A 42,339-nucleotide genomic window follows, 5' to 3' on the forward strand; every position below is an offset into this window, starting at 1 on the left:
CGAATTATACCGGAACGCTGAACGTGACCATCAACGAATGCGGTGCTTCCAAGAATGGTCCTTGTAATCCGGCAGTGGATAACTTCAACTTTGTCTTCAATGCAGGTAACGGGGATAACTTCCAATTCACACAAGGTCGAAGAACCATGATTTCCTGCGAAAATAATTTCACAGTGGCGATCGTAGAAGGAATGATCAATGGTAAGATCAATAACGGTCCTTCCCGGACATTTGATGCTCGGATAAGGGCGACCCTCAATAATGTCACAGGTGAGATCACCTATGAGATCTTTGCAACGGATAATACGACGACCACCTTCGAGACCATCGTTCCATTTACAGCAGCCGGAAGTCCACAGTCGTTTATAACGGGTTGCTAAAAACTTTAATAAAAATCGAAAAAGCAGCGGGATGATTCTCGTTGCTTTTTTTATTCGCAAAAAAGAATCTCACTATTGATTCTTAAGTAACGGTAGAATAGTTCTATATGGTGAAATTTGTCGTCATTTAGCAAATGGTGGAGAAGTCAGAGGAGAGAAGCGGATGAAAAAAATGAATTTCAGGAACTTAAAAATTGGCAAAAAGTATGGATTGACCTTAACATTCGTGTTTATTTTATTTGGGATAGCGACTGTTATCGTCACAGGTTTATTGTATAAAGTGGGAAATGATGTGAAAGATCTGCAAAGAAGAAGCGACCTGGCCATTGATATGACGGAGATGGGATCGATCACGAGATCAAAGAGCATTCGCATCACGCAATACATAGAAGAAGGGAATTCCCAATATGTAGATGAGTTCACCGAACGAAGAGAGAAGTTCAATACGTTTGAAGCAGACGTCAGATCGAAACTTCATTCCAAAGAAGATATGACCCTTTTTAATCAGGTCATCCAATTGGATAAAGCGATGAATGACTTATTCATCGATGGCGTGGTTCCCGCAGCGGAAAGTGGAAATCAGGAAGAAGCGAGAAGACTTGCCAAGCAGGCAGATGTCATTCGGAGTAATACAGTGGATGTGTTGTATGAACTGAGGGATAACGTGAATGAACAGCGGGCTGATGCCGTGACGATGGTGAACACGAACCAGGCGAAGACGTTCTATACCCTGGTCCTGTCTATGCTTGTCGCGATGATCATAGGTGGAATGAGCGTATTCTTCATCAGCCGCCGTGTGACGAAGAATCTGACCAGGGTCGTGGAAATGAGTAATGAAATGGCCGGTGGCAACCTGACTATCGAACCTGTCGACTATGATGGGAAAGATGAGATTGGACAATTGGCAAGTGCCGTCAATGCGATGGGGAAAAGCTTGAGGACGATGATGACGCATATCATCGATATCTCTGAAACCTTAAGCAGTCAAAGTGAAGAGCTGACTCAATCAGCCGAAGAAGTAAAAGCAGGTTCAGAGCAGGTGGCAAGTACGATGGAAGAGCTTGCCCTCGGATCTGAAACCCAGGCCCATAATGCTTCCACCCTCTCCGGAAAAATGGAGAGTTTCTCTGAACAGATGGAAGAAGCCAATACGAATGGGGAAGAAGTGGTCGTTTCCTCTACGGAGGTTTTATCCAAAACAGGAGAAGGAAAACAACTGATGACCCAGTCTGTGAAACAGATGTCGGTGATTGACGCGATTGTTCAGGACGCTGTGTCCAAGGTGCAGGGACTTGATCACCAAACCAAGGAAGTGACGAAGCTTGTTTCCATCATCAAAGATGTGGCGGAGCAAACGAATCTTCTTGCCTTGAATGCGGCGATAGAAGCGGCCCGTGCAGGGGAAGATGGAAGAGGATTCGCCGTTGTGGCAGAAGAAGTGAGGAAGCTTGCCGAGCAGGTGTCGAGATCAGTGGAAGATATCACCCATATCGTCGGTGGCATCCAAAAAGAGTCCGCCGATGTCGCAGAGTCACTACAAGAAGGATATAAAGAAGTGGAAAAAGGGACCCTCCAGATCAAAACCACAGGAGAAACCTTTGAAGCCATCAACCATCAGGTGAATGGGATGGCGGATCGAATTCAAACGGTCACAGCAAATCTTGCCAACATGTCGGCGGGCACCCAGGAAATGATGGCGAGCATCCAGGAAATTGCCTCTCTTTCCGAAGAAGCAGCCGCCGGAGTCGAACAAACTTCCGCCTCGACCCAGCAAACAAGCAGCTCGATGGAAGAAGTGGCAGGAAGCTCGGAACAATTGGCGAAACTTGCTCAGGAATTAACTGGCCTCGTACGGAAGTTTCAAGTATAAAAGATTGATAGTGAAAGCCACAGAGGATGGATCCTCTGTGGCTTCATTTTTTTCGTATTCAGCACCACAAAGATCTCAAAAAAGTGATAAAATGGAAACGGATCCCATAACGCGGCACGCTGAAAGGAGTCTCTTCATGTTTAAAAAAAGCATTCGATTACCACTGATCTATTTTGTCGTTAGGGTGTTATATCAATTCATCAAAAACGAAGAGATCAGGTGGATAGAAAATATCAGTATCAGCTTCGGTATATTCTTATTTGTGTGGTTGTTTCATTGGGCAGATAAGCCTTATAATTGGAAAAAAGACAACGTTCAGGGGAAAGGCAAGTAGAAACGAAAGGCGGAGAAAAAATGTGTGGGGCAGGGTGAACGAGAGGGATTCATGCTTCAACATGTTACCGTTCCACCCGATTCTCAAGGTTGAATACCCGTTTATCGATGTCTGTCAGCCTTGTATTTAAGTAGTGAAATTCAGATTCAGTATGCTGTTTCGTCACTTTTAACATAGCAATGACATCCTCGGTTTGTGATGTTTCGATTCGATTGACGGTTTCCTTGATATCCTTCACGTCAGCTTGGGTTGTTTTAAGGTCAGAGCGGATGCTGCGAACGTCAGCTTGGGTTGTTTTAAGGTCAGAACGGATGCTGCGAACGTCAGCTTGAGTCGTCTTCAGCTCACTTCGAAACTCCTTCATATCAATGCGCACTTCTTTCATCTCACCACGTAAATCCAACAGTATTTCAAGTATCTGCTTTTCCATTTTTCTCACCTCCTTCCCATAATTATAAAACAATTGAATGAGACATTCTAGCTTGAATCTTTTCCTTTGTGGAAGAAAAAAGGGGACGGTGAGATCGTCCCCCTGCTTCATTAATCCCGCATGGATCCTGCTTCCCGGGAAGTCATGGAACCTTGTCCCGCGACGACATCTTTTTTAATTTGCTTTTTCACCTGTTGTGGGTCCGTCCCTGTTGTCATGGATTTCATATCCGTCTGATCAGGCTTCTTCATAAACCAATCACCTCCACGTTTGATGTAGGCTCTTAGTATGGGCCGTGGTCCCAGGGTATATAAATCCTCCCCTTGTCCAAAAAAAGGAAGAGAGATATAATAAGAAGGAATCTTACATATTAAAGGGGGGAATATCATGCATACGTTCACTGTAGACATCAAAAAATACCGACTATTAATGATGTCTATTATTGGAATTTCAGCCGTCCTCGGGACACGTCTGTCCTTTTTTAGCTGATTTTTCATAGTGTGAACGAGTGTATGATTTCCTGTAATAGCGAAAGCCATGGGGAATGATTCCCTGTGGCTTTTTTTTGATTTCATGGAGCGATGGCGGTGACCACTCAGCTGCTGAATTTCATGGGATTTTCAGCAGCTGAAAATCCTGCTGGTGTTCGAGCCGCCTGCGCTTTTAATCCAGCTCCGGCGGCTAAAGGCTCGAGGTCATAAGCTAAACAGGCCAAAAAGGCAAAAAACGCCTTTCCGCCCTGTTCATCTTATGCTTGTCGCCTTTGACCAAGCCGCCTGCGCTTTTTAACGAGAGGACGCAATAAAATGATGAACATATTAAAAACAAAAAACAATATCTACTTACTATACTTTTATCTCTTTTTTGCCCAACTGTTTTTCGACCGGGCCCTATGGGTCATCTATCTTGGCGACAAGGGGATGACGCTGGGAGAGATTGGGGTCCTTGAGGCACTTCTCCACTTGGCCATTGTGTTATTTGAGGTTCCAACCGGTATGATTGCCGATTTGTACGGGAGGAAGGTCAGCCTGGTGATCGGGAATCTGTTCAGTCTCCTTTACGGATTATTCATGCTCTTGAGCGGTAACTTCTCCATGTTCACTCTGGCGTTTCTGTCCATGGGGCTCATGGTCACCCTCCATTCGGGAGCGGAACAGGCATTTGCCTACGATACATTGAAGAATGACAAACGGGAAAAGGATTATACGAGGGTGATCGGAAGCATGACGGCGATTTCCCTGCTATCCTTGAGCTTGGCAAAATTCCTCGGCGGTTTCATGGCGGAAGTGAGCTGGGAGTGGGTATACGGATCCACGATCGTCACCCACGTCCTGGCCGTGATTCCCCTCCTGTTCATGAAAGAACCAGAGCGGGAGAAGACCGAAGAAATCAGCGGGCGCTGGTACAACCAGTGGGTCCACCAATTCCGACTGGGGGTCAACGTGTGGAAACATAACCCGGTCATTCACGCACCCGTTGTCCTTTTTATTCTGGCGAGTGCGGTCATGGTGATCATGGTATTTTACGGGCAGGAATATTTCGTGGAACTAGGCTATTCGTCCATCGTCGTCGGGGCCGTATTCACCATTGAAGGACTTCTCGGAGTCGTCATGGCAAAGATTGCGTACAAGGTGGAGGAACGATTCAAGTTCTTCAACATTCTGTATTACGGATTAGGTCTTTTTCTCGTGTTTTTCGCCTTATTCATCTTCGCAACGGACTGGGCGATTCTGCTGTCGTTTCTGATACTAGCACAACTGTTAAGCTTGTTCGAACCGATCTTCAGCTCATTCGTGCAGAGCTTTCTAAAAAGCAATATACGGTCGACTTTCCTTTCCCTGATCGGTTTGATGGAGAGCTTTGTGATCATGATCAGCTTTCCCCTGTTCGGCTATGCCATCGAACGGACAGGATTCACTGACGGATTCTCCTGGCTGCTGGTGATTTTCTTTGTATTGGCAGGTGGGTATTTGGTTGGTCAGAGGATAAAAATGAAGAGACCGATGTAAGGGAGGAGCTTCTCACTTTTTGAGTGGGGAGCTTTTTTTATATCATGAAAAAGGAAAAATGTGTTAAAATTTGTATAGTAGAACAAAAGGGGATATGGACGTGATGGGTGAAAAAAGGAAAGAGGCGTTTCGAGTCGTTGGACTAAAAGGGAAAGGCGATTTCGCCAATTTTAGTACGGAAGTGCCGCGGCTTGCAAAGCAATTCCTCGAGAGGGTGGATGAACTCCAGGCTGTAACGGGTCCTGAAGTCGCCCTGTATGAACCGAAAAGGGATAGTGATCATGTTGAAGGGATTTATTACACCGGGGTTATGGTGGATGAACCTCTTGTTAACCTTCCAGAAGGGATGACCTATATCGAATTAGATGAAGAATATGCGATAGGGAAAGGACAAGATATCGAGAATCTTCACAGGGATCTAATGAAGTGGATGGATGACAGGGGATATCAACGGAAAATGGAAGCATATATTGTGGAGACGTATCATCCAATGGAGGACAGTGTGGAGGAAGTAGTGGTTTACCTGCCGATTGAAGGAATTTAATAAGCTTCTTTTTTTATATCTAATTGGAATTACTGAGAAACGATCGGAGGAATCAAACATGAAAACGGGTAAGCTACTATTCATTGCCGGGTTACTCCTCTTTATGCTGGGGATCTATTTATCTACCTACATCGTTAGCGTTGGGACGTTACTAGGCGTAGGTGGCGGTATGATGCTTGGGGTCGGAAGTTATTACATAGGAACCAACCAGGCAAACAGACATAGAGGGTGAATAGATTATGGAAAAAGAAAAACTCATCACTAAAGATCATATTGTACAAGATTTAAAGAGGATGGGTGTCACAAAAGGAATGACCCTCATCGTCCATTCCTCCTTAAAATCAATCGGCAGAGTCATAGGCGGACCGGTTTCCGTCATCCTGGCACTGGAAGAGGCGGTCGGTACTGGCGGGAATATAGTGATGCCCACCCAAACCGAGCATCTTTGCGACCCGACGGAGTATGGAAGTGGCTATACAGATGAGGAACTGGAACTCATACGGGAAAACATGCCGACTTTTTATCCCGACATAACCCCGACCTCTTATATGGGGTTCATACCGGAGACATTCAGAAAGCAAGATGGGGTGTACCGGAGTCCCCATCCACATACATCATTCGCTGCCTGGGGGGAAGATGCTGCCGGCATCACGCAAGAACATGGTCTCGACTTTTCCATGAATGAACACTCCCCATTAGGAAAGATATATGAACTGGGTGGCTACATTCTTCTCCTTGGAGCCCCGACGAATTCAAACACCTCATTGCACCTCGCAGAATACAGGCAAAAAAACACCTTTGTGAAAGAAAAAATATGGGACGTCAAAATTGAAAAAGGCATGAAAGAAGTATGGACCACATATCGTGATATCAACAATGAGTCCGACGATTTTGACCGGTTATTTGAGGATTTTCAGAGGGAAACAGATGATGTGAAAGAAGGAATGGTAGGGGAGGCAAGAAGTTATCTTGTCCCCATGAGACAGATGGTGGACTATGCTGTAGGTTGGATGGATAAGAACAGAAACTGACAGGGAGGACTTCGAAATGTCAATTGACTTGTTGATGCTGGTCGTCATCGGGGCGGTTTCTGCATGTGTTTTACAGGTTTGTCAGAAGTATAGTAGGATCCCTTCATTTTTTAATGTGAAGTTATTCTTTGGGTTGGTCCTACTATCTTCCCTATGCTGGATCATAAGTCTGGCCGTCGGCGGATGGGGTGGCATGAGCTTAACGGCAATCGGTTTGAACGGACTGGTGGCAGCGGTATCGGGGTTGGTTTGTTCGTTTCTATTGAATATCCTATTACGGGACGGATAAAGAATGATTTTAATAAATCCGACATATGTAGATTAGAGAAGAGGAGGGGTACAATTGAAAAAAGTATTCAGTCTAGGTTCATTCATCATCTTTCTTATCGGTCTTGTATTCTACTTTTTAGCATTTTTAGGGAAAGACACATTCTTACTTCCGGCGGTCATCATGGCAGTCGTAGGATTTGTAGCAGGCTTGTTTGGTGAAAAAACAATCTACAGAAAAATCGGCCTGTTTGGAAATGGAATCATACTAGTGGTCGGTCAGCTTCTTCCATTTGTAGTGACGACGTTTTTTTGGAATAAGCCTTAAAGCAAGGAACTTCTTTCATAAAGAAGTTCCTTTATATTATAGAAGACGCTAGAAGAATAAGGGGCGAAACACAATGAACTTAGGAACTCCCGTTGCAACAGGGAACACAGCTAAAGTCTATCTCTACAAAAATAAAATATACAAGGTCTTTAACGATTCATTACCTGGCGAGGAATCTATAAAAGAAGCAAAAAAGCAAAAATACGCCCATTCATGTGGGCTGTCCGTACCTGAAGTCGTAGATGTCACAACCATTGACGGAAAACAGGTTATCATCATGGAGCACATTAAAGGAAGAACACTAGGTGTTCTCCTGACTGACAACATGGAAAAAGCGGAGTACTATATGGGCATGTCTGTAGATATCCAAATGGGCATTCATCAGATTAAGGCCCATTCCATCGAACCCATGTCAGAAAAACTGCGTCGCCAAATAGAGTCTGCACCTGAATTGGATCAAGGGGCAAAATCCATTTTGATAAAAAAACTCGATTCCATGGCCTTTGAAGAAAATCTCTGCCACGGTGATTTCCATTTATACAACTTAATTCTGTCAGAAAATAACGTCACCATCATCGACTGGGTTGATTCCAGTGCAGGGGATATGCGTGCTGACGTATATCGAACCTCTCTCCTATATTCCCAGGTCTCAAAGGAGCTGGCGGATATGTATATGCAACTGTACTGTGAGAAAAGTGGTCTGTCTAAAGAAGAAATATATCAATGGGCGCCCATCATTGCTGCGGCCAGATTGTCAGAGAGAGTCTCTACCGAAGATCCGAAGCGATTATTGGAGATTGTGCATCAGATTTGATAAAGAGCCTAGAGGCAGGAAAGAGCCACGGTACCTGTCCCCGTGGCTTTTTGGATATTATTGTACAAGGTTCTTTTCAATGACAAGGGACAGGCTATCAGCCATTTCCTGATAAGTAGCATCATTTGGATGGAAGTTGTCACTTGAAAGATCGTGTTTGGCATCCGTTACTAAATTGAAGGTATCCACCACTTGAACGTCGTATTTCAAGCCTAATGTGCGGGCGGAGTCATTCCATTTTTGAATGACCGAATCAAATGAATCCCCGTCCGATAATTCCTTAAAGGGATTATATAGTCCCATATAGAGGATGACGGCATCCTTATTTATGTCACGGATGGTTTCAAACGTTTTTTCCAAGTTAGGAATTTCCGTTTCCAGAATGCCAAGGGCGGTAGCTTCTGAATAATTGTTTAAAATCTCACCAGAATTAAAGAGATTGTTCCCCCCGATTGTGATGGAGATGATTTTGGCGTCCTTAAGAGATCTCTTGACCTCCTTTTGTTCTAACTGGGCCAGTAAATCTTCAATCCTGGCACCCCGTATCCCTAAGTTTTGGTACCGGTCCACCGTATTGGTTTCTTTAAGTGAATCTCCAACCAGCGGGACAAAACCTTCTCCTTTTGAAGATCCTACCCCTCTTGTCAATGAGTCGCCAAGGGCAATATACGTTTCTCCAGGTGTAGCGGGGGCTTCTTCAGATTCTGCTGTGATCTTCTCTTGGGGAGGGTTGGCGATATCCGAATAGGCTCGCGCAAATCCATATCCAAATAGAACGGTCAGTGCAAGGGAAAGGGTGATAAATAGTTGCCACATCCGTTTTTTCATCTCTTAATCTCTCCTTCTATTATGAGTGTACCAACTTTTACTCATGCTGAGTATTGAAAAGAGCAATTGAGAAAAAAGTTCGCTAGAATAGATATAGGGTGATAAACATGAGCATAAAGCCAACCGTTCAATTGAAAAATGTAACGAAAGTAATAGGGAAAAAGACGATTATAGATAATATATCATTTGAGATCTATCCAGGAGAAGTATTTGGATTCCTTGGTCCAAATGGTGCGGGGAAAACGACTACGATCCGGATGCTCGTCGGTCTGATCAAGCCGACATCGGGAGTTATTAAAGTCTGTGATTTTGATGTGAGAAAGCAATTTGTTCAGGCAATGCAGCGTCTTGGTTCGATCGTAGAAAATCCAGAGTTATATAAGTATTTGACCGGTCGTGAAAACCTTCAACTGTTTGCACGGATGCTTCATGGGGTGGACAGTGAACGAATACAGGAGGTCATTGATCTCGTGGATTTGACTGCACGGATTGATGACCAGGTACAGACCTATTCATTGGGGATGCGTCAGAGGCTCGGGATTGCACAAGCATTGTTGGGCCGGCCGGATGTGCTTATTTTGGATGAACCTACGAACGGGTTGGATCCAATGGGGATAAAGGACCTTCGTACATTTATCAGGAAACTGGTCGATGAAACGGGTCTTTCTGTTCTTGTATCCAGTCATATATTAAGTGAAATCGAAATGCTTGCCGATCGAGTGGCGATCATGAGCCGTGGGAGAATCGTGAAGGTAGGAAAGGTAAGGGATTTAGTGGATGAATTGTCATCAGGTGTGGACTGGAGAGTCAATGATGCTTTTCGTGCACTTGACATCGTTAAAGCATCTCCCTATGTCCAATCTGCAGAACTGTACGATGATCATACGATCCATACGCTGATGGATGAAAGCAAAACGTCGACCCTGAATGAATCGTTACTAAAGGAAGGAATCGAGGTATGGACCATTGAAAGGAAGGTTCAGACATTGGAGGACTTATTTATTGGTTTGACAGGGGGCGATCATATTGTCTAATCCGAATATGATCGGTCTGATTCATAATGAAGTCATGAAAATTGCTTCTAAAAAACGCTTCGCCGTTGTCATCGCGATCTTAATAATTCTCGTCTCTATGTTTACATACGCACAATACCGGGAGATACAAGAGAAAATTGAAAAGCAAGGTACGCTGGACTGGCGGGTGGAGCTGCAGCAGGAGATCGTCGATCGGCAAAACCGACTGGCATCCAGTGGGATCCAGGATGAGGCCAGGCAATTCCTCGAATTGGATTTGAAGCAAAAGCAATACTACTTGGACAACAATATCAATCCGAACTATCCTGGAGCACCTACATTCATTCGCATTTTTTTCTCGCAGGGACTCACACTGGTCCTGCCATTACTCATCATTATCATTATGGCTGATGTTGTGAGTGGGGAATACAATGATGGGACCATCAAGACATTACTATCGCGACCGATCAAACGCTGGAAGATCCTGATGGCCAAATGGCTGACGGTATTGCTGTATACATCGATGCTGATTGCAGCTACTGTGGTTGTCTGCTATGGGATTTCCGGGATTGTCCTCGGATATGATGGCTGGACGGCACCTATTCTGACGGGCTTTCAAGCTTCTCCATCGGGTGAATTTTCGACGACCTATATCCATACTCTCCCGATGTGGGAGTATTTACTGATGTCAGCGGGTCTTGCGTGGGTCGTTACAGCTACTGTTGCAACGATAAGCCTGATGATTTCAGTACTTGTGAAAAATACAGCAACCGGTATCGGGGCGATGATGGCTGTGCTGATTGCAGGTACGCTCTTGTCTTCTATCGGTTCAAGCTGGACGAGCTCAAAGTATTTGGTGAACTTGAATTTTGACTTGATCAATTACTTAGAAGGTCAAGCTCCCCCGATCGAAGGGATGTCACTGCCGTTTTCATTAACCGTACTTGCAGTATGGACGGTCGCTTGCCTTGCCGTTGCATTTTGGAATTTTACTCAGAAGGATATGTATTAGTGAAGAAATAGAAGTAGCCACCCTACACAAACATGGAGGGTGGCTACTTCTGTTTTTCCTTCTCCCCGGTCCCTTTCGACTTCAAGCTGATGAAGAAAGGGACGATGATTAAAATGGAAAATTCAATCAAGGTGATGAGATGACCCAGCGCATAATAAACCATGATACCTGTCCCCACGGCTTAAAGGTCAGAATGGTATAAATCGATTAATGATAGTTCTTTCGTGTGGTCTTTGTATTGGATTGATATTTTGTCATCAGCTGTCAGTTTTTTCTTTTTCCCATTATCCAGTAGTAATGTGTTTTCATCAAGAAACGTATACGTGATGTTGATTCCATCCATCAGGTTTGCCGGTGTGGATAGATCTTCTCGCATCTCATACACGATCATATTGTCAGTATAGCCTTGATTCAGCTGCTCTTTTCTAAGTAACAGATAGCGGTTGTCTTGTTTTGAGGAAAAAGTCAGTGTAACCGTGTTCCCTTGTGTTTGGATTGTCGTTTGAACATCGTTTGGATCTGCTATCCACATTTTTATATAGAACAGGTAATAGCCAATGATCAACACGAGGAAAAGGGATAGTAGTGAGGTGACGATCGTGAATATTTTCTTTCTGTTCTTTGATCGTACCTTTTTGAAGTAGTCCACATTTCTATCCTCTTTTGCCTGTACATGCACATGTTCTGACATCCATTCTTCTCGCATGTCATGTACATATTCTCTACAATCTTTGCACTGCTCCATATGTACGTCCATTTGCCTATTGGTCTCTTCGCTCGTTAAATGTTCCAGATAGCTCGGAACCAGATCTTTAAACACATGATGATTCATTTTATTGATCACCCTTTCTTATCTGTTGTTTGGCACGGTAAAATGTGACTCTTGCCCAATTCTCTGTTTCTCCCAAAATTGAGCCGATGTCTTTGAACGATAAATTCCCCAATAACCTGAGATAAAGGAGCTCACGTTTTTTCTCGCTAAGTTGTTGCGCCTGCTGAAAAAAGTGGATTTTGTCTTCGTTTTGAATATATTGGTCTTCCACATTGTAAACGGGAGTGTGTTCATTGCTTAGTGATTCCACTAACCGGTGCTTCTTCCTTTCGCGATTCACTTCTTGCAGCCAAACGTTCTTGGCAATCGAACAGAGCCAGGTTGAAAACGAGGCTTTTCCATTTTCTCGAAAATGATCGATGGACTTGATGGCCTGATAAAATGTCTCTTGAGTCAACTCCTCGGCAGCTTGAGCGTCATTTGTCAGGGTTACTAGGTATCTAAAAATAAAATCTGCGTATTCTTGATAAACTTCTTCCTTATCCACGTCTTACCTCCTTTTCGATAAAGTTGTGGTCACAAGAGAATGAATCCTTTTAAAGACTTAATCATCTATTACTCCAGAAAAACGTTCATTCGTTACAAAAAATATGTAAAAATTTCTCAAGGACTAGATTACAGGAAAAACTTCCTTTAGAGAATGGTTTTTTTTCTATTGTCATTGATTTCACACGCCACGGTACCTGTCCCCATGGCTCACAACGAAAAAAGCCACCCGCAACTCGTGGGTGGCTGAATTCATTTTAAGCTACTTCCGTTTCTTCCTTCTCCCCAGTCCCTTTCGACTTAAAGCTGATGAAGAACAGGATGGCAAGAAGAACGATGATGGAGACGAATACCATCATATTGGATTCAATCAGACTAACAAGGTTTCCAAGCACGATGCCGACTAAACCGAAGTCTGCATCTCCAAACGTAGTTCCCTGGAATCCGAGTGAACTTAATACCGGTAATAGGAGGGCCGGCAGGAAGCTGATCATGACTCCGTTCGCCATGGAACCGATGACGGCACCGCGGCGTCCGCCTGTGGCATTACCAAACACTCCGGCCGCTGCCCCTGTGAAGAAGTGGGGGACGAGTCCCGGAACGATGACTTTCAATCCTAGTAGTGGAAGGAAAAGCATGCTCACAAGTCCGGCGATGAAGCTGAATAGAAATCCGATGATGACGGCGTTCCCTGCAAATGGGAAGATCGCCGGGCAATCAAGGGCGGGTTTAGCATTCGGGACGACTTTGTCCGCGATCCCTTTGAAGGCAGGTACGATTTCACCAAGGAGCATGCGCACCCCTGCTAAAATGATGTACACACCAACAGCGAATGTGATCCCTTGCATAAAGGCGAAAACAAGGAAGTTCTGTCCTCCGCTTAATTCTCCTTCGACGAAAGCTGGACCGGCTGCGCCAGCTACGACGAAGAACAGGATGACCATTGTCAGGGAAACGGAAACGGATGTATCGCGCAGGAATCCGAGTGACTTTGGCACTTTGATTTCTTCTGTCGATTTGCTTCCTTTTCCAACGGCTTTCCCGACCATCGCTGACACTAAATACCCGATCGATCCGAAGTGACCGACGGCAAAATCATCTGAACCCGTGACTTTGCGAGTGAACGGCTGAAGCATTGCTGGAGACAGGACCATCAATGCCCCAAGGATGATCGAACCAAGAACGATCAACGGTACTCCCGTGAATCCACCGGTCGTCAGGATAACGGCGATCATGCAGGCCATGAACATGGTATGATGTCCTGTTAAGAAGATGTATTTAAAAGGACTGAATCGTGCAATCAGAATATTGACCACCATACCGAACAGCATGATCATCGCGGTTTCCGTACCGAAGCTTTCCTGTGCAAGAGCCACGATCGCTTCGTTGTTCGGGATGACCCCATCGACTTCGAAGGCATGATTGAACATGCTGCTGAATTGCCCAAGGGACTGGACGAGTACATTTGCACCCGCCCCGAGGATGACGAAGCCCATGACCGTTTTAAGGGTTCCGGACACGACATCCCCCGAATTCTTCCGTTGAATAAGGAGCCCGATTAAGGCGAATAGACCGACAAGGATCGCAGGTGTACCGAGTATATCCTTCATTATGATATCAATCATGTGTATCGCTCCTTCTTTTTAAAAGTGGACTAGATATTTTGTTCCAATGCTGCGCGAAGTTCATTCTTATCCATCAAGTTCTTCAACTTCACCACATTCTTGCGGCCATCTTCAAGGCTCTCGACGATATCTTCAGAACCGAGGAATAGATCCGCTTGTTCCGTCTTGGCTGTTGTCAAATCCGTGTGGGATACTTCTGCTTCTTTCCCCATATCCTTCAATGCTGCTTTTACGTTCATTTCTACGATCATGCTGCTTCCTAATCCGTTTCCACATACGACTAATACTTTTTTCATTTTCATTTCCTCCTCAAATTTATACTTCGACTGTTTGATTGATTAATTCGATGATGGTTTCTTGATCGTTTGCTGCGATCAACTTTTCAACATTGCCTTCATTTGATAATAATTCAGTAAGCTGTGCGAGTGCTTTCAAGTGCGTTTGATTATCGATCGCCGCGAGCACGATGATGAGTTGGGCGCGGTGCTTTTCTTTTTCGGAAAAATAAACCGGTTCCTCAAGTCGCAGGAAGCTCATCCCCAGCTGTTCGACACCTGTTTCAGGACGTGCGTGGGGGATGGCGATATTCGGTGCGATGACGATATAAGGACCCAATTCCTTCACGTTCGTGATCATCGCTTCCACATAATCCGGTCGGATCGATTGCTGTTTGACAAGGGGCTCACTCGCCACCTTGATGGCTTCCTCCCAATCCGTGACACGGTCTTTCAGCTGGATCGTCTGTTCTGTCAGTAATTCATTAAGCATAGGCTTTCTGAGCTCCTTTATCGTGGGAGTAGTTTGTTCTAAAAGCTGGACCAGTTCTTTCTTCAATGCGTCTTCTTCATGGACGGTTGCGTATCGCTTGATCACATCCATCAGAAGATCGGTCCGGTTCTTTTCGGTCGGCTTCGAGTCGAAAAGCTCGTTCATCCTTTGCATGACCCGTTCCTTTTCGGAATTGGTCAAAATGGCGGGCACGTGGATGACGGGAATCTCTTTTTCTTTTATATAATTGGTGGAGAATATAATATCCGCCTCGTACTCGTTCGTTCGATAGTCCCTCATGGAGAGCGTCGTGATGACATTCAGCCCGGCAATCAGATTCTCGAGCTGGGTCCGGAGCATATTGGATGTCCCGATCCCGTTTTCACAGACGATCAGGGCTTTGAACTTCGTCTCGACCTTTTTCTTCTCTTTCGTCAACCATCCTCCGAAGTGAAGAGTGATATAAGCTGCCTCTTCATCGGGTACGGATTTCCCAACATATAGTTCCAGATGTCTCATGACCCGCTTAGTCAGGTGAAAGATGTCCGGGTACGTCGTTTGAATGCTGTCAGCCAGATCATTCGCAATCGAGAGCCCGTACTTGAGCCGGTAAAACGTCGGTTTGATATGGGAGATCAGGTTTTCCTCTAGTCCCTGTTTGTCATCGAACACGACACAGGAGTAAAGCTGGAAATCATGGATCATCCGTTGAACGACTTCCTTCAGCCCGGATAATTCCTGTTCCGTATAGCGGTTGAAGTTATCCTGCTGGACTTTGGATCCGAGCAGGTTCATCGTAATGAAACAAACCTCATCATCCGGGAAAGTGACGTCCAGCTTATTGGTGATATGAAGGGCTGCCCGGTAGGCTTCAGTCTGTTTCAACACTTCTTTTTCCTCGTCAGGGACCGAAATGAACCTGTGCAGCTCGATCCGCTTCATGATCATCAGGATTTGAAGCGACAGGATCTCGACCATTTCATCGGTCAGCGTCAATCCCAATTCCTTTTCCGCTTCATAAAGAATTTCCCGCACCAGGCGTCTTTGCTCCGTTTCCTGTGACCACGTATCCGCTTCCGGTTGAATCATCCGATGAACCTCATTCCGGACATTCTGCCAATCATGGTGGGAAAATATGGTCGCAAGAATCGTGGAAAGCATTGTTCGCTTTGCCTCTTCGGGACCCTTCAACCGGTAGCCTGATCCTTTTTTGTAATAAAGGTGGAGTCCGGCTTCACGAAATTCCTTCTTGATGTCTTTAATCACCTTCGCGATCGTTCCCCGGCTCATGCTCGTAAGATCCATGAACCGCTGCATCGACGCATCCTGTTCCTCCAAGAGGATGGAGGCTTTAATCAGGACTTCGCGCTCTTCTTTCGATAACTGATACTGCCAATCTTCAAAACTCTGATCCTTCGAAATCATCAACTTCGATTTCGAATCAGGGGGCAAAAACAACCCCTTTCCATGCTGACTTTCAATCGGTTTCAAGCCTTCCGTCCTCAGCCAGCTGTTGATCTGATCGAGGTCGTAATAAATGGTCCTTTGGGACAGGTTCATTCTGGCAACCAGTTCCTTAGTCGGGACCGGGTCAGGCGAATGCTGAATGATGGATAATAAGTGTGCACGTCTTTTATCCAGTACCATGAGGATCCTCCTCTAGTTAATTTTGCATATTTATATTCTTGTTTAGTAGATGATCATCTTATGAGTCTAGTATATAGGTAATTAATCAGTAATGAAAGGGGTTTCACTGTGTAGAGTTTGTATGGGGTATTTTTGCAAAAATGAACAGTTGAGTGAAATGAGTGATGATACTGGGATTTTGGATTGTCAAAGGGTGCGAGGTTTGAAATAATTGGAAAGAGAAGCCGTATCAAGGAGGCAAACCATGACGAATGATTTTTATTGTGATGAGGTATTAAGCGGGAAAACAGAAGTGAAAAAGGTGCTCGAAACAGAAAATGTCCTTGCCTACCATCACACCAGGCCGTTTTATCCTGTCCATATCGTGGCGATTCCCAAGAAACATGTTCCATCACTCCTCACACTGGAAGAAGAGGATAACGAATTATTGCTCGAACTATTAGGCGTCATAAAAAAAGTTGCGCGAATGGTCACGAATGAGCATGGTGCGTGTAAAGTCATCACAAATATGGGAGACTACCAGGACTCGAAGCACCTTCACTGGCATATTGTTTCTGGTAAGGCCTTGCGATAGAACTGAGAGTAAGAAAGGAGGAAACACATGACCAATCAAGAAACCTGTCCATTCTGCCATCCGGAACAGGACAAAGATCAAAACATCGTATTCGAAAATGAATCCTGCTTTTTCTTGCAGCATAACAAGCACCAGGATGTACTGCAAGGGTCCGGCGTCATCGTGCCGAAAAGTCATCACGCCAATGCTTTCGAGTTAACAAAAAAAGAATGGAACGATACATATGAGTTGTTACAGCAAGCAAAAGTGTACCTAGACGAAGAGTATTCCCCGGACGGCTATACCCTTGGATGGAATGTCGGAGAGGTATCCAATCAGTTTATTTTCCATTGTCATCTGCAAGTGATCCCGAGATATAATGACGAACCGCTGGCCGGAAAAGGGGTTCGTTACTGGTTAAAGCAACCGGAAAATAAAAGGAAGACTTCGAATGTAAAATAGGAAGAAATTTGAAACAGGAGTGGTCAGAATGGAAGTAAAGGTATCAACGAACAATGAGAACCTGCGAATCAAATGGCAGTTAAGTCAAATAGACATTCCTCTTTCAGAAATCAAAGACGTAACGATGGATGATACATATGGTGGTGAAGATCATAAGGCCATCCGAATCGGATTACCTTATGGTCACACAGATAGAGTCGTCATCAAGACCCATTCTGAGACGTATATTCTCTATACAAGCAATGGTGGATTAAAAGACAAGATTCTATCATTCTTGGAAGCAAGTTAAATGAGTTTCTGGATGTGGGTCGCCATTTCTTTACCACTGGTTGGCGGTACCGTCGCTGCTCATTCCGGTAAGAAAAAAACGGAAAGAAAACATGTGATTGCCTTGCTGTGGTTTATTGTGGCCGTGATACTCTTTTTCTTTTGGTGGTTTAACAGAGGAATTTAATAGGGGGTGGCAACTTGTTGATGTTAGAGGGATGGCTGCCAATCATCGTGCTTTTTGTCATTTCAGCTTGCCTGATTGTGGTGATGGCCAGGTATACCCGTAATCATATCGTATTCAGTTTGTCTGCACTATTGGGCAGTGTCTGTCTTGGAACCATTCTATTCAGTATATTCATGGTCGGCGGCTGGGATGGGATGGCAATCGGTTTTTATGCCATTGCTGTGTTTCTTGGTCTAGCTATCGGAACGGCTATCAGCCCGTTCGTTAAGAAAAAGGAAGGGGTGAGTGGATGATGGCACTATTGACGGCGATCGGTGATGTCATCGCGGCCATTGCTGTATCGTTTCTGAAGGATAGAAAGAAATGATCCCCGATTCTACTATATTAGCCGTTTGCCCAAATCCACATCTAAACTATCCCGCTTCTCTCCATGGAGGCGGGATTCTTATATGATTTTTTCCAAAGGTAATCCTTATTTCCATAAAATAACGTTTGTGTAATAGGGAAATATATATAGTTTTCTTTCGTAATTCAGTAAAATAGAAGATGTGGGTCCATTCGCCTACCTGAATAATGGAAGCGTCTTCTTCTAAGCCGCATGGTGGCCGGAAGGAATTTAGGTGAGTTGTTCAACAAGATCGTTCGGAATCCGATATAAATAAGAAAGCATCCCTTGACACCTTCCACGGTGAAAATCCGTCTGGAAAAGAATAACTTGATCACCCCACAAGGGATTCAACAGCTGCATGATCATCGCAAAAGGGGAGAGGTTAATGGAGTTTGTTCTGTTAGTCGCCATTTCATTCATTCCTGTCATCATTTCAGGATCGCTATTATTCTATTCAAAATCCACCTTAAGCAAAGCGCTATCCTTATTTTTATTCCTATTATGTTTGTGGCAGATTGATATTGCCTTTTTATATGCCAATGACTATTTTTCTCTTGAATTGATCGATCATGCATTCAGGATCTTCCGCATCGGTCCGATTCTGATCATGCCGGTCATGTATTATTTTGCGTACTATCTTGTACAGAGGCATGATGAGCTTAGAAAATATCACATGTTCTTTAATAAAGGCGTTCTCCTGTTCCTCGTTGGATTCAGTCTCATTGTATATGGGATTAATTTCACCACAATCGGAGTCACCTCGTATTCGGTCGTCCCTGAAACAACGTTTGCTCCTTCTCACTTCATTCCGGTGTACGGGATGCTTAATTCTACTTTTATCATAAATGTGCTATTGGTGTTTGTTCACACGTTTTTTCTTTTTGGTCTTACATTAAAGCTACATGATACCTTTTTTCGTCTTTTTTATTCCAAGCTTGTGTTCGGCTCCTTCTTTGTTTTCCTAAATGGGGTCATCAGCGGGTTTGGTGTGCTGCCTTTATATTTCTCAAGCTTCAATTCCATCCTTGTCGCCATCCTCCTGTTTCTCGGCTTCTTCCAGATGCAATCGGAACAGCTGAATGTGGCGAATGACAGTCTCGTGAAACAAAGCAATCTGTTGGAAGAGATCATGAATATCAACCCGAACTATCTGGTTGTGTTGGATAAAGAGAATCGGATCGTGAAGATCAATCATTCCATTTGTGCCTTATTGTTGATATCCGGAGAACAGATGATGGGCATGAGATTTTCCAACTTCCTGAAGGCGCATCAGTTGAAAATCACTCGCGGTGAATTGCAAAAGCTGACTCGCATGAACGGCGAAGTTCATTATATCCAATGGGGCACCACGACCTTGCGCTATCATGACAAGGAACTGTACACCTTGTTTTATGGAATCGACTTCACCAATCAGAAACAGAATGAACAGCTTCTCCTCTCCACTGAAAAAAGCAAGGTCATCGGGGAACTTGCCGCAAGCATAGCCCATGAGATACGAAATCCGCTGACAACGGTGAGGGGATTCATCCAACTTATGAAAGAAAAAAACGTGGAAAGTCAGTATGAAGGGATCATGCTCAAAGAAATCGATCGGGTAAATGAAGTGTTGAGGGAGTTATTGCTGCTCGCAAAGCCCGAAGCGAATGATGATGGCGACCTCCGCAAAGAAGATATGCAGCTTAATATCCATCATGAGGTCAATCATGTGAGGATCCTGTTCGACGCCGTTGCCGCTGAGCAGAACAAGAGGATCTACATGTCGAGTTCCCTCCCGTCGGAGACCCGGGTTGCCTTTCATGAATCTCATTTTAAACAAGTGCTCCTCAATACGATCAAGAACAGTCTTGAAGCCGTCGAGGAAAAAGGCAAGATCAAAATCAAGCTCGATCAGTCGAATGGTTGCATCCGGGTCCGGATCATCGATAACGGAAAAGGCATCTCCAAAAAGCGCCTGGCCCGGATCGGGGAACCTTACTTCACCAATAAAGAGAAAGGGACTGGCATCGGCCTCACCATCTGTTTCAAGCTCATGAAAGACTACAACGGCGAAATGACCGTCAAGAGTAAAGTAGGCTGGGGAACGACCGTGACTCTCCTCTTGCCGGAGAAAAACTGACCCTCTTGTGAAAACGAGAGGTTTTTTTCATTGAAGTGAGTAGGGGATTGTGAAATGGTCTGATTTTTGAAATAATTGGGATTGTAGGATCAAATTGGTTTTATGGAGGTAGCTTATGTCACACGAAGAAAAATTAACCGGCGGGAATGTCTCGACCGTCTACCGATTCGGAGATACTGTCCGTCGGGAACTGAAGCCTGAGAGCGCCAGGATTCACAAACTTCTGGACCACCTCAAAAAGAAAGGATTCCAGCACTCACCGGCGTTTCTCGGCATCGATGAGAAAGGCAGAGAAATCTTATCTTTTATAGAAGGGGAAGCCGGAAATTATCCGTTAAAGGAATATATGTGGTCAGATGAGGTACTGAGCGGTATTGCGAAGATGCTCAGGCACTATCATGACGCCGTGAGCGATTTCCCCATCGACGACGGCTGGGAACCGATCGATCTCACGCCAGAACCCTTTGAGGTGTTATGCCACAATGACTTCGCTATATACAACATCATTTTCAACAAAAAGCATCCTGCAGGAATCATCGATTTCGACGTGGCGGGACCCGGTCCGAGGCGGTGGGACATCGCCTATACCCTGTACACCTGTGTACCATTGAGCCGCGTCCGGTATTCAGAGACCGGTGAGGCTATACATTACGAACGGGAACGGGATGCAGCGAGGATCAAAGAGCGGGTGAAACGATTCTTTCAATCGTATGGTATTGATTTTGGACTAGAGGATCTTCAGATGGTCCTTCGTCGATTGGAAGCAATCTGTCAAACCATCCACCGGAAAGCAAGGGAAGGCGACCCTGCTTTTCAAAAGATGATCGAAGAAGGGCACGTGGAACATTACCAGAAGGATATCGCGTTTGTTCGGGAAAACCTTAATGATTGGGTAGAGGAGGCGTAAATCATGGCAGAATTGAAAAGCGTTGGAGAAGTGAAATTAGTGGGGGTCAGGGTCTTGTGCTCCGGAGATGAGTACGTGCAGGAAATCCCGAAAGCGGCTATGAAGTTACAAGAAAGAAAGGGAGAAATCCAGAACATGTTACAACCGGAACGGCAGATCGGTGCCTTTATCGTTGAAGAATCGTCCCCGGAAGAAGACGGTTACTGGATTGGATTGCAGGTTAGTGAATACAGAGACATTCCAGTAGACATGACGTCTTTGACCATCCCGTCCAGTACATATGGAACGATTCTTCATCAGGGGCCAAATCATCGCATCCGTCAGAGCTACGAGCAGCTGCATCAGTGGATCCGTGAAAACAGGTATACCCGTTCCACGAAGAGCTGGAATCTAGAAATCTATCAAAAAGAAAACCGGCCGGGGGACCCATCTGATGTGCGGGTGGAATTGTATGATGCCATTCTGCCTCAAGGGGAGGAGTAGTGTTGAAGAAAGCGTCCTTCATGATCGCAGGTTTATTATTGGTCGGTGGCTGCCAAGACATCGATTCGGACCTGACGGAAGAACAGGCAAAAGCCATCGTCATGAAGCACCATGGTGGCACTGTTGAAATCATCTCCGTCACCAAAGAGTGGAACAAGTATATTGTTTCTTGGGAGAATGAAGAAAATTGTGAATGGGGAAAAGACACTGTGAATTCTAAAGGGAAAATTGAAAAAGGGGAGACCTCTATATGTTGAGGCGTGGATGCATACTATTTATTTCGATTACTATTATCCTTGTGCTAGGAGCCTGCACAACTGATATTGCAGGAAATGAAAAACAAAACATCGTCGTCGAGAAGCAGGTTGGAAATGAAGATAAATATGAAGAGTTTAACAAGGTCACGGATACCAAACAGGTGGAAGAGGTAAGGGGAATCCTCCGTGATGTCCACTGGCAGGATGCACAAGTAGATTTCATCCGTCCTCCTGATTATCGGTTTATGTATGAATTTAAAAATCCGAATATCGATACAAAGGCCATGTTGCACCAGGTGTGGATCAGTCCGATGAAAGATGAACTCGAGGTCATGCAGGGTACCGATGAGTATGCCAAGCTGACAAAGGAAGACTCTGCTCGTTTGTTTGAAATTTTGACGGGGGAGAGTTTAGGAGACTGAGCGGGGTTCTAAGTGTAAAGAAAATTCGACTAACCGGCACGATTATCTCATATCCCGCATGATTTCTTCTATATCCGCACGATAAATGGGAACCCCGCATGATTGTTTCAGATCTCGCATGAAAGTGATTGAAAAAGGGTGATGATATGAGTGAAGTACCAATCAGATGCACAGGAGTCGCCGTCGTCATACTGAAAAAGGTTGATGATCAATACAAAGTATTACTCGTAAAAAGAGCCGAGTCTGTATTAAAAGATGCATGGTGCTATATCGGCGGAGGAATCGAAGAGGGCGAGAAAGCATGGGAAGCCGCATACAGAGAGGTGGAAGAAGAGACAGGCATCACAAACGTTTCCTTATATTCTGCCAACACCTTTGATCGGATCTATTCCATTGAAGGGAATTACATCTACATCGCGCCTGTGTTTGTGGGATTCGTACCAGAAGATCAGGAAGTGGTGTTAAACGAAGAGCATAGCGACTTTAGATGGCTGTCCTTTGAAGACGCCATGGGCATTGTGTCTTTACCTGGAAATGAGGAAGTACTATCGTTCATCGAGAAGCATTTCGTGAAGAAAGAAGCTCCGGATTACTTGCAGGTTAGACGTTGAGAATTGAGGAACCATAAAAGGAGAGTGCAAAAAATGGATGTTTTCAAAAGCCAATATGACTGGATCCGCCGTACCAGAGAATTATTATTTCGTTATTGTGAAACGATGTCCCAAGCAGATTATGTAAAAGAACTTGAAGCGTTTGGAGGAGATTCCATCCGCAATCTGCATGTTCACGTGGCGGATTGCTATCGCGTATGGCTGGGAAGCCGTGCTCTAGGTCGGTCCCTTCCTAAGATCACTGCGGATTCCGTAAACACTGTAGAGGAAATGCGTGACATTTTCAGAAAGACTGATGACCTCCTTCATGAATTTCTAGAGGAGTTCAAAGGGAAATGGGAGCACACCATGCACATATCCTTCGGGGAAGATGATAGTGCAGACATCACTGCATTATGGCTCTATACCCATACCGTCACACACGAATTTCACCATAAAGGACAAATCGTGAAAATAGGCAGACAGTTGGGATATATCCCCCCTGATACGGATCTTATCGAGCCTTAATGAAGAGTCGGCAAGCTGGTTGTAGTCGTTCAGATTGGTAGTCAGTCTTGCCGGAACTATTCACTGTCCCCAGAATTTTCATTCCACTCCGACGGTTTTACTCCTCCTCTCCAACAAAACCGTATCACGCCAAACCCCATCCATCTTGCCGACCCTTTCCCTGTGACCGATGATGCGAAAGCCATGTTTCTCATGGAGCCTCATGCTTGCCTTATTTTCCGGGAATATCCCCGCTTGCAGGGTCCAATACCCGTGTTTTTCACTCTCTTTCACTAAGCTATGGAGAAGAAGACTGCCAATCCCTTTACCCGCATGCTGGGTTGAAACGTACACACTCACTTCGGCAACCCCTTTATATACACATCTGCTTGAGACAGGACTCAGGGCAGCCCAACCTAATATGGAATCCTCTGACCTCGCTACGATGCGACCGATTACTATATGGGTGGTATCCCAATCTTCCCAGGACGGAATGCCTTTTTGGAAAGTTGCGTTCCCCGTCTCGATTCCTTCTTTGTAGATGGTAGCTACTTGATTCCAGTCATCCTTTTTCATTTCATCTATAAATCTCATTTGCGTATAAGCCCCCTTTTCCTTAGAATAATACAGAAATGTCTTGTCATCTACATATAAGTGAACTATTATATAAGCATACATTTATATTCAGGAGGTGAGTGGATGGCTGAGTTAGACAAAGCGGCAACGATTTTAAAGTTGCTGGGGGATAAGACCCGGTTAACCATGGTAAAGATACTGGATACGAACGACTGTTGTGTTTGTGAATTTGTGGAGATCTTCAAAGCAAGTCAGCCCGCCATCAGTCAACACGTCAGAAAATTAAAGGACGTGGGGATTGTAAGGGAGAAGCGGCGCGGTCAATGGATCATTTATTCCCTTAACCGCGAAAGTGAATTCTTCCCGATGATCCAAAGCCTCCTGGACCACCTGCCGAATCAGGACTTCAAACTGAAGGAATTAGAGCAGCAGGGCTTACGCATTTCATGTGAATAATAGGAGGTAAAAAAGGAATTATGACTATATTAGCATCAATGATTTTTCTCATCACCCTCGTGCTTGTCATTTGGCAGCCAAAAGGGCTTTCCATCGGCTGGTCAGCCATTGGCGGAGCCATCTTGGCATTGATCGTGGGGGTTGTCGATTTCAATGACGTGGTCGATGTGACAGGCATCGTCTGGAATGCGACATTAGCATTTATCGCGATTATCATTATTTCTCTCATCCTGGATGAGATCGGATTCTTTGAATGGGCTGCCTTGCATATGGCACGGGCGGCAAAGGGAAACGGCGTGAGGATGTTCGTTTACGTGTCACTCCTAGGTGCAGTGGTGGCGGCTCTTTTTGCCAACGATGGAGCGGCGCTGATCTTAACACCGATCGTTCTTGCGATGGTCCGGAACCTGAATTTCAGTGAGAAGCTTGTATTCCCGTTCATCATCGCCAGTGGATTCATTGCCGACACCACGTCCCTTCCATTAGTAGTCAGTAACCTCGTGAACATTGTGTCAGCTGACTTCTTCGGAATTGGGTTTGTGGAGTTTGCTTCCCGCATGATCGTTCCGAACCTGTTTTCATTAGGAGCAAGTATATTGGTCCTTTATCTCTTCTTCCGGAAGAGCATCCCGAAGAATTATGATGTTTCCCAGCTGAAGAAGCCTGTGGATGCCATACAGGACATCAAGATGTTCCGCCTTTCCTGGGTGGTGCTCTTGATCCTGCTTATCGGCTACTTCGCCAGTGAGTTCATTGGCGTGCCGGTTTCCATCATTGCAGGGATCGTGGCCATTTTCTTCTTAGGGATGGCAAGAAGAAGTGCAGCCGTCAATACGAAAACCGTCATTAAAGGGGCACCATGGGCGATTGTGTTCTTCTCGATCGGGATGTACGTGGTCGTGTATGGCTTGCGTAATGTAGGGCTGACGGACGTGCTTTCAGATGTCATCCAGGTGACGGCGGATCAAGGGTTATTCGCTGCCACGGTCGGAATGGGCTTCATCGCGGCGATTCTTTCGTCCATCATGAACAATATGCCGACGGTGATGATCGATGCCCTGGCGATTGCCGGTACGGATACGACGGGTGTCACGCGTGAAGCGTTGATTTATGCAAACGTCATCGGCTCGGATCTCGGACCGAAGATCACCCCGATTGGATCATTGGCCACATTATTATGGCTACACGTCCTTTCTTTAAAAGGAGTGAAAATCTCCTGGGGGACGTACTTTAAAACAGGGATCATCCTGACCATCCCAACCCTATTCATCACACTTGTCGGGCTCTATATCTGGTTATTAATCATCTAACAAACACTAAAGGAGAGATTCAACATGTCAAAGAAAACCATCTACTTCCTATGTACAGGGAATTCATGCCGAAGCCAAATGGCAGAAGGCTGGGCGAAGAAACACTTAGGTGACGAGTGGAACGTATACAGTGCAGGAATCGAAGCGCACGGATTGAACCCTAATGCGGTAAAAGCGATGAAAGAGGTCGATATCGACATTACAAATCAAACATCCGATATCATCGATCCTGAAATCCTGAATAACGCTGATCTTGTTGTCACACTATGCGGAGATGCAGCGGATAAATGTCCAATGACACCTCCTCATGTGAAACGTGTTCATTGGGGATTCGATGATCCTGCAAAGGCGGAAGGAACTGAAGAAGAGAAATGGGCATTCTTCCAACGCGTACGTGATGAAGTAGGGGAAAGAATCCACCGTTTTGCGGAAACCGGTGAATAAGGAAGCTTTAGGCAGTTGCACAGAAGCAGCTGCCTTTTTCTGAACCTCAGACTAAATAGAAGATAAACCCCGATACAGTGGACATGGTGATCACCGACAGAACAAAGGTCATGACCAGTTGTTTTTTGAAAATGGATTTTAGAAGGACCACTTCAGGAAGACTGGCTCCCGCTGAACTGATCATCATCGCCATGACAGGTCCGAGTGCCATTCCTTTCATGATCAGGATCTGTGAAATGGGGATCATACTTGAAAGACGTATATATAAAGGAACCCCGACAATGGCTGCGATCGGTATGAGCCACCAATGGTCCCTTCCGAAGAAACCTGAGATCCATTCCGTCGGGACGAGCCCATGTATGACGGCACCGATGGCTGCACCAATGATGAGATAGGGATAGACACTTCTCATCAAGTCAACGGTTTCCTTCCAGGCTCCCTTCATGGAGAACTTCTTCTCTTCTTCATTGAAACCGCTCATCATGACGTTCTTGACATACTTTTCAAATCCGAATGCCTCGACCAGGAAGCCGATGCTAATAGAGAAGATGGTCGTAATCACCGTATAAATAAAGGCTACTTTCCAACCGAGTACGACGCCCATAATCGTGAGGATCGTGGGATCTAAAACGGGTGAAGCGAATAAGAAGATCATCACGATTCCAAACGGCAGTTTCTTTTTCAACATGTTCACCACAACAGGTATCGTTGAACATGAGCAAAATGGTGTGACAAACGCAAAAGCAATCGCAGCGGCGGCACCCCAAGCCTTGTTTTTCCCTGAAATCATTCTCTCGATTTTTTCATAAGGGATGAATCCTTGCAGTAAACTGATGGCGAATGAAATGACCACAAACAACACTGTTAATTCCAGTGCAATTTCCAGAAAGCTTTTAACTGTTTCCCCCCACATATTGATCGTCCCCTTTCAGAATTAAACTGCCGGGCAGCAAGGGCTGCAGCATATTTGACCTTCGATTTTCTTAGTGTGGATGGATGATGCCGATTTAGCCTGTTGCGTCGCGATCCATTTCTGCATGTCGCGTATTTTTTCCTTTAAAATCATTTCTTCTTGATAGAAGTTAAACATTCATTTCTCCTCCTTTAATCAAAATATATTGATTTATTAATCAAAAAAAATTGATATATACTCGAAAAATTTAACAGGATGGCCTGAACAGGCAGCATAACTCAGCTGAAAGCAGGTGGTTGATCTCATCCTGGTTCAAACTGTAATAGCTCCAAGTCCCTTTCGTTTCTTTCTTCACAATGTTCGCATCTAGAAGGATCTTTAAGTGATAAGATAATTTCGACTGCTTCATATCCATAAGTGGAGCCAGGTCACATACACACATTTCGCCTTTCATCGTCAATACGTTCATAATCTGAAGCCTTTTTTGATCGGCAATGGCTTTGAATTTCTGTTCGTAGGTTTCAAAGATTTTCGCGTTGGATATGTCTTGTAAGGGAATGTCGTTTGTCATCATTCAATCCTCGTTTCTCATCAATTTTTCTTGATGTAATCATCTTATATCCATTATTTTCATGTGTCAAGCGATACATCAAATATATTTGATGTATTAGTGTTATCCTATGTTGTAAATTGGAGGTTGGTTCCTAAAATCAATTTTTTTTGATTTATTAGTTGCTATTCTGAAAAGTGAAACATATACTATGAGTATAAATCAAATAAAGTTGATGTATTATATTAATCAAATTTATTTGATTTAAAAATGAAAGGGGATGGTTGAAATGAATTTCATTAAGATATTACTAGGAGATAAGAAAAGTGATTCCCAAGAGTGTTGTCAGATTGAGATAAAAGAAGTGGTACAAGAACGGTGTTGTTCTTCTGAATAAAACGAATAAAGTTCAAGCTGCTAGTCTTCATACGGATATAATAGAAGAAATGTGTTGAGCTTTGCGATGAACGGAACCTCTTCGGCAGTGAGCTGAAGGGGTTCTGTCATTTTACGATCATCACAGGACATTTCACTCTCTTTGCTACTTTATGACTGACACTTCCTAAAACCATTTCCTGAAGAGTGTTCAATCCTCTGCTCCCAATCACCACTGCATCAAATTGGTGTTCGTTCGCGTGCTTCACGATGGTGGGACCCGGTTCCCCGTGTAAGTAGTGTGTTGTATAGTTAATCTTCGCATGTTTGATCTTTTGTTCGATTAGTAAAAGTTTCTGCTTCCTATGGGCAGCGGCGTCGGTTCCCCAATGCTGCAGTACATCGTCTTTGGATTGCTTCCCGTCAATGACATACACCACTTCAATGCTGCCGTCTTTTTGGCAGGAGGCAAGAGCGATGGCTTTTTCAGTTGCTCTAATAGAATGGTCGGACCCATCTGTTGCTAATAAGATTTTATTGAACATGATTGAATCTCCTTTCTATGTTGTTTCGAGATATGTAAGGTATTCGACTATCACCATCTAATATCCTTTACACTCATTTATGTAAATTTAATGGAAGAGTGTATCGTAATGGACGTATTTATAAGTAAATGAAAGGAAATAAGGTTTGTGAGCGTTTAATTGGAGGCTTCACAATAGGTGGAATTCGTTATATAATGGCCCTTGTGTTTAACGGACCCGACTTTCATGAGAGTTGAAAGTCAACAAAAAATTTTAAAAAAAGAGGTGCATAATGAATTTATCAACAATTAAATCTCAGTGGTTTGGAAACATCCGTGGGGATGTCCTGGCTGGAACGGTTGTAGCTATGGCTTTGATTCCGGAGGCGATTGCGTTCTCGATCATCGCGGGTGTCGATCCGATGGTTGGTTTGTACGCGTCCTTCTGTATTGCCGTGGTCATTGCGTTTGTAGGTGGGCGCCCCGGCATGATATCCGCCGCGACCGGTGCAACCGCTCTGGTGATGGTCAATCTTGTGGCAGATCATGGGCTGCAGTATCTACTGGCCGCCACCATTCTGACGGGTGTCATTCAGATTATTATGGGTGTATGTAAGTTAGGACGATTAATGAAGTTTGTTCCGCGTTCCGTCATGATCGGGTTTGTCAATGCCTTGGCTATCCTGATCTTTACGGCGCAATTACCACACTTTGTAGGGGAGTCATGGGTCATGTATGCGATGGTTGCCGGAGCATTGGCGATTATTTACATTCTCCCGCGATTCACAAAAGCCGTACCATCTCCATTGGTCGCCATCATTGCCATCACAGTGATCGCTGTCTTGGCCCATAGTGATGTGCGGACTGTGGGGGACATGGGGCAACTGACTCAGTCGTTACCAATTTTCTTGATCCCGGATATTCCGTTTACCTTTGAAACGTTACAAATCATCTTTCCTTATTCGCTTTCCATTGCCATTGTCGGATTGGTTGAATCCTTATTGACCGCATCCATCGTGGATGATATGACGGATACAACAAGTGACAAGAACCAAGAAGCAAAAGGGCAGGGGGTTGCAAATATCGTTTCTGCTTTCTTTGGCGGGATGGCAGGGTGTGCCATGATCGGTCAATCGGTCATCAACGTGAAGTCAGGCGGAAGAGGACGTTTGTCTACCCTTGTAGCCGGTGTTTTCTTGATGGTCCTAATTCTGTTATTGAACGACTTCCTTGTCACTATTCCAATGGCGGCCTTAGTCGGAGTGATGTTCATGGTTTCCATCGGGACATTTGATTGGGCATCCATTAAGAATCTTCATAAGACGCCATTATCAGATACGATTGTGATGTTGGCGACGGTCATTACCGTGCTCTTGACACATGATCTATCAAAAGGAGTACTGGTTGGAATCATCTTGAGTGCCGTATTCTTTGCCTCCAAGATTTCGAAAGTGAAGATTACGACGCTATCCACCGATCAACCGCATAAAAAGGTGTATCGGGTTTCGGGTCAATTGTTCTTTGCTTCTGTAACGGAGTTCGTTGAATCATTTGATTTCACTGAACAGGTGAAGGAAGTGACATTGGACCTTACAGATGCCCACCTTTGGGATGACTCAGCTGTAGGGGCCATCGATAAAGTGGTCATCAAATATCACCAGAACGGTGTGAAGGTCACCTTGATCGGATTGAACGAAGAAAGCAATAAACTTGTGAACAGGCTGGCTGTTCACAATCAGCCGGGCGGACTTGATAAAGCCGTCGGACATTAATAAAAAAGCTCTTTGTCTGTGGAGGACAAAGAGCTTTTTTATTTGTCTTTTAAAAAGCAAGATCATGTAGAACAAACATTGATCATTTTCTTGTGTAGTATGCCCGGCTTTGGAATAATGAGGAGAGAGATTGAATGTTCTCCATGGTTTAGGAGGGCCGATTTAATCCTCGTATGCCTACTTTATCAACGGAGATTCTACTTGATCATAAAGGAGAACCGCCAACCAATCGAGAAATATCTACATAAGAGATGTTGCAAGCTTATAACAAGGGAATGATAAAGATGAATCTACAATATGAAGTAATTCTTGAAGAAGAGGCCGAATGCTGCCGTCTATAGAAAATGCCGTACATAATTACCTGGTGGTCGTGAAGGATCACGATCGACAGGACGAAGTCATCGCCTATGTGTATACGAACATCTCACCAAAGGAAGCCTATTCGAATGACTTTGCCACGTTTTTCGACCTTTCGACTGTCCAAAGAGAGAACGTAGGGTGTCTCTCCCAGTTTTACATAAAAGAAGGGTATCGACAATTTGGAATTGGATCGAAGATGTACAATATGTCGATGGAATGGTTGGCGGATTTTGACAATGTTGAGGATTATTTTGTCTTCACCTCGAATGGGAATGATGATGCCCTGGCATTTTATCAGAGAAAGGGTTTCACGATTTCCCATGATATTCTTGACGGGTTTATCACAGTCTTACGAAGAAAAGCAGAGATAAGGAGGAAATAATATGGACGTCTTTTCAAGCTATTTAGAAGGTATCGATTATCCCGATCATCGTGCGCGGATGGAGGAAATCCTGACCTGGGTGCAGGAGACATTCCCGCAATTGGAACCTGTCATCAAGTGGAATACGCCGATGTTTACGGATCACGGGACCTTTATCATCGGGATTTCGACTTCGAAGCATCATGTAAGCGTTGCACCTGAAGAAGTCACAATGGTGCATTTCGCCGACCGCATTAAAGAAGCCGGCTACAGTGCGACGAAAGGTTTATTTCGCATCCCGTGGAAAGATCCCGTCAATTACAAACTGCTTGAGGATATGATCTCCTATAATATTCAAGAAAAAGCTGAATTCACAGGCTTTTGGCGTAAATAGAAGAAAGGAGTGGTGCATGTGATCAAGCCAAGTCGCAAGGTTGATGGATTCATTAAAAAAGCGAAGCAGTGGCAGGAAGAATATGAAAGGCTAAGAAGTATCCTTCTTTCCTTTGAGGAACTGGAGGAAGAAATCAAGTGGATGCATCCTTGCTACACGTTAGAGGGAAAAAACATCGTGTTGATGCATGGATTCAAAGACTACTGTGCCCTCTTGTTTCACAAAGGAGCGTTACTCAAGGATCCAAAAGGGATTCTGATCCAACAGACGGAAAATGTGCAGGCGGCACGCCAGATCCGGTTCACAAATCCTCAGGAAATCATCGAAATGAAAGAGATCCTGAAAGCGTATATTCAGGAAGCCATTGAAGTGGAAAAAGCAGGTCTCACAGTGGAACTGAAAAAGACGGAAGAATATCCCATGCCAGAAGAGCTTCAACATAAATTCGATGACATGCCGGAGCTGAAGACGGCTTTTGAAGCCTTGACGCCTGGACGTCAAAGGGCCTATATCCTGTTTATTTCAAAAGCGAAACAATCGAAAACCCGGGAGTCGAGGGTTGAAAAATATGTACAGCACATCTTGGACGGTAAGGGCATGAATGATGAATAAAGGAAAGGGATGAAGCATACAAGCTTCATCCCTTTTTCATATTCCCGTAAAAGGGGCTCGCGGTTTCCGCTGCGAGCTTCGACTGAAGTTGAGAGACGGTGAGGAAACGATAGCCCTCTTTTTCAAGAGTCGTAAGCAACGTCGGTAACGCGTCGGCCGTGGTGTCGTGCACATCGTGGAGGAGGATGATGGCCCCTGGAGCGATTTCCTTCTGCACGACAGAAGTGATGGCAGCCGCATTCTTGTTTTTCCAATCAAGTGAGTCGACGGACCAGAGGACGAGTGAAGTCCCATTATCATTGGCGACCATTTCTACGTCTCGATTGATTGCACCATAAGGCGGGCGCAGCATGACAGGGATTTCCTCCGTCGCACCCATGATTTTCTGACGGGATGCCAAGACTTCCTGCACCATTTGCTCTCTGCCCATCTTCGTCAAATCTTTATGATGATCCGTATGATTGCCGATTTCATGTCCAGCTTCTGCCACGCTCTTCGCAACGGCCGGGTATTTCTCTGCCTGACTGCCTAACATGAAAAAGGTTGCCTGGACGTCATGTTCTTTCAGTACGTTTAAAATTCGTGGTGTCACGTGAGGGTCGGGACCGTCATCAAAGGTGAGGGCGACATATTTCTCTTCCATTCCAATCGACACCTCTGCCACTTCCAGGTCGTCGGCTGTCTTATCATGAAGATAGGGAAGGATGGCGTGGATGGGGACTTCCACCCTGGTAGGACCGGCTTCCTCGATATCATTGAAATACAAGGTGAGTGCCTTCCCGTTTAATGTCCAATTCCACGATGCGGGATCCTTTAACGCTTCCTGTATTTTGGCATTGGGCTGCCCTTGAAGACGGGTCCGGATCGTTTGGATCATTTCATCATTCGTTGTCATGATGTCCGGAAGCTTGATGAATTTCTTTTCTGTCCCATCAAGGGTGAAGGTCTTCACATGCTCCTTCCCCCGTACATCATTGACCAGCTGATACGAGTGAAACAAGAAGCTATATGTATCATCTGTCGATTGCCTGCTGTCGGCCTGGATGATGAGGTGGGCCCGGTACCCATCTCCAAGCTCTTTGTTGTTTTCCTTGACCCTTTTTAAAAAGTCTTCCTTTTCTTCCTTGATCCAATCGTTGAGGGGCTTATTGATTTGTGGATCCTCCATAACCGGCGTTTCGATGGACATCGTGTACGTATCTGTATCCGTGGATTCCGTCTTAAAGTCAATGCGTGGTGAAGATGATGCTTCCGATTCAGGATCGAACGGGATGGCCTCGACGAGCTGGATCATCCCATAAACAAAAGAAAATCCTATTATGATCAGCACAACCCACCCAGGCCAGCGTATCCGCCTGAATGGTATCTTTTTCAGCATATGTCATCCTCTTTTCTGATAAAAAGGTTTTTGGAATAAAATTTACAATTCCAATTATTTCAAATTAATAGGAACAATTCAATGCCTATTTTTAATTTTATAGAATAAATGGGAAATGGTGGTTTTTGTGAAACTTAAAGGGTATCACAATCGTCTATTAAAGAAGAGTGGTTTTAAGGAGGGATCCGATGAAAAAATGGTGGATACTATGGGCGATCTCGATACCCATTTTTCTTCTCTCATATATCAACTCGATCTTCCTTACAAGCAAGATCGCCTATATGTCACAATCGGAATGTAAACCGATGTTCATTTTTACGCCTCAGGATGTTGACTATTGCAGTGATATCTATCCGATAGATCTATTCCTCATTTCCCTTAAGACCAATGAGGTAACGTATCTTTGGTTATTAAGCGGATTTTATTTGGTTGGGTTTATTGTATTTTTAATCGTACGGAAAATATGGAGAAAAGGGGACTGAAAACATTGGCAACGTGGATGGCACATTTCAGAATTGCGGAGAATTTGCTGAATAGAGGATTGCGGGTCACAGAAAAAGAGTTTGTCGTGGGAAATATCGGACCGGATTGTGGTTTGCCTGATCCGGAGACAGGCATCTTCTTTCCTGACAAAATCACCACCCATTTTAAGGATGATGGGAGCATAAATCCTGAATTGTTTTTGAAAAAGTACATACAGGAGGAAGACGGTTTCACCGATCCATGCTCCTCCTTTTATTTAGGCTATTACCTACATCTCGTGACGGATGTGGAGTGGAGCCGGATGCATCGGGAAAAAAAGAAAGAGCCGGTCTATCAAGACATACTGGGAACCCCCGGCTACACAAGGGCAGTGAAAAGCGATTGGTATGGTGCGGATTTCGTTTATTTACAAGAAAATCGGAATACCATTTTCCACAACGTATTTCAGCATATCAACCGTTTTCCAGACTACTTGGACATTTTTCCCGAAAACCAGATTTCAACACAGATCAAACGGATCACCGAATTTTATTTAGGGGATTCCTATGCCTTCGCCTTGGAGCCGGATTACCGGTTTGACTATTTGACTCCCAATGAAATTTCGCGATTTGTTGAGGAGACGACGGAGAAGCTGGTGGAGATTTTGGATTCTAGGTTTCGAAGTGGTGCTCTCTGGAACAGGAATTCAGCTATAGAAACCAGATCGTAAGAAAGTGAGTGCCTGCGCAGATGAACAGCATCCTGAATGGACTCTATCAATTTATTTTGTATATTGGTGTATTCATATTATTCTTTTATGTTAGTGAAAAAACAGCCAGGAAGAAATGGAATATTGAGAGGAGGCCGGAAGCGGAGGAAGTCAATTCCCTGCATAAATGGGGGAAACGGATTTTGTGGATCATTTTCTTCGTGAACGTCGTATTTTTTCCATCAGGGATAAAGAATGTGTTGATCATCATGGTTATATTCCTATTTAACGCTTTTATGCAGTGGAAGTCGGGAGAGAAAGAATACATCATTACCATACTCGGCCTCGTTATATTCGGTATATTTATTACGTTTGGGTACACACTCCATATCTTTTCTAAATAACAAAAGGGAGGCATCACCCTATCACAGGATGATGCCTCCCACCATATTAGCTCGAACGCGACATGAGTGACTCCTCGGGTGCCTGCTCTATCTTCTTGATGAAGAAGGATAGGACTAAGCTGACGGCCCCGATGATCATGATGGCAAAATAGGTATCGTTGATGCCCCCGATCGATGCTTCCATGATCATATGGGCTTTCGATGCATCTGAGCCTTCCATCATGATGTCCTGGAGATGTTCTTTCGTCCGGCTCGTCATGATCGTGACGAGGAGGGACGTCCCGATGGCACCGGCGACCTGCCTTGCCGTATTGGAAATGGCGGTCCCATGTGAATGGAGACTTGATGGGAGCTGGTTCAGTCCAGCCGTCTGCAGCGGCATCAGGAAGAGGGCCATCCCGACTCGGCGTCCGGCGTACATCAGGATCAGATGCATGTAGCTCGTGGAATCTGATAAATCCGTAAACGTGTACGTCGTGACCAGTATAATGGTGATTCCGATGACCGAAAGCCATTTTGCCCCGAAACGGTCAAATAATCTTCCCACGGCAGGACTCAACAGCCCCATCAATAATGCACCTGGAAGCATCAGGAATCCCGCTTCTAAGGCGGTGAACCCGCGGGCGTTTTGAAGATATAACGGGAGCAGGATCATGTCTGCATACATGACCATCGTAATCACGCAATTAATGAGGGTGGTCAACGTGAACATATTGTAGCGGAATGCTCTAAGATCAAGAAATGGTCGTTCTGTGACCAACTGTCTCCATGAAAAGAGCCCGACGGCCACAACTCCGACAGTCAATGTGGCAATGACCTCGAAACTGCCCCAGCCTTCACTTCCCGCTTCACTGAACCCATAAAGCAGGGCTCCGAATCCAATCGTGGAAAGGATCAAGCTGATCATATCCATCTTGCTTTCAATCGTTTCCGACACATTCCTGAGAAAAATGAATCCGCATATGATGATGATCAGAATGAACGGAATCATGCCATAAAATAACGTCTGCCAAGGGAACACATCAAGGACATAGCCTGTCAGTGTCGGGCCGATCGCCGGAGCGAAAATGATCGCGAGCCCCACGGTCCCCATGGCGGTTCCCCTTTTTTCCGGTGGATAGAGTTTCAGCACTACATTCATCAGGAGAGGCATGATGATCCCTGTGGACGCAGCCTGAATCAGCCGTCCCGTCAGCAAAACAGGGAAATTGGGTGCGAGGGCCGAGACAATCGTACCTACAAGAAAGATCAGCATAGCACTCAGGAATAACTGCCTCGTCGTATAACGTTGCATTAAATAGCCGGTGACGGGAATCAGGACCCCGTTCACGAGCATGTAGCCCGTCGTCAGCCATTGCCCGGTGGATGCATCAATGCTGAACACATCCATGATCGTGGGAAGGGCGACGGTCATGGTGGTTTGATTAAATATCGTAAAGAAGGCGCCAAGAATCATGATGGTCATGACGGGTCCTTTTTTTATGGAGTTTGTAACGGTACTCAATCCTTTCCACTTCCTTTCATGGGCTTAATTTACAATGTGTAGTATACTAAACAAAACATAAATTAAATTATAGAAGCTATCCCGGAAGGTTTCAATGAACAGTACGGTGGGTTGTGTTGATTAGTTTACACATCGAAAAACCTTGTTGTTTAATCCTGTAAAACTAAACAGAATCAACGAAATCGTCAATTAGTCTTGGGGAAAGGAGAGATGATATGGGTAACAAAAAGAAACAGACCGATCCTAGGATCCTCCGAACACGCCAGCTATTAAAGGACGCCTTTGTCCAATTGCTGCAAGAGATGGATCTTGAGAAATTAACCGTCAACTGGCTCACAGAAGCGGCCACCATCAATCGGGTGACGTTTTACCTGCATTATCAGGACATTTCGGATATGCTGGATAAGATGGCCGATGAGATGATTCTCGAGATTTCAAGCGTATTGGGAGAACCGGAAACGGACGAGCACCCGGATCATGAAGAAAATATCAAGGTGCTGGAGAGATTCCTTGAACATATCTCCCAGAATGGAAAGTTTTATAAGACGGTTCTTGCGACGAGGAGAATCCCTATTTTCAAAGAGAGAATCCTGACCTTTTTCACAGACTGGCTCGTGACGAGGATCGAAAGCAGGGGAGAGGCGTCTTTCGTGCAAAAAGCAGGCATTCAGCAGGAGATCTTCATATGGTACGACGCCGCGGCAATCATTGGGACCATTGAATCGTGGCTGCGGAATGATATGCCTTATACTCCTGCATTTCTGGCACGGCAATTTTACTTGATCCATACAAGAGGATTCGATCAACCAAAAGATGAAAGGAGGGAAACAACATGACGAAAGAAGAATTGGAATACAAAGTCAACGAAGTGAAATTAGATTATATCCGCATCCAAGGGGACTTGGAGAAGCTCGAGTCCTTTGGCAGGAACACGGATATCCAGCAAAGGAAACTGGACGAACTCGAGACTGAGCTTTCAGATTTACGTAAGCAGCTGGAAGCGATCGATGTTTGATGAATATTGAGGGGCAAAGGAAAATAGGTATATAGAAAGACGAAGGGTACAAGTTTCATCTTGTACGATGCTCTTTGATTGGAGCTGATTTCTATGTATCGAAACCGGGACAGACAGGTCAATATCGTCATCATGGTGCTCCTGTGCATCCTGATCTTTCATATCATCCGCATCCTCCTCCATGTACGAGTCTATTTCGTATACAGCATGGGGATGGGATATCTTTTATTTCTGGGAATGATCATTTTCCTTATTCTTTTTCTGCTATTTAAAAGATGAAGCAAGGGGCACTTTTCTTGATTGGAAAAGTGCCTCTTTTTTTGTTGGGGAGAATCACGTATAGGAAAATTATGTTAAAATATAGAGAGTGCTAAGATCAAGAATACGGAGGTTATCTATGAAAAACATGAATTCATTGGCTTTACCTGTGTCGCTCATCGTATTAGTCGGGTTTCCCATTCTGTTTCTCTTCGTCTCTTTGTACACTGGAGATTGGCGATATCTCATGTGGAGTCTCCCCCCATCATTTTTAGCGGGATTTACGGGGGTGATCTTGACACTTCAAACGATGAAAAAAGAAAAGAGTCTATCGAAATAAATAAGAACACAGCGAGGGTCGGAATGTACATCTCTAAATTAAATCATGAACATCTTACAGAGGACCAAATGTCACATCTATTATTCTCTTCTACTCAAGACGATCAAATGAACGGTGATTGTATCTTTGTTGCAGGCAGCAGCAAAGCAGTGAAGTACCGATTGCCGAAAGCGGTGGAACTTTATAAACAAGGAAGGGCCAGTAAGATCCTGTTTTCCGGTGGTGTAAAGTGGCCGGAAAATGAGTATACAGAAGCACTTCAATTAAAGAAAGAAGCAATCTCATTAGGGGTTTCGGAGAAAGATATCTTAACAGAAGACCTTTCCCTGCATACCCTTGAAAATGTGCTTGCTTCCCTACTCGTCTTGGATCGGGAATTTCATCTGCACAATATCCGGCGCCTGCTCGTCGTGACGACTTCCTACCATATGAGGAGGCTGCATCTCACTCTAAAAACGTATATGCCGGACTGGATCTCATTCACCCTATGTCCTGTGGATGATGACAATACCAACGAAGATAATTGGTTTCTGAGTGAAACTGGTGTCAAACGAGTCAAAGGGGAGACGGAGAAGTTGATTCGGTACGTGAAGCAGGGAGCTTTGGAGGATGAAGAGGTCGATATTCACTTAAATACAGGAGCGATTACATGAAAAAAGAAAAAATGTATCCAAGATTCTGGCTGTTCGCCATTTACTTCACGGGCTTTTGGATTCTATATGGCTTTTTTATCCTGTTCCAGGATGTAGTCATCGAAGATCATTTCGATAGTCAGCCGATCTATCTGATCGGGGGCATGACCATTATGTTGGCACGGTCCGTACAAGAATTTAAAAAGAGCAAGAGGCAAGAAGGAGAAATATCACAAAAATAAGAGAAGGTCATGAAAGAGTTTCAATCTCTTTAGTGAGAACAAGGAAGGAGACTGATTGTTTGAACACGGAAACGGAGGAGTGATGTCTTGTTAAGAATATTAGGTACTGTTTTCTCTTTGGGTTGTTTCGTCCTTGCCACCTTTGTATTGGTGATGCAGGAATATAAATGGATTGAACTCATGATGTTATTGCTCAGTCTATCCATTGGAATCATGGGGATAGAAGAAACTCAGAGGGATCATAAAAGGATAGGATCTTTCTTACTCTTAACCGGTTTACTTTGCCTGTACTCTTCAATTCAAGGATTTTTATTCTTCCATTAATAGGACGGTCCTACTTATGATCTACCATCAACTTCTGCAAAATAACCGATAAATAGCGGTCCGATGATCTGGAAATGACAGAGGGGTGGTCCCATATATTTGTCACGATCATCAGGATCATCTGTTCCGTCGCCGTCCTGCACCCTGTCATCCGGTAACCCGTGCGAAACATAAACGTTTCATAATCCTGATAAAACTTTTTGAAAGAATGGTGGTCCCTTGATAGTAAACAGGACATCAAATCGAGCTTGGTCATCCTCATGTACAACAACTCCCCCTTTATACTCCTTTTGTTCATACCCTTCTTCATCCAATTGATAACTCTTTTACCATCATTTATTGAATAAATAGGCTTTAACGTGGTATACATACAGTAAAAGGTGGTGCAGAAATGTCGATTAAAATAAATACTGCAGCCCTCCTTCTAGGCAGTGCATTTCTTTTATCAGCCTGCAGCGGAGACGGGACTGCATCCGATCAGGACGAAACCAATCAGTCGCAGGATCAAAATCAAACGGAAACTTCAACAAACATGAATGAAGATAACAATGGAGATGACAATGCTGGCGAGAATACAAACGCCGCTGATGGTGAGATTAATGAAGGTGCTGGGGGCAGTAGTGACAAAACAAATAGTGATACCAGCAGTGAAAATGAAGATATCCATAAGCAGCAGTATGAATCTGCGGAAGACGCTGCAGCGGCCATAAAAGGGTATGAGAAGGTCGAGCAGACCAACATCGATCTGGGCCATGGAATCAAAGGGCTCCAGGAAGGGGCAGCCGGTCATGAGTATCTATATTGGAATGAAGGAGACTGGCTGATCAAAGTTAACTTTCCGACAGATCCAGAGTATCGCATTGATGGATATGATGGAGCGGAGGACATGGGAAGAAAAGTCGTAGATTATCTCGAAAAGAACTATCTACCTGCACCAGACGAAAAGGGTGTCATTACAATCAACGGATTCAAGGAACATCCGGAAACTGTCGTGCAATGGCAGAAAGGAAAGACCGTCTATACGATCACTTCGAAAGAGAAAGAACCGTTTGATGCATTGGATACAGCAGTTGAATCTTAATGAATGGCGATGGGGATAGCCCCGTCGCTTTTTTCTTTATGGATTCATTGGAAAGGCGATCTTCCTACTTTGATCACCAAACATTACACCATGTCCATATATACATGAAATGATATGGAATAGTAACCGAATATTTACATAGACTTTAATTTTCCCCTCTTGTATTCATACTGCCTTAATCATCCCATGTTTTACTAGAATAGTAGCAAATACTTGAGGAGGTATTACAGATGAAAAAAAGACTATCAATTGGATTATCGATGGCATTACTTGCATCTTCATCCTTAACAGCCATGGCTCACGATAACGGGGAGCACGATAAAAAGAAAGGTTCACACAAGAAAGTTGAGAGTGTTGAATTCTCTTCCATGAAAGCTCCTGACAATATTAAAAACATGGTAAAAACCTATACAACTGCAACAGTGAAAGTGACATATAAAGATGGAACAGTAAAAGAATTACCTCTTAACTATGATCAGCTCTATCTATCAAAGGATAAAATCGTCTCCAACAAAGGGGAAATGATACCGGCTGGAACCCCGATCGATGTGAACGGTGATCCAATCATGGATACGAGCGTTCCAACAGATCCTTCCTATTTCATCTCGGATGCTCCAGATTCAAATAGCCTTCTGACGAAAGGGAACAAGTCATTTATGATTTCCCATTTCGAATACGATTCACAGAACAACGCCGGTGAGGAGATTTCCGGTCTGCCTGCTTCCATGACCCTTTCTGAACTTGACCAGGATAAGAAATCGGGCAAGCTTTCAGTGAAAGAAGCACATAAGATTGATTTTTCAAGTGTAGACGGACTATGGAATCCGTGTAACGGTTCCACTACGGACTGGGGAACTCATCTTGGTTCAGAGGAATATGAGCCAGATGCACGGGAATTTGCAAATAAAGAATCTGATGCTTACAAAGAAGTAAGCAACTTTGCCAAGTATTATTTTAAAGATGAGTCCAAGGCGAATCCTTACAACTATGGATGGATTCCTGAAATCTCAGTATCTCATGATGGAGAGCCGTCAGTCGTTAAACATTACAGCACTGGGCGCTTCTCTCATGAAATGATGAAAGTCCTTCCAGATAACAAAACGGCATTATTCGGAGACGACGGCGGCAATACGATGATGTTCATGTATGTAGCCGACAAAGCGGAAGATTTCTCAGCAGGAACTCTATACGCTGCCAAGTTCGAACAAACGGGTACAGAAAAAGGCGGATCTGGTGATTTAAATTGGATCAAGCTTGGACACGGTACAGATAAAGAAATCAAAGAAATGATCGACAGCGGAGTGACATTCAGTGATATTTTCGAAACAGCTGAAGAACCAACTGAAGGATTTACGGCTGTTAAGACCAATTCCCATGATTCTGTCGAATATCTAAAAGTGAAACCAGGGAAAGAAAAAGAAGCGGCTTTCTTAGAACCACGCCGTTACGGCGCAATCCAGGGGGCGACTTCTGAATTCAACAAGATGGAAGGGCTGGCAGTAAACGAGAAGGATCATAAAGCCTACATGGCCATCTCTTATCAAGAGGGCAGCATGGAAATGCAGAAAGATGCAGTTCAGGATGATATTCAACTTCCGAAGATTGAATCAGGTGTCACATATGAATTGAACCTTGTTGGCAGTCAAGCGGACCATGGAAATGAAAAGATTGATAGCGAATATGTCCCTGCCAGCATGAACGGATTTGTACTGGGTGAGGACCTTGCTTCACCGGATGCACTTGGGAACACGGCCAATCCAGACCTAGTGGCCAACCCGGACAATTTAAGCTACTCAGAAGATCTAAATACCCTCTTCATCGGAGAAGACAGCGATATGCACACGAACAACTTCGTGTGGGCCTATGATGTAAAAACGAAAAAGCTTTCCAGAATCCTTTCTGTACCGGTCGGAGCAGAAGCAACGGGATTAAGGGCGGTGGATTCAATGAAAGATTCACACTATGTTCTAAGTAATTATCAGCATCC

At 44.5% G+C, this 42,339-nt stretch carries 59 protein-coding genes (1 of these 59 cut by a window edge); 42 read left to right on the plus strand and 17 right to left on the minus strand.

Annotation, left to right across the window (positions count from 1 at the left end; translation table 11 throughout):
• The 3 genes from BVI01S_RS00880 to BVI01S_RS00890 form a co-directional block, all read left to right on the plus strand.
• Positions 1 to 380, plus strand: the 3' portion of a protein-coding gene (locus BVI01S_RS00880) for a transthyretin-like family protein (RefSeq protein WP_034762057.1). It extends 1,696 nt beyond the left edge of the window; the window shows 380 of its 2,076 coding nt (coding positions 1,697–2,076); the start codon falls outside the window, past its left edge; it ends in the stop codon at positions 378 to 380.
• Positions 381 to 543: 163 nt separating this feature from the next.
• A complete protein-coding gene (locus tag BVI01S_RS00885) occupies positions 544 to 2,250 on the plus strand; it encodes a methyl-accepting chemotaxis protein (protein ID WP_061808851.1) in 1,707 nt (568 codons plus the stop codon).
• A gap of 136 nt (positions 2,251 to 2,386) precedes the next feature.
• Positions 2,387 to 2,584 (plus strand): hypothetical protein, encoded by a 198-nt coding sequence (locus BVI01S_RS00890; RefSeq protein WP_061808852.1) that lies wholly within the window; start codon positions 2,387 to 2,389, stop codon positions 2,582 to 2,584.
• 64 nt (positions 2,585 to 2,648) lie between these two features.
• Here the strand turns inward: BVI01S_RS00890 and BVI01S_RS00895 are convergent, their stop codons facing one another.
• Together BVI01S_RS00895 and BVI01S_RS22685 are read right to left on the minus strand one after the other, a co-directional pair.
• Positions 2,649 to 3,014 (minus strand): hypothetical protein, encoded by a 366-nt coding sequence (locus BVI01S_RS00895; protein ID WP_061808853.1) that lies wholly within the window; start codon positions 3,012 to 3,014, stop codon positions 2,649 to 2,651.
• Between the two features lie 110 nt (positions 3,015 to 3,124).
• The gene (locus BVI01S_RS22685; RefSeq protein WP_167562086.1) at positions 3,125 to 3,265 is read right to left on the minus strand and encodes a hypothetical protein; all 141 of its coding nucleotides are present in this window, start codon (positions 3,263 to 3,265) and stop codon (positions 3,125 to 3,127) included.
• A 555-nt stretch (positions 3,266 to 3,820) separates the two neighbouring features.
• Here BVI01S_RS22685 and BVI01S_RS00900 point away from each other — a divergent pair.
• The 7 genes from BVI01S_RS00900 (at position 3,821) to BVI01S_RS00930 (ending at position 8,007) form a co-directional block, all read left to right on the plus strand.
• Positions 3,821 to 5,023, plus strand: a complete 1,203-nt coding sequence (locus BVI01S_RS00900) for an MFS transporter (protein WP_244886818.1) — start codon at positions 3,821 to 3,823, stop codon at positions 5,021 to 5,023.
• A gap of 103 nt (positions 5,024 to 5,126) precedes the next feature.
• A complete protein-coding gene (locus BVI01S_RS00905) occupies positions 5,127 to 5,567 on the plus strand; it encodes a GyrI-like domain-containing protein (RefSeq protein ID WP_061808854.1) in 441 nt (146 codons plus the stop codon).
• 58 nt (positions 5,568 to 5,625) lie between these two features.
• Positions 5,626 to 5,799, plus strand: coding sequence for a hypothetical protein (locus BVI01S_RS22690; protein WP_167562088.1), 174 nt, complete (start codon positions 5,626 to 5,628; stop codon positions 5,797 to 5,799).
• 7 nt (positions 5,800 to 5,806) lie between these two features.
• Positions 5,807 to 6,598: an AAC(3) family N-acetyltransferase gene (locus BVI01S_RS00915; RefSeq protein ID WP_061808856.1), complete on the plus strand. Its 792-nt coding sequence runs from the start codon at positions 5,807 to 5,809 to the stop codon at positions 6,596 to 6,598.
• A gap of 16 nt (positions 6,599 to 6,614) precedes the next feature.
• Positions 6,615 to 6,887 (plus strand): YesK family protein, encoded by a 273-nt coding sequence (locus BVI01S_RS00920; protein ID WP_061808857.1) that lies wholly within the window; start codon positions 6,615 to 6,617, stop codon positions 6,885 to 6,887.
• Between the two features lie 54 nt (positions 6,888 to 6,941).
• Positions 6,942 to 7,193, plus strand: coding sequence for a hypothetical protein (locus tag BVI01S_RS00925; RefSeq protein WP_061808858.1), 252 nt, complete (start codon positions 6,942 to 6,944; stop codon positions 7,191 to 7,193).
• A 73-nt stretch (positions 7,194 to 7,266) separates the two neighbouring features.
• A complete protein-coding gene (locus tag BVI01S_RS00930) occupies positions 7,267 to 8,007 on the plus strand; it encodes a phosphotransferase family protein (RefSeq protein WP_061808859.1) in 741 nt (246 codons plus the stop codon).
• Positions 8,008 to 8,064: 57 nt separating this feature from the next.
• On the opposite strand, the gene BVI01S_RS00935 is transcribed toward BVI01S_RS00930, so the two are convergent.
• Positions 8,065 to 8,835, minus strand: a complete 771-nt coding sequence (locus tag BVI01S_RS00935; RefSeq protein ID WP_061808860.1) for an SGNH/GDSL hydrolase family protein — start codon at positions 8,833 to 8,835, stop codon at positions 8,065 to 8,067.
• 107 nt (positions 8,836 to 8,942) lie between these two features.
• Between BVI01S_RS00935 and BVI01S_RS00940 the strand changes: the two genes are divergently transcribed.
• Complete coding sequence (locus BVI01S_RS00940) at positions 8,943 to 9,869, plus strand: ABC transporter ATP-binding protein (protein ID WP_174523009.1); 927 nt, start codon at positions 8,943 to 8,945, stop codon at positions 9,867 to 9,869.
• Positions 9,862 to 10,860 carry an ABC transporter permease gene (locus BVI01S_RS00945; protein ID WP_082804606.1) on the plus strand — a complete coding sequence of 333 codons (999 nt, stop codon included), beginning with the start codon at positions 9,862 to 9,864 and terminating at the stop codon, positions 10,858 to 10,860. Before BVI01S_RS00940 ends, BVI01S_RS00945 begins: the two co-directional genes overlap by 8 nt.
• A 181-nt stretch (positions 10,861 to 11,041) precedes the next feature.
• Here BVI01S_RS00945 and BVI01S_RS00950 read toward each other — a convergent pair whose 3' ends face one another.
• The 5 genes from BVI01S_RS00950 to BVI01S_RS00970 form a co-directional block, all read right to left on the minus strand.
• Complete coding sequence (locus BVI01S_RS00950; RefSeq protein ID WP_061808861.1) at positions 11,042 to 11,692, minus strand: zf-HC2 domain-containing protein; 651 nt, start codon at positions 11,690 to 11,692, stop codon at positions 11,042 to 11,044.
• A 1-nt stretch (position 11,693) separates the two neighbouring features.
• Positions 11,694 to 12,179: an RNA polymerase sigma factor gene (locus BVI01S_RS00955; RefSeq protein ID WP_061808862.1), complete on the minus strand. Its 486-nt coding sequence runs from the start codon at positions 12,177 to 12,179 to the stop codon at positions 11,694 to 11,696.
• Positions 12,180 to 12,435: 256 nt separating this feature from the next.
• On the minus strand, positions 12,436 to 13,803 hold the full coding sequence (gene ulaA / locus BVI01S_RS00960) for a PTS ascorbate transporter subunit IIC (RefSeq protein WP_034762086.1): 1,368 nt from the start codon (positions 13,801 to 13,803) through the stop codon (positions 12,436 to 12,438).
• Between the two features lie 29 nt (positions 13,804 to 13,832).
• On the minus strand, positions 13,833 to 14,099 hold the full coding sequence (locus BVI01S_RS00965; protein ID WP_044338820.1) for a PTS sugar transporter subunit IIB: 267 nt from the start codon (positions 14,097 to 14,099) through the stop codon (positions 13,833 to 13,835).
• 19 nt (positions 14,100 to 14,118) lie between these two features.
• Entirely contained in the window at positions 14,119 to 16,218 is a 2,100-nt protein-coding gene (locus BVI01S_RS00970) for a BglG family transcription antiterminator (RefSeq protein ID WP_061808863.1), read from the minus strand.
• Between the two features lie 244 nt (positions 16,219 to 16,462).
• Here BVI01S_RS00970 and BVI01S_RS00975 point away from each other — a divergent pair, with 244 nt between their 5' ends.
• From BVI01S_RS00975 to BVI01S_RS01025, 12 genes are all read left to right on the plus strand, one after another.
• A complete protein-coding gene (locus tag BVI01S_RS00975; protein ID WP_061808864.1) occupies positions 16,463 to 16,792 on the plus strand; it encodes an HIT domain-containing protein in 330 nt (109 codons plus the stop codon).
• 27 nt (positions 16,793 to 16,819) lie between these two features.
• A complete protein-coding gene (locus BVI01S_RS00980; protein ID WP_061808865.1) occupies positions 16,820 to 17,233 on the plus strand; it encodes an HIT family protein in 414 nt (137 codons plus the stop codon).
• Positions 17,234 to 17,261: 28 nt separating this feature from the next.
• Positions 17,262 to 17,522, plus strand: coding sequence for a SunI/YnzG family protein (locus BVI01S_RS00985; RefSeq protein ID WP_061808866.1), 261 nt, complete (start codon positions 17,262 to 17,264; stop codon positions 17,520 to 17,522).
• Positions 17,523 to 17,687 carry a hypothetical protein gene (locus BVI01S_RS22380; RefSeq protein WP_156477273.1) on the plus strand — a complete coding sequence of 55 codons (165 nt, stop codon included), beginning with the start codon at positions 17,523 to 17,525 and terminating at the stop codon, positions 17,685 to 17,687.
• Positions 17,688 to 17,707: 20 nt separating this feature from the next.
• Entirely contained in the window at positions 17,708 to 17,980 is a 273-nt protein-coding gene (locus tag BVI01S_RS00990; protein ID WP_244886822.1) for a YesK family protein, read from the plus strand.
• Between the two features lie 480 nt (positions 17,981 to 18,460).
• Positions 18,461 to 20,191, plus strand: coding sequence for an ATP-binding protein (locus BVI01S_RS00995; RefSeq protein ID WP_061808868.1), 1,731 nt, complete (start codon positions 18,461 to 18,463; stop codon positions 20,189 to 20,191).
• A 115-nt stretch (positions 20,192 to 20,306) separates the two neighbouring features.
• Positions 20,307 to 21,098 (plus strand): aminoglycoside phosphotransferase family protein, encoded by a 792-nt coding sequence (locus BVI01S_RS01000; RefSeq protein WP_061808869.1) that lies wholly within the window; start codon positions 20,307 to 20,309, stop codon positions 21,096 to 21,098.
• 3 nt (positions 21,099 to 21,101) lie between these two features.
• The gene (locus BVI01S_RS01005; protein ID WP_061808870.1) at positions 21,102 to 21,581 is read left to right on the plus strand and encodes a GyrI-like domain-containing protein; all 480 of its coding nucleotides are present in this window, start codon (positions 21,102 to 21,104) and stop codon (positions 21,579 to 21,581) included.
• 2 nt (positions 21,582 to 21,583) lie between these two features.
• Complete coding sequence (locus BVI01S_RS01010) at positions 21,584 to 21,838, plus strand: hypothetical protein (RefSeq protein WP_061808871.1); 255 nt, start codon at positions 21,584 to 21,586, stop codon at positions 21,836 to 21,838.
• Positions 21,832 to 22,260 carry a YhfM domain-containing protein gene (locus tag BVI01S_RS01015; RefSeq protein WP_061808872.1) on the plus strand — a complete coding sequence of 143 codons (429 nt, stop codon included), beginning with the start codon at positions 21,832 to 21,834 and terminating at the stop codon, positions 22,258 to 22,260. The genes BVI01S_RS01010 and BVI01S_RS01015 overlap by 7 nt, the downstream gene beginning before the upstream one ends.
• 146 nt (positions 22,261 to 22,406) lie before the next feature.
• On the plus strand, positions 22,407 to 22,871 hold the full coding sequence (locus BVI01S_RS01020) for an NUDIX hydrolase (RefSeq protein WP_061808873.1): 465 nt from the start codon (positions 22,407 to 22,409) through the stop codon (positions 22,869 to 22,871).
• A 33-nt stretch (positions 22,872 to 22,904) separates the two neighbouring features.
• A complete protein-coding gene (locus tag BVI01S_RS01025) occupies positions 22,905 to 23,378 on the plus strand; it encodes a DinB family protein (protein WP_061808874.1) in 474 nt (157 codons plus the stop codon).
• A 78-nt stretch (positions 23,379 to 23,456) separates the two neighbouring features.
• On the opposite strand, the gene BVI01S_RS01030 is transcribed toward BVI01S_RS01025, so the two are convergent.
• Positions 23,457 to 23,951, minus strand: coding sequence for a GNAT family N-acetyltransferase (locus BVI01S_RS01030; RefSeq protein WP_061808875.1), 495 nt, complete (start codon positions 23,949 to 23,951; stop codon positions 23,457 to 23,459).
• A gap of 105 nt (positions 23,952 to 24,056) precedes the next feature.
• Here BVI01S_RS01030 and BVI01S_RS01035 point away from each other — a divergent pair, with 105 nt between their 5' ends.
• The 3 genes from BVI01S_RS01035 to arsC are packed head-to-tail and all read left to right on the plus strand — an operon-like array spanning position 24,057 to position 26,143.
• Complete coding sequence (locus tag BVI01S_RS01035) at positions 24,057 to 24,389, plus strand: ArsR/SmtB family transcription factor (RefSeq protein ID WP_034762118.1); 333 nt, start codon at positions 24,057 to 24,059, stop codon at positions 24,387 to 24,389.
• A 20-nt stretch (positions 24,390 to 24,409) separates the two neighbouring features.
• Positions 24,410 to 25,699, plus strand: coding sequence for an arsenical efflux pump membrane protein ArsB (locus tag BVI01S_RS01040; RefSeq protein WP_034762121.1), 1,290 nt, complete (start codon positions 24,410 to 24,412; stop codon positions 25,697 to 25,699).
• A 24-nt stretch (positions 25,700 to 25,723) separates the two neighbouring features.
• A complete protein-coding gene (arsC, locus tag BVI01S_RS01045) occupies positions 25,724 to 26,143 on the plus strand; it encodes an arsenate reductase (thioredoxin) (protein WP_034762123.1) in 420 nt (139 codons plus the stop codon).
• A gap of 46 nt (positions 26,144 to 26,189) precedes the next feature.
• Here the strand turns inward: arsC and BVI01S_RS01050 are convergent, their stop codons facing one another.
• The 4 genes from BVI01S_RS01050 to BVI01S_RS01060 all read right to left on the minus strand — a co-directional run bounded on the left by BVI01S_RS01050 (position 26,190) and on the right by BVI01S_RS01060 (position 28,526).
• Positions 26,190 to 27,056 (minus strand): permease, encoded by an 867-nt coding sequence (locus tag BVI01S_RS01050; protein WP_061808876.1) that lies wholly within the window; start codon positions 27,054 to 27,056, stop codon positions 26,190 to 26,192.
• Positions 27,057 to 27,077: 21 nt separating this feature from the next.
• A complete protein-coding gene (locus BVI01S_RS22385; protein ID WP_156030111.1) occupies positions 27,078 to 27,233 on the minus strand; it encodes a hypothetical protein in 156 nt (51 codons plus the stop codon).
• 70 nt (positions 27,234 to 27,303) lie between these two features.
• Entirely contained in the window at positions 27,304 to 27,627 is a 324-nt protein-coding gene (locus BVI01S_RS01055; RefSeq protein ID WP_034762127.1) for an ArsR/SmtB family transcription factor, read from the minus strand.
• Between the two features lie 482 nt (positions 27,628 to 28,109).
• Positions 28,110 to 28,526, minus strand: a complete 417-nt coding sequence (locus BVI01S_RS01060; protein WP_034762128.1) for a universal stress protein — start codon at positions 28,524 to 28,526, stop codon at positions 28,110 to 28,112.
• A gap of 271 nt (positions 28,527 to 28,797) precedes the next feature.
• On the opposite strand from BVI01S_RS01060, the gene BVI01S_RS01065 reads away from it, so the two are divergent.
• From BVI01S_RS01065 to BVI01S_RS01080, 4 genes are all read left to right on the plus strand, one after another.
• Positions 28,798 to 30,276, plus strand: a complete 1,479-nt coding sequence (locus tag BVI01S_RS01065; RefSeq protein WP_034762131.1) for a SulP family inorganic anion transporter — start codon at positions 28,798 to 28,800, stop codon at positions 30,274 to 30,276.
• Positions 30,277 to 30,601: 325 nt separating this feature from the next.
• Complete coding sequence (locus tag BVI01S_RS01070; protein ID WP_061808877.1) at positions 30,602 to 31,018, plus strand: GNAT family N-acetyltransferase; 417 nt, start codon at positions 30,602 to 30,604, stop codon at positions 31,016 to 31,018.
• 1 nt (position 31,019) lies between these two features.
• Complete coding sequence (locus BVI01S_RS01075; protein WP_061808878.1) at positions 31,020 to 31,391, plus strand: iron chaperone; 372 nt, start codon at positions 31,020 to 31,022, stop codon at positions 31,389 to 31,391.
• Positions 31,392 to 31,409: 18 nt separating this feature from the next.
• Positions 31,410 to 32,003, plus strand: coding sequence for a YdeI/OmpD-associated family protein (locus tag BVI01S_RS01080; protein ID WP_439951092.1), 594 nt, complete (start codon positions 31,410 to 31,412; stop codon positions 32,001 to 32,003).
• 25 nt (positions 32,004 to 32,028) lie between these two features.
• On the opposite strand, the gene BVI01S_RS01085 is transcribed toward BVI01S_RS01080, so the two are convergent.
• Entirely contained in the window at positions 32,029 to 33,381 is a 1,353-nt protein-coding gene (locus BVI01S_RS01085; protein WP_061808879.1) for a polysaccharide deacetylase family protein, read from the minus strand.
• Between the two features lie 188 nt (positions 33,382 to 33,569).
• Between BVI01S_RS01085 and BVI01S_RS01090 the strand changes: the two genes are divergently transcribed.
• Genes BVI01S_RS01090 through BVI01S_RS01100 form a run of 3 tightly spaced genes read left to right on the plus strand, consistent with a single transcriptional unit; the run spans position 33,570 to position 34,956 of the window.
• The gene (locus BVI01S_RS01090) at positions 33,570 to 33,863 is read left to right on the plus strand and encodes a DUF4306 domain-containing protein (protein ID WP_061808880.1); all 294 of its coding nucleotides are present in this window, start codon (positions 33,570 to 33,572) and stop codon (positions 33,861 to 33,863) included.
• A gap of 5 nt (positions 33,864 to 33,868) precedes the next feature.
• Positions 33,869 to 34,573, plus strand: coding sequence for a zinc dependent phospholipase C family protein (locus BVI01S_RS01095; RefSeq protein WP_061808881.1), 705 nt, complete (start codon positions 33,869 to 33,871; stop codon positions 34,571 to 34,573).
• Between the two features lie 20 nt (positions 34,574 to 34,593).
• A complete protein-coding gene (locus BVI01S_RS01100; protein WP_061808882.1) occupies positions 34,594 to 34,956 on the plus strand; it encodes a DUF4181 domain-containing protein in 363 nt (120 codons plus the stop codon).
• A gap of 46 nt (positions 34,957 to 35,002) precedes the next feature.
• On the opposite strand, the gene BVI01S_RS01105 is transcribed toward BVI01S_RS01100, so the two are convergent.
• Positions 35,003 to 36,421, minus strand: coding sequence for a DHA2 family efflux MFS transporter permease subunit (locus BVI01S_RS01105; RefSeq protein ID WP_061808902.1), 1,419 nt, complete (start codon positions 36,419 to 36,421; stop codon positions 35,003 to 35,005).
• A gap of 254 nt (positions 36,422 to 36,675) precedes the next feature.
• On the opposite strand from BVI01S_RS01105, the gene BVI01S_RS01110 reads away from it, so the two are divergent.
• Together BVI01S_RS01110 and BVI01S_RS01115 are read left to right on the plus strand one after the other, a co-directional pair.
• Positions 36,676 to 37,296, plus strand: coding sequence for a TetR/AcrR family transcriptional regulator (locus BVI01S_RS01110; protein ID WP_061808883.1), 621 nt, complete (start codon positions 36,676 to 36,678; stop codon positions 37,294 to 37,296).
• Positions 37,293 to 37,475 carry an SE1832 family protein gene (locus BVI01S_RS01115; RefSeq protein ID WP_061808884.1) on the plus strand — a complete coding sequence of 61 codons (183 nt, stop codon included), beginning with the start codon at positions 37,293 to 37,295 and terminating at the stop codon, positions 37,473 to 37,475. The genes BVI01S_RS01110 and BVI01S_RS01115 overlap by 4 nt, the downstream gene beginning before the upstream one ends.
• On the opposite strand, the gene BVI01S_RS22390 is transcribed toward BVI01S_RS01115, so the two are convergent.
• On the minus strand, positions 37,443 to 37,637 hold the full coding sequence (locus BVI01S_RS22390; RefSeq protein ID WP_156477276.1) for a hypothetical protein: 195 nt from the start codon (positions 37,635 to 37,637) through the stop codon (positions 37,443 to 37,445). The two genes, BVI01S_RS01115 and BVI01S_RS22390, sit on opposite strands and share 33 nt — an antisense overlap.
• A 235-nt stretch (positions 37,638 to 37,872) precedes the next feature.
• On the opposite strand from BVI01S_RS22390, the gene BVI01S_RS21970 reads away from it, so the two are divergent.
• The 4 genes from BVI01S_RS21970 (at position 37,873) to BVI01S_RS01135 (ending at position 39,271) form a co-directional block, all read left to right on the plus strand.
• Positions 37,873 to 38,073 (plus strand): hypothetical protein, encoded by a 201-nt coding sequence (locus tag BVI01S_RS21970; RefSeq protein WP_082804609.1) that lies wholly within the window; start codon positions 37,873 to 37,875, stop codon positions 38,071 to 38,073.
• A 68-nt stretch (positions 38,074 to 38,141) separates the two neighbouring features.
• Positions 38,142 to 38,726: a YdcF family protein gene (locus BVI01S_RS01125; RefSeq protein WP_244886819.1), complete on the plus strand. Its 585-nt coding sequence runs from the start codon at positions 38,142 to 38,144 to the stop codon at positions 38,724 to 38,726.
• Positions 38,723 to 38,947: a hypothetical protein gene (locus BVI01S_RS01130; RefSeq protein WP_061808886.1), complete on the plus strand. Its 225-nt coding sequence runs from the start codon at positions 38,723 to 38,725 to the stop codon at positions 38,945 to 38,947. Before BVI01S_RS01125 ends, BVI01S_RS01130 begins: the two co-directional genes overlap by 4 nt.
• Before the next feature lie 87 nt (positions 38,948 to 39,034).
• Positions 39,035 to 39,271 (plus strand): DUF3953 domain-containing protein, encoded by a 237-nt coding sequence (locus BVI01S_RS01135; RefSeq protein ID WP_061808887.1) that lies wholly within the window; start codon positions 39,035 to 39,037, stop codon positions 39,269 to 39,271.
• Positions 39,272 to 39,281: 10 nt separating this feature from the next.
• Here BVI01S_RS01135 and BVI01S_RS01140 read toward each other — a convergent pair whose 3' ends face one another.
• Positions 39,282 to 39,533, minus strand: coding sequence for a hypothetical protein (locus tag BVI01S_RS01140; RefSeq protein WP_034762161.1), 252 nt, complete (start codon positions 39,531 to 39,533; stop codon positions 39,282 to 39,284).
• A gap of 129 nt (positions 39,534 to 39,662) precedes the next feature.
• Here BVI01S_RS01140 and BVI01S_RS01145 point away from each other — a divergent pair, with 129 nt between their 5' ends.
• Positions 39,663 to 40,352, plus strand: a complete 690-nt coding sequence (locus tag BVI01S_RS01145) for a hypothetical protein (RefSeq protein ID WP_061808888.1) — start codon at positions 39,663 to 39,665, stop codon at positions 40,350 to 40,352.
• A 230-nt stretch (positions 40,353 to 40,582) separates the two neighbouring features.
• Positions 40,583 to 42,339 (plus strand): PhoX family protein (locus BVI01S_RS01150; protein WP_061808889.1); only part of this gene is annotated, 1,757 nt, incomplete at its 3' end.

This window comes from Rossellomorea vietnamensis NBRC 101237 (genome assembly GCF_001591825.1).
Classification (GTDB): Bacteria; Bacillota; Bacilli; order Bacillales; family Bacillaceae_B; genus Rossellomorea; species Rossellomorea vietnamensis.

Excerpts from the sequence above, each read along its gene's own strand:
- BVI01S_RS00995 (WP_061808868.1), top strand. The coding sequence starts at position 18,461 with ATGGAGTTTGTTCTGTTAGTCGCCATTTCATTCATTCCTGTCATCATT.
- BVI01S_RS01090 (WP_061808880.1), top strand. The coding sequence starts at position 33,570 with ATGAAAAAATGGTGGATACTATGGGCGATCTCGATACCCATTTTTCTT.
- BVI01S_RS22390 (WP_156477276.1), bottom strand. The coding sequence starts at position 37,637 with ATGAAAGATCAGGATGCACAGGAGCACCATGATGACGATATTGACCTG.
- BVI01S_RS01050 (WP_061808876.1), bottom strand. The coding sequence starts at position 27,056 with ATGTGGGGGGAAACAGTTAAAAGCTTTCTGGAAATTGCACTGGAATTA.
- BVI01S_RS01110 (WP_061808883.1), top strand. The coding sequence starts at position 36,676 with ATGGGTAACAAAAAGAAACAGACCGATCCTAGGATCCTCCGAACACGC.
- BVI01S_RS01085 (WP_061808879.1), bottom strand. The coding sequence starts at position 33,381 with ATGCTGAAAAAGATACCATTCAGGCGGATACGCTGGCCTGGGTGGGTT.
- BVI01S_RS00975 (WP_061808864.1), top strand. The coding sequence starts at position 16,463 with ATGACGAATGATTTTTATTGTGATGAGGTATTAAGCGGGAAAACAGAA.
- BVI01S_RS00885 (WP_061808851.1), top strand. The coding sequence starts at position 544 with ATGAAAAAAATGAATTTCAGGAACTTAAAAATTGGCAAAAAGTATGGA.
- BVI01S_RS00895 (WP_061808853.1), bottom strand. The coding sequence starts at position 3,014 with ATGGAAAAGCAGATACTTGAAATACTGTTGGATTTACGTGGTGAGATG.
- BVI01S_RS01075 (WP_061808878.1), top strand. The coding sequence starts at position 31,020 with ATGGACGTCTTTTCAAGCTATTTAGAAGGTATCGATTATCCCGATCAT.
- BVI01S_RS00965 (WP_044338820.1), bottom strand. The coding sequence starts at position 14,099 with ATGAAAAAAGTATTAGTCGTATGTGGAAACGGATTAGGAAGCAGCATG.
- BVI01S_RS00940 (WP_174523009.1), top strand. The coding sequence starts at position 8,943 with ATGAGCATAAAGCCAACCGTTCAATTGAAAAATGTAACGAAAGTAATA.
- BVI01S_RS22385 (WP_156030111.1), bottom strand. The coding sequence starts at position 27,233 with ATGTTTAACTTCTATCAAGAAGAAATGATTTTAAAGGAAAAAATACGC.
- BVI01S_RS01145 (WP_061808888.1), top strand. The coding sequence starts at position 39,663 with ATGTCGATTAAAATAAATACTGCAGCCCTCCTTCTAGGCAGTGCATTT.
- BVI01S_RS00950 (WP_061808861.1), bottom strand. The coding sequence starts at position 11,692 with ATGAATCATCATGTGTTTAAAGATCTGGTTCCGAGCTATCTGGAACAT.
- BVI01S_RS01025 (WP_061808874.1), top strand. The coding sequence starts at position 22,905 with ATGGATGTTTTCAAAAGCCAATATGACTGGATCCGCCGTACCAGAGAA.
- BVI01S_RS01055 (WP_034762127.1), bottom strand. The coding sequence starts at position 27,627 with ATGACAAACGACATTCCCTTACAAGACATATCCAACGCGAAAATCTTT.
- BVI01S_RS22685 (WP_167562086.1), bottom strand. The coding sequence starts at position 3,265 with ATGAAGAAGCCTGATCAGACGGATATGAAATCCATGACAACAGGGACG.
- BVI01S_RS01140 (WP_034762161.1), bottom strand. The coding sequence starts at position 39,533 with ATGAGGATGACCAAGCTCGATTTGATGTCCTGTTTACTATCAAGGGAC.
- BVI01S_RS00935 (WP_061808860.1), bottom strand. The coding sequence starts at position 8,835 with ATGAAAAAACGGATGTGGCAACTATTTATCACCCTTTCCCTTGCACTG.
- BVI01S_RS01020 (WP_061808873.1), top strand. The coding sequence starts at position 22,407 with ATGAGTGAAGTACCAATCAGATGCACAGGAGTCGCCGTCGTCATACTG.
- BVI01S_RS01065 (WP_034762131.1), top strand. The coding sequence starts at position 28,798 with ATGAATTTATCAACAATTAAATCTCAGTGGTTTGGAAACATCCGTGGG.
- BVI01S_RS00980 (WP_061808865.1), top strand. The coding sequence starts at position 16,820 with ATGACCAATCAAGAAACCTGTCCATTCTGCCATCCGGAACAGGACAAA.
- BVI01S_RS01070 (WP_061808877.1), top strand. The coding sequence starts at position 30,602 with ATGCTGCCGTCTATAGAAAATGCCGTACATAATTACCTGGTGGTCGTG.
- BVI01S_RS01035 (WP_034762118.1), top strand. The coding sequence starts at position 24,057 with ATGGCTGAGTTAGACAAAGCGGCAACGATTTTAAAGTTGCTGGGGGAT.
- BVI01S_RS01015 (WP_061808872.1), top strand. The coding sequence starts at position 21,832 with ATGTTGAGGCGTGGATGCATACTATTTATTTCGATTACTATTATCCTT.
- BVI01S_RS01005 (WP_061808870.1), top strand. The coding sequence starts at position 21,102 with ATGGCAGAATTGAAAAGCGTTGGAGAAGTGAAATTAGTGGGGGTCAGG.
- BVI01S_RS01040 (WP_034762121.1), top strand. The coding sequence starts at position 24,410 with ATGACTATATTAGCATCAATGATTTTTCTCATCACCCTCGTGCTTGTC.
- BVI01S_RS01100 (WP_061808882.1), top strand. The coding sequence starts at position 34,594 with ATGAACAGCATCCTGAATGGACTCTATCAATTTATTTTGTATATTGGT.
- BVI01S_RS21970 (WP_082804609.1), top strand. The coding sequence starts at position 37,873 with ATGAAAAACATGAATTCATTGGCTTTACCTGTGTCGCTCATCGTATTA.
- BVI01S_RS00890 (WP_061808852.1), top strand. The coding sequence starts at position 2,387 with ATGTTTAAAAAAAGCATTCGATTACCACTGATCTATTTTGTCGTTAGG.
- BVI01S_RS00985 (WP_061808866.1), top strand. The coding sequence starts at position 17,262 with ATGGAAGTAAAGGTATCAACGAACAATGAGAACCTGCGAATCAAATGG.
- BVI01S_RS01000 (WP_061808869.1), top strand. The coding sequence starts at position 20,307 with ATGTCACACGAAGAAAAATTAACCGGCGGGAATGTCTCGACCGTCTAC.
- arsC (WP_034762123.1), top strand. The coding sequence starts at position 25,724 with ATGTCAAAGAAAACCATCTACTTCCTATGTACAGGGAATTCATGCCGA.
- BVI01S_RS01060 (WP_034762128.1), bottom strand. The coding sequence starts at position 28,526 with ATGTTCAATAAAATCTTATTAGCAACAGATGGGTCCGACCATTCTATT.
- BVI01S_RS22380 (WP_156477273.1), top strand. The coding sequence starts at position 17,523 with ATGAGTTTCTGGATGTGGGTCGCCATTTCTTTACCACTGGTTGGCGGT.
- BVI01S_RS22690 (WP_167562088.1), top strand. The coding sequence starts at position 5,626 with ATGAAAACGGGTAAGCTACTATTCATTGCCGGGTTACTCCTCTTTATG.
- BVI01S_RS00915 (WP_061808856.1), top strand. The coding sequence starts at position 5,807 with ATGGAAAAAGAAAAACTCATCACTAAAGATCATATTGTACAAGATTTA.
- BVI01S_RS01130 (WP_061808886.1), top strand. The coding sequence starts at position 38,723 with ATGAAAAAAGAAAAAATGTATCCAAGATTCTGGCTGTTCGCCATTTAC.
- BVI01S_RS01105 (WP_061808902.1), bottom strand. The coding sequence starts at position 36,421 with ATGACCATCATGATTCTTGGCGCCTTCTTTACGATATTTAATCAAACC.
- BVI01S_RS00905 (WP_061808854.1), top strand. The coding sequence starts at position 5,127 with ATGGGTGAAAAAAGGAAAGAGGCGTTTCGAGTCGTTGGACTAAAAGGG.
- BVI01S_RS00970 (WP_061808863.1), bottom strand. The coding sequence starts at position 16,218 with ATGGTACTGGATAAAAGACGTGCACACTTATTATCCATCATTCAGCAT.
- ulaA (WP_034762086.1), bottom strand. The coding sequence starts at position 13,803 with ATGATTGATATCATAATGAAGGATATACTCGGTACACCTGCGATCCTT.
- BVI01S_RS00920 (WP_061808857.1), top strand. The coding sequence starts at position 6,615 with ATGTCAATTGACTTGTTGATGCTGGTCGTCATCGGGGCGGTTTCTGCA.
- BVI01S_RS01115 (WP_061808884.1), top strand. The coding sequence starts at position 37,293 with ATGACGAAAGAAGAATTGGAATACAAAGTCAACGAAGTGAAATTAGAT.
- BVI01S_RS00900 (WP_244886818.1), top strand. The coding sequence starts at position 3,821 with ATGATGAACATATTAAAAACAAAAAACAATATCTACTTACTATACTTT.
- BVI01S_RS00930 (WP_061808859.1), top strand. The coding sequence starts at position 7,267 with ATGAACTTAGGAACTCCCGTTGCAACAGGGAACACAGCTAAAGTCTAT.
- BVI01S_RS00990 (WP_244886822.1), top strand. The coding sequence starts at position 17,708 with ATGTTAGAGGGATGGCTGCCAATCATCGTGCTTTTTGTCATTTCAGCT.
- BVI01S_RS01125 (WP_244886819.1), top strand. The coding sequence starts at position 38,142 with ATGTCACATCTATTATTCTCTTCTACTCAAGACGATCAAATGAACGGT.
- BVI01S_RS01030 (WP_061808875.1), bottom strand. The coding sequence starts at position 23,951 with ATGAGATTTATAGATGAAATGAAAAAGGATGACTGGAATCAAGTAGCT.